The organism is Mesorhizobium sp. M0292 (assembly GCF_040321695.1).
In the GTDB taxonomy this organism is placed as follows: domain Bacteria; phylum Pseudomonadota; class Alphaproteobacteria; order Rhizobiales; family Rhizobiaceae; genus Mesorhizobium.
Map to the genome: position 1 here is coordinate 56532 of NZ_JAMYSB010000021.1, position 45594 is coordinate 102125.

The 45594-nt window shown below is 63.5% G+C and carries 50 protein-coding genes (1 of these 50 cut by a window edge); 16 read left to right on the forward strand and 34 right to left on the reverse strand.

All coding sequences use genetic code 11. The annotated features are described in order from the left end of the window. From sdhA to NKI96_RS25435, 4 genes are all read right to left on the reverse strand, one after another. Nucleotides 1-453, reverse strand: the 5' end (the start) of a protein-coding gene (gene sdhA, locus NKI96_RS25420; RefSeq protein WP_352520158.1) for a succinate dehydrogenase flavoprotein subunit. Its footprint begins 1377 nt before the window's first position; only the first 453 of its 1830 coding nucleotides appear in the window; its start codon is at nucleotides 451-453; its stop codon lies beyond the left edge, outside the window. Between the two features lies 1 nt (nucleotide 454). Continuing rightward, nucleotides 455-853 carry a succinate dehydrogenase, hydrophobic membrane anchor protein gene (gene sdhD, locus NKI96_RS25425; RefSeq protein ID WP_023683885.1) on the reverse strand — a complete coding sequence of 133 codons (399 nt, stop codon included), beginning with the start codon at nucleotides 851-853 and terminating at the stop codon, nucleotides 455-457. Further along, nucleotides 853-1272, reverse strand: coding sequence for a succinate dehydrogenase, cytochrome b556 subunit (sdhC, locus tag NKI96_RS25430; RefSeq protein WP_023683884.1), 420 nt, complete (start codon nucleotides 1270-1272; stop codon nucleotides 853-855). The genes sdhD and sdhC overlap by 1 nt, the downstream gene beginning before the upstream one ends. A 240-nt stretch (nucleotides 1273-1512) precedes the next feature. Next, nucleotides 1513-1983 (reverse strand): hypothetical protein, encoded by a 471-nt coding sequence (locus tag NKI96_RS25435; RefSeq protein WP_023736777.1) that lies wholly within the window; start codon nucleotides 1981-1983, stop codon nucleotides 1513-1515. Between the two features lie 253 nt (nucleotides 1984-2236). Here NKI96_RS25435 and NKI96_RS25440 point away from each other — a divergent pair, with 253 nt between their 5' ends. Then, on the forward strand, nucleotides 2237-2608 hold the full coding sequence (locus tag NKI96_RS25440) for a hypothetical protein (protein ID WP_023687709.1): 372 nt from the start codon (nucleotides 2237-2239) through the stop codon (nucleotides 2606-2608). A 37-nt stretch (nucleotides 2609-2645) separates the two neighbouring features. Here NKI96_RS25440 and NKI96_RS25445 read toward each other — a convergent pair whose 3' ends face one another. Further along, nucleotides 2646-3842 carry a GGDEF domain-containing protein gene (locus tag NKI96_RS25445; protein WP_352806810.1) on the reverse strand — a complete coding sequence of 399 codons (1197 nt, stop codon included), beginning with the start codon at nucleotides 3840-3842 and terminating at the stop codon, nucleotides 2646-2648. 162 nt (nucleotides 3843-4004) lie between these two features. Between NKI96_RS25445 and NKI96_RS25450 the strand changes: the two genes are divergently transcribed. After that, a complete protein-coding gene (locus NKI96_RS25450; protein ID WP_023670517.1) occupies nucleotides 4005-4316 on the forward strand; it encodes a hypothetical protein in 312 nt (103 codons plus the stop codon). Between the two features lie 108 nt (nucleotides 4317-4424). Here NKI96_RS25450 and leuC read toward each other — a convergent pair whose 3' ends face one another. The 8 genes from leuC to rplS all read right to left on the reverse strand — a co-directional run bounded on the left by leuC (nucleotide 4425) and on the right by rplS (nucleotide 10532). Then, nucleotides 4425-5834: a 3-isopropylmalate dehydratase large subunit gene (gene leuC, locus NKI96_RS25455; RefSeq protein ID WP_023694499.1), complete on the reverse strand. Its 1410-nt coding sequence runs from the start codon at nucleotides 5832-5834 to the stop codon at nucleotides 4425-4427. Nucleotides 5835-5907: 73 nt separating this feature from the next. Continuing rightward, complete coding sequence (locus NKI96_RS25460; RefSeq protein WP_196813720.1) at nucleotides 5908-6117, reverse strand: hypothetical protein; 210 nt, start codon at nucleotides 6115-6117, stop codon at nucleotides 5908-5910. Further along, complete coding sequence (locus tag NKI96_RS25465; protein ID WP_023807688.1) at nucleotides 6114-6749, reverse strand: class I SAM-dependent DNA methyltransferase; 636 nt, start codon at nucleotides 6747-6749, stop codon at nucleotides 6114-6116. Before NKI96_RS25465 ends, NKI96_RS25460 begins: the two co-directional genes overlap by 4 nt. Nucleotides 6750-6807: 58 nt before the next feature. Beyond that, the gene (locus tag NKI96_RS25470; protein WP_023694501.1) at nucleotides 6808-7614 is read right to left on the reverse strand and encodes an amino acid ABC transporter permease; all 807 of its coding nucleotides are present in this window, start codon (nucleotides 7612-7614) and stop codon (nucleotides 6808-6810) included. A 242-nt stretch (nucleotides 7615-7856) separates the two neighbouring features. Continuing rightward, nucleotides 7857-8657, reverse strand: coding sequence for a transporter substrate-binding domain-containing protein (locus NKI96_RS25475; protein WP_023694502.1), 801 nt, complete (start codon nucleotides 8655-8657; stop codon nucleotides 7857-7859). A gap of 237 nt (nucleotides 8658-8894) precedes the next feature. Next, complete coding sequence (locus tag NKI96_RS25480) at nucleotides 8895-9392, reverse strand: MarR family winged helix-turn-helix transcriptional regulator (RefSeq protein ID WP_023683877.1); 498 nt, start codon at nucleotides 9390-9392, stop codon at nucleotides 8895-8897. Continuing rightward, a complete protein-coding gene (locus NKI96_RS25485; RefSeq protein ID WP_023694503.1) occupies nucleotides 9389-9817 on the reverse strand; it encodes an organic hydroperoxide resistance protein in 429 nt (142 codons plus the stop codon). The genes NKI96_RS25480 and NKI96_RS25485 overlap by 4 nt, the downstream gene beginning before the upstream one ends. A gap of 154 nt (nucleotides 9818-9971) precedes the next feature. Then, nucleotides 9972-10532 carry a 50S ribosomal protein L19 gene (gene rplS, locus NKI96_RS25490; protein WP_023670525.1) on the reverse strand — a complete coding sequence of 187 codons (561 nt, stop codon included), beginning with the start codon at nucleotides 10530-10532 and terminating at the stop codon, nucleotides 9972-9974. A 326-nt stretch (nucleotides 10533-10858) separates the two neighbouring features. Between rplS and NKI96_RS25495 the strand changes: the two genes are divergently transcribed. Beyond that, a complete protein-coding gene (locus NKI96_RS25495) occupies nucleotides 10859-11611 on the forward strand; it encodes a sulfite exporter TauE/SafE family protein (RefSeq protein WP_023683874.1) in 753 nt (250 codons plus the stop codon). On the opposite strand, the gene trmD is transcribed toward NKI96_RS25495, so the two are convergent. Further along, the gene (gene trmD / locus NKI96_RS25500) at nucleotides 11593-12291 is read right to left on the reverse strand and encodes a tRNA (guanosine(37)-N1)-methyltransferase TrmD (protein WP_023670527.1); all 699 of its coding nucleotides are present in this window, start codon (nucleotides 12289-12291) and stop codon (nucleotides 11593-11595) included. The genes NKI96_RS25495 and trmD overlap by 19 nt on opposite strands. Next, nucleotides 12288-12887, reverse strand: a complete 600-nt coding sequence (gene rimM / locus NKI96_RS25505; protein ID WP_023814767.1) for a ribosome maturation factor RimM — start codon at nucleotides 12885-12887, stop codon at nucleotides 12288-12290. Before rimM ends, trmD begins: the two co-directional genes overlap by 4 nt. Nucleotides 12888-13005: 118 nt before the next feature. Between rimM and NKI96_RS25510 the strand changes: the two genes are divergently transcribed. Then, nucleotides 13006-13944 carry a tyrosine recombinase XerC gene (locus NKI96_RS25510; protein WP_023670529.1) on the forward strand — a complete coding sequence of 313 codons (939 nt, stop codon included), beginning with the start codon at nucleotides 13006-13008 and terminating at the stop codon, nucleotides 13942-13944. A 73-nt stretch (nucleotides 13945-14017) separates the two neighbouring features. Then, entirely contained in the window at nucleotides 14018-15079 is a 1062-nt protein-coding gene (locus tag NKI96_RS25515; RefSeq protein WP_023752708.1) for a TraB/GumN family protein, read from the forward strand. A gap of 843 nt (nucleotides 15080-15922) precedes the next feature. Here the strand turns inward: NKI96_RS25515 and lpdA are convergent. The 11 genes from lpdA to mdh form a co-directional block, all read right to left on the reverse strand. Continuing rightward, nucleotides 15923-17329: a dihydrolipoyl dehydrogenase gene (lpdA, locus tag NKI96_RS25520; RefSeq protein WP_023683872.1), complete on the reverse strand. Its 1407-nt coding sequence runs from the start codon at nucleotides 17327-17329 to the stop codon at nucleotides 15923-15925. Nucleotides 17330-17352: 23 nt separating this feature from the next. Continuing rightward, complete coding sequence (locus NKI96_RS25525) at nucleotides 17353-18108, reverse strand: SDR family oxidoreductase (protein ID WP_023683871.1); 756 nt, start codon at nucleotides 18106-18108, stop codon at nucleotides 17353-17355. Beyond that, a complete protein-coding gene (locus tag NKI96_RS25530) occupies nucleotides 18105-18611 on the reverse strand; it encodes a hypothetical protein (RefSeq protein WP_023736766.1) in 507 nt (168 codons plus the stop codon). The genes NKI96_RS25525 and NKI96_RS25530 overlap by 4 nt, the downstream gene beginning before the upstream one ends. Beyond that, nucleotides 18608-19345: a DUF4241 domain-containing protein gene (locus NKI96_RS25535; RefSeq protein WP_050485860.1), complete on the reverse strand. Its 738-nt coding sequence runs from the start codon at nucleotides 19343-19345 to the stop codon at nucleotides 18608-18610. Before NKI96_RS25535 ends, NKI96_RS25530 begins: the two co-directional genes overlap by 4 nt. 16 nt (nucleotides 19346-19361) lie before the next feature. Beyond that, nucleotides 19362-20654: a 2-oxoglutarate dehydrogenase complex dihydrolipoyllysine-residue succinyltransferase gene (gene odhB, locus NKI96_RS25540; RefSeq protein WP_023670535.1), complete on the reverse strand. Its 1293-nt coding sequence runs from the start codon at nucleotides 20652-20654 to the stop codon at nucleotides 19362-19364. A 48-nt stretch (nucleotides 20655-20702) separates the two neighbouring features. Next, nucleotides 20703-23690, reverse strand: a complete 2988-nt coding sequence (locus NKI96_RS25545; RefSeq protein ID WP_352806814.1) for a 2-oxoglutarate dehydrogenase E1 component — start codon at nucleotides 23688-23690, stop codon at nucleotides 20703-20705. A 128-nt stretch (nucleotides 23691-23818) separates the two neighbouring features. After that, a complete protein-coding gene (sucD, locus tag NKI96_RS25550; protein WP_023687695.1) occupies nucleotides 23819-24724 on the reverse strand; it encodes a succinate--CoA ligase subunit alpha in 906 nt (301 codons plus the stop codon). Between the two features lie 12 nt (nucleotides 24725-24736). Continuing rightward, on the reverse strand, nucleotides 24737-25234 hold the full coding sequence (locus NKI96_RS25555) for a DUF1579 family protein (RefSeq protein ID WP_023752711.1): 498 nt from the start codon (nucleotides 25232-25234) through the stop codon (nucleotides 24737-24739). A 2-nt stretch (nucleotides 25235-25236) separates the two neighbouring features. Continuing rightward, complete coding sequence (locus NKI96_RS25560; RefSeq protein WP_023670539.1) at nucleotides 25237-25608, reverse strand: cupin domain-containing protein; 372 nt, start codon at nucleotides 25606-25608, stop codon at nucleotides 25237-25239. A 6-nt stretch (nucleotides 25609-25614) separates the two neighbouring features. Then, entirely contained in the window at nucleotides 25615-26808 is a 1194-nt protein-coding gene (gene sucC / locus NKI96_RS25565; RefSeq protein ID WP_023687692.1) for an ADP-forming succinate--CoA ligase subunit beta, read from the reverse strand. A gap of 19 nt (nucleotides 26809-26827) precedes the next feature. Further along, nucleotides 26828-27796, reverse strand: coding sequence for a malate dehydrogenase (mdh, locus tag NKI96_RS25570; RefSeq protein ID WP_023694518.1), 969 nt, complete (start codon nucleotides 27794-27796; stop codon nucleotides 26828-26830). A gap of 233 nt (nucleotides 27797-28029) precedes the next feature. On the opposite strand from mdh, the gene NKI96_RS25575 reads away from it, so the two are divergent. Continuing rightward, nucleotides 28030-28458, forward strand: coding sequence for a GNAT family N-acetyltransferase (locus tag NKI96_RS25575; RefSeq protein WP_352806818.1), 429 nt, complete (start codon nucleotides 28030-28032; stop codon nucleotides 28456-28458). Nucleotides 28459-28666: 208 nt separating this feature from the next. Here NKI96_RS25575 and zapE read toward each other — a convergent pair whose 3' ends face one another. Both zapE and NKI96_RS25585 read right to left on the reverse strand, forming a co-directional pair. Continuing rightward, nucleotides 28667-29851 (reverse strand): cell division protein ZapE, encoded by a 1185-nt coding sequence (gene zapE, locus NKI96_RS25580; protein ID WP_352806821.1) that lies wholly within the window; start codon nucleotides 29849-29851, stop codon nucleotides 28667-28669. Between the two features lie 30 nt (nucleotides 29852-29881). Further along, a complete protein-coding gene (locus NKI96_RS25585; protein WP_023687689.1) occupies nucleotides 29882-30421 on the reverse strand; it encodes a protease inhibitor Inh/omp19 family protein in 540 nt (179 codons plus the stop codon). Nucleotides 30422-30854: 433 nt separating this feature from the next. Between NKI96_RS25585 and NKI96_RS25590 the strand changes: the two genes are divergently transcribed. The 8 genes from NKI96_RS25590 to NKI96_RS25625 all read left to right on the forward strand — a co-directional run bounded on the left by NKI96_RS25590 (nucleotide 30855) and on the right by NKI96_RS25625 (nucleotide 37984). Beyond that, on the forward strand, nucleotides 30855-31421 hold the full coding sequence (locus NKI96_RS25590; RefSeq protein WP_023726038.1) for a hypothetical protein: 567 nt from the start codon (nucleotides 30855-30857) through the stop codon (nucleotides 31419-31421). A gap of 98 nt (nucleotides 31422-31519) precedes the next feature. After that, nucleotides 31520-31681: a DUF1328 family protein gene (locus NKI96_RS25595; RefSeq protein ID WP_023671746.1), complete on the forward strand. Its 162-nt coding sequence runs from the start codon at nucleotides 31520-31522 to the stop codon at nucleotides 31679-31681. Between the two features lie 73 nt (nucleotides 31682-31754). Next, nucleotides 31755-32639, forward strand: a complete 885-nt coding sequence (gene dapF / locus NKI96_RS25600) for a diaminopimelate epimerase (protein ID WP_352806825.1) — start codon at nucleotides 31755-31757, stop codon at nucleotides 32637-32639. Further along, a complete protein-coding gene (gene mtaB / locus NKI96_RS25605) occupies nucleotides 32639-33958 on the forward strand; it encodes a tRNA (N(6)-L-threonylcarbamoyladenosine(37)-C(2))-methylthiotransferase MtaB (RefSeq protein ID WP_352806828.1) in 1320 nt (439 codons plus the stop codon). Before dapF ends, mtaB begins: the two co-directional genes overlap by 1 nt. A gap of 12 nt (nucleotides 33959-33970) precedes the next feature. Next, nucleotides 33971-35962, forward strand: a complete 1992-nt coding sequence (gene ftsY, locus NKI96_RS25610; protein WP_352806830.1) for a signal recognition particle-docking protein FtsY — start codon at nucleotides 33971-33973, stop codon at nucleotides 35960-35962. Nucleotides 35963-36023: 61 nt separating this feature from the next. Further along, a complete protein-coding gene (locus tag NKI96_RS25615) occupies nucleotides 36024-36695 on the forward strand; it encodes a septation protein A (RefSeq protein WP_023745428.1) in 672 nt (223 codons plus the stop codon). A 60-nt stretch (nucleotides 36696-36755) separates the two neighbouring features. Beyond that, nucleotides 36756-37376 carry a pyridoxamine 5'-phosphate oxidase family protein gene (locus tag NKI96_RS25620; protein ID WP_023683854.1) on the forward strand — a complete coding sequence of 207 codons (621 nt, stop codon included), beginning with the start codon at nucleotides 36756-36758 and terminating at the stop codon, nucleotides 37374-37376. A 59-nt stretch (nucleotides 37377-37435) separates the two neighbouring features. Further along, complete coding sequence (locus NKI96_RS25625) at nucleotides 37436-37984, forward strand: NADPH-dependent FMN reductase (protein WP_023683853.1); 549 nt, start codon at nucleotides 37436-37438, stop codon at nucleotides 37982-37984. A gap of 83 nt (nucleotides 37985-38067) precedes the next feature. Here the strand turns inward: NKI96_RS25625 and NKI96_RS25630 are convergent, their stop codons facing one another. After that, nucleotides 38068-38274 (reverse strand): tautomerase family protein, encoded by a 207-nt coding sequence (locus tag NKI96_RS25630; RefSeq protein ID WP_023683852.1) that lies wholly within the window; start codon nucleotides 38272-38274, stop codon nucleotides 38068-38070. 164 nt (nucleotides 38275-38438) lie between these two features. Further along, complete coding sequence (locus NKI96_RS25635) at nucleotides 38439-39359, reverse strand: SMP-30/gluconolactonase/LRE family protein (protein WP_352806833.1); 921 nt, start codon at nucleotides 39357-39359, stop codon at nucleotides 38439-38441. 286 nt (nucleotides 39360-39645) lie between these two features. On the opposite strand from NKI96_RS25635, the gene NKI96_RS25640 reads away from it, so the two are divergent. Next, complete coding sequence (locus tag NKI96_RS25640; protein ID WP_023671737.1) at nucleotides 39646-39813, forward strand: hypothetical protein; 168 nt, start codon at nucleotides 39646-39648, stop codon at nucleotides 39811-39813. A 185-nt stretch (nucleotides 39814-39998) separates the two neighbouring features. Here the strand turns inward: NKI96_RS25640 and NKI96_RS25645 are convergent, their stop codons facing one another. The 4 genes from NKI96_RS25645 to ccmA form a co-directional block, all read right to left on the reverse strand. Then, nucleotides 39999-40580, reverse strand: a complete 582-nt coding sequence (locus NKI96_RS25645; protein WP_352806835.1) for a DsbE family thiol:disulfide interchange protein — start codon at nucleotides 40578-40580, stop codon at nucleotides 39999-40001. Beyond that, the gene (gene ccmD, locus NKI96_RS25650) at nucleotides 40577-40768 is read right to left on the reverse strand and encodes a heme exporter protein CcmD (protein WP_023694527.1); all 192 of its coding nucleotides are present in this window, start codon (nucleotides 40766-40768) and stop codon (nucleotides 40577-40579) included. The genes NKI96_RS25645 and ccmD overlap by 4 nt, the downstream gene beginning before the upstream one ends. A 122-nt stretch (nucleotides 40769-40890) precedes the next feature. Beyond that, complete coding sequence (gene ccmB, locus NKI96_RS25655; RefSeq protein ID WP_352741052.1) at nucleotides 40891-41556, reverse strand: heme exporter protein CcmB; 666 nt, start codon at nucleotides 41554-41556, stop codon at nucleotides 40891-40893. 229 nt (nucleotides 41557-41785) lie between these two features. Then, the gene (ccmA, locus tag NKI96_RS25660; RefSeq protein WP_023726028.1) at nucleotides 41786-42394 is read right to left on the reverse strand and encodes a heme ABC exporter ATP-binding protein CcmA; all 609 of its coding nucleotides are present in this window, start codon (nucleotides 42392-42394) and stop codon (nucleotides 41786-41788) included. Between the two features lie 285 nt (nucleotides 42395-42679). Between ccmA and acnA the strand changes: the two genes are divergently transcribed. Further along, nucleotides 42680-45370 (forward strand): aconitate hydratase AcnA, encoded by a 2691-nt coding sequence (gene acnA, locus NKI96_RS25665; RefSeq protein ID WP_023821952.1) that lies wholly within the window; start codon nucleotides 42680-42682, stop codon nucleotides 45368-45370. Nucleotides 45371-45594 lie beyond the last annotated feature (224 nt).

The window sequence follows — 45594 nt, forward strand, 5'->3', positions numbered from 1 at the left end:
GCGGTCGGCGGCAGCACAGGTGCGCTGCACCGGCGGGCCGTCGCCATAATTCATCATGTGCCCGCCGAACGGCCGCTGGTAGATCTTGCCCTCTTCGGTGCGCGAGAACGGCACGCCGTAATGCTCGAGCTCGTAGACCGCCGCCGGTGCCTCGCGCACCAGATATTCCATGGCGTCGACGTCGCCCAGCCAGTCCGAACCCTTGACGGTGTCGTACATGTGCCACTGCCAGGAGTCCGGACCCATGTTGGACAGCGACGCGGCAATGCCGCCTTGTGCCGCCACCGTGTGCGAGCGGGTCGGGAACACTTTGGTGATGCAGGCCGTGCGCAGGCCCTGCTCGGCCATGCCGAGCGTGGCGCGCAGGCCGGCGCCGCCGGCGCCGACGACCACCACGTCGAACTTGTGGTCGACAAAGGTATAGCCGGTGGCCGATTTCGCGTCCTTGGCCAAATCAGCCTCCGAATGCCAGTTTGAGCAGGGCGAAGATCGAGGCGACGCCGACCGCTATGGTGAAAAACGTGCTGAGTGCGATCAGCGCCAGCTTCATGCCTTCGGCATGCACGTAATCCTCGATAATGACCTGCATGCCGACACGCATATGGGTGAGACCGGAAACGAGCACCAGCGCCAACACCAGCGCCACGAACGGACTGGCGAGCGCCGCCCGCACCTCGGCGAAGCCGGCGCCATTGAGCGCGATCAGGAACCCGACGAAGAACAGTATCAGCGGGATGTTGGCAATGGCCGTCAGCCGCTGTCGCCAGAAATGCCCGGTGCCTTCGCGGGCCGAGCCCAGACCGCGGACCTTGGCCAGCGGCGTGCGCATATCGTTGTTGTTCGTGCCGCTCATCACAAGGTTCCCCGCGCCATGTAGCCGGCGACCCAGATCAGCAGCGTGAGCAGGATGGAACCGGCGAGCGTCGCCCAGGCGATCTTCGATGCCGTGTGTTTCTCCAGCCCGGCGCCGGTGTCCCAGACGAGATGGCGCACGCCGCCCAGCATGTGGTGCATCAGCGCCCAGGTGTAGCCGAACAGGATGAGCCGGCCGAGCCAGGTGCCGAAGGCCCAGTTGATCCAATCGAAAGCGCCTTGCGAACTCGCCGCCGCCATCAGCCACGCGGCGACCAGCAGCGTGCCGAAATACAGCGCCCCGCCAGTGATGCGATGAATGATTGACATCGTCATGGTGATCGGTGGGCGGTAAATCGTCAGGTGCGGCGAGAGCGGCCGTTCACGTCTGGCGGTTCGGGTGGCTGGTGATTTGCTCATGGCTGCCCCAGTTCGATGTCCGGAGCCGCGGTGGAAAGCGGCACTTACCGCCTCGATATATGACTTCAGACAGCCGGTTTCTAATGCTCTTTTTGCACCGCGTCAAAGCCGGAAAATCGTTTTGAAAACGTCATTTAGTCTGACAAAAGGCTGCTGTTTCGCTTCAATCGATTTGGCCACCGTCGAAAGCCGGCGCACCGTTCGCTGCAGTGCGGCATTTCCTTTGCAATCGACGCCAGGCTATCGTTTGCAGGTCTGTGGTGTCGAGCCCCTCTTCATCACCAGCGCCTCGCGCGCGTCGATCACGATTGCGTCATGCGACGCCGCTTCCTGGTAGCGGCTGGACTGGTTGGCGGGTGATGCGGCAAACTCCTCGGTCGTGCCGTCTGGCCTGACAACGCGCAGCGCCGTGCCGAGGTTCTGGATGGTGATCACACCGCCATTGCCGCATCTGTAAGTCGCCGTGCCGACAGCAGACCGCGGGGCCGTAAGGTCGGTGACAATCTTGGCTGGCGGTGCGGCAGGTGCTGCAGGAGCCGTTGCGGAAGCCGGGGGCGCCACAGGTGGGGCGGACTGCTGAGCCGGCGCGGGCGCGACAGTGGGTGGTACGGTATTCACCGCCGTCGGCGCGCCGTTCTGCGGCACGCAGGCTGCGGCAGTCAGCAAGGGGATCGACAACAGCGTCACCCGAAACGTCCGGCGTAACGCCATATGCTGTCCTCCTGCGCGGCTAACTAGCCGCGATGTTCCACCAAGATCAAGCTCACCCGACGTCAGCGTAGTTGTGTGCGTCGCGGCCGATGGTGCGGGCAAGCATGGCCGAATGATGACGCCCGGGTTTTCCATCCCGTCGGATATTAACCATGTTTGGCGAGAGATCGCCGCCGGATGCGCCTGCCCTCTTAACAAAGGTTAAGAAAACGTTAATTTCAGATTCGATCGGGTCCACAGCAGAGAGGACACCATGCTTTCGAATTCAGGAAGAGCGCGCCTTGCGGCGCTTGTGCTGGCGACAGCCAGTCTCGGCTTCGCCGCCCCGGCAATGGCCTGGTCGCGCCATCATGACCGCGTCTATGCCGATTCCCTGGGCAATCTCGTCATCGACAGCGCCGCCGGCTACAAGCGCATCATTGTCGGCCAAGGCAGGCTGGCCAAGAAATTGTCCGACTACACCAGCGCCGGGCAGCCGGAAGCGGAACCGGAAGTCCTTTATGAAGACGAGGCGGATCACATCTCCAGGCGTGGCTGCTACCAGCCGCCAGTGTTCGTGAAGGGCCGCTCCTATATGTACGGCCTCTCCGATGGCGAAATGCCCAACCTCAGCCCTTGCCGCTGATGATCCGGCACGGCCGAGAGGCCGTTTAAGCGAGACGCTAACCGACGCTGCCTGTATCCGGGATGAACACCGTTTCCGCCCGCTCATAGGACAATCGCACACTGTCGCGGCCGTTCTTCTTGGCCTTGTAGAGCGCTTCGTCGGCGCGCCGCATCAGCGGCTCCAGCCCTTCGTCGCCGGTGCGCGCCGCGACGCCGAAGCTCGCGGTCACCCTGGTGCCCGGCGGCAACCCGTCGATACTGCCGGCCGAATAGTGCGTGCGCACGGCTTCGGCAAACAGCCGCGCCGTGGCAAGATCGCTCAGCGACAGAAGCACGGCGAACTCCTCGCCGCCGATGCGGCCGGCAACCGCACGCGTGCCGGCGGCCGCGCGAAGCTTGGCGGCGAAGTCGGCGATCACCTGGTCGCCCGCGGCATGTCCGTATTTGTCGTTGAGCGCCTTGAAGTGATCGAGATCGGCCAGCACCAGCGCGACCGGCACCTTGGTAACAGCGCAATGCTGCAGCACCAGCAAGGCGCGCTCCTCGAAACCCCTGCGGTTGAGCAGGCCAGACAGCGGATCGGTGTGCGTCTCGATCTTCAGCGCCTTCATCACGTCGAGCGCAGCTGCCGAGAACAGGCAGAGCGCGATCAGCAACGACAGCAGCGCGTGCGTCAAAAGCGCCGTCGTCCAGTAGGACGAGCCATAAAACCCGTCATAGCTGGTGAACGGCCCGTGCGAGATGACGACGAGCAGCGTGCGGCCGATGAAGTTCAGCCCGGACAGCAGCGACAGTACGAACAGGATTTTTTCCGTCGGGCCGTTCTTGCGCACGGCGCGCAGCTCGGCGGCGACCAGCAGGCTGAGGCCGCCAAAGCCGAAATTGATCGACAGGATGCGCCAAGTTAAGTCCGGCTGGACGAACAGGAACCAGCAGAATGCGACCATCCCGCCAGCCGCCAGAATGCCGATCGCGATATAGGGCACGCGCCTGCCGTAGCGCGAGATGATCGCACCGACGAGGCAGCAGGCGGCGAGCGTGAAGCAGAGGTTGGAGACCAGCTTGGTCAGCACCATGCCGCCGGGCAGCGTGAAATACTGCAGCAGGAAGCCGGGCGCGGACACGCAATAGCTCGTGCCGAGCACAGCCAGATAGGGCCGGTGGCGCTGATAGAACCATAGCACGAGGAACGCCGCGCCGAGCGCCAGCGCGATCGTCGGATTGAGCAGCGCTATGAACAGGCCGGTGTCCAAAGGACGGTGACTTCCCGCTTGACGTCCGGGAAGACCTTAGAGCGCAAGCCCCAACAAGCGGTTAAGCCGGGACGAATATGCAAGTCGCCACTCATGAAGCTGGTGCACGGAACCGGGACCTGAGGCCGGCGTTTCCTGACAGCAATCAAGGAGAAGTTGTTCATGGCCGACACGATCACGCTGACCGATCACGAAGCAATTCGCTCATGGGCCGCAGGGCGCGCCGGATTTCCGGCGATCGTCGATGTATCGCCCGAAACCGGAACGCAGCCGTTGCTGAGGCTCGTCTTCGGCCAGCACGCCTATCAGGACCAGGATCAGCCTGAACGCCCGGTCAACGCAGGCGGCTACGAGCTGGTCGAATGGGACGAGTGGTTCAAGATCTTCGACGAGCGCGAACTGGCGCTGGTGGTCGCGGCCGACGAACCCGGCAGCCGGGAGGAATTTCATGAAATCATCCGGCGTGCCGGCTAGGGCATAATACCCCAAGGGTCTTAGAGCGGCGCGCTTTAAACAAAACCCCGAACGGTTTTGCCGTTCGGGGTTTTGCATACGCTCAGATCAGGCTTGAACCAGTCTGCGCTATTTCCAGTCGCGGATGTCGACGAAATGGCCGGCGATCGCCGCCGCCGCCGCCATGGCCGGCGATACCAGATGGGTGCGGCCCTTGAAGCCCTGCCGGCCTTCGAAATTGCGGTTCGAGGTCGAGGCGCAGCGCTCATGCGGCTTCAGCCGGTCGTCGTTCATGGCCAGGCACATCGAGCAGCCCGGCTCGCGCCAGTCGAAACCGGCGGCAATGAAGATCTTGTCGAGACCCTCGGCCTCCGCCTGTTCCTTGACCAGACCGGAGCCCGGCACGATCATCGCATCGACATGCGCACTCACCGTCTTGCCTTCGACCACCTTGGCCACCGCACGCAGATCCTCGATGCGGCCATTGGTGCAGGAGCCGATGAAGACGCGGTCGAGCGTGATGTCGGTGATCTTCGTGCCCGGCGTCAGCCCCATATAGTCGAGCGCGCGGATCTTTGACGTCCGCTTGTTCTCGTCCGTGATCTCTTCCGGATTGGGAACGACGCCCTGCACCGAAACGACGTCCTCGGGCGAGGAACCCCAGGAGACGATCGGCGGCAGCTTGGCCGCGTCGAGCACGATCACCTTGTCGAAATGCGCGCCCTCGTCGGACTGCAGCGTCTTCCAGTATTCGAGCGCGGCGTCCCACGACGCGCCCTTCGGCGCGCGCGGCTTGCCCTTGACATAGGCGAAGGTGATTTCGTCGGCCGCGATCAGGCCGGCGCGCGCGCCGCCCTCGATCGACATGTTGCAGATCGTCATGCGGCCTTCCATCGACAGCGCGCGGATCGCCTCACCGGCATATTCGATGACATAGCCGGTGCCGCCGGCGGTGCCGATCTCGCCGATGATGGCGAGGATAATGTCCTTGGCGGTGACGCCTTCCGGCAACTGGCCATCGACACGCACCAGCATGTTCTTGGCCTTCCGCTGGATCAGCGTCTGCGTCGCCAGCACATGCTCGACCTCGGAGGTGCCGATGCCATGCGCCAGTGCGCCGAAGGCGCCATGCGTCGAGGTGTGGCTGTCGCCGCAGACGATCGTCATGCCAGGCAGCGTGAAGCCCTGCTCCGGCCCGATGATGTGGACGATGCCTTGGCGGATATCGTTCTCGGAGTAATATTCGACACCGAAATCCCTAGCGTTCTTGGCCAAGGCCTCGACCTGGATGCGGCTTTCCTCGTTCTTGATGCCGAATTTGCGCTCCGGCGAGGTCGAGACATTATGATCGACCACGGCCAGCGTCTTTTCCGGATGCCGGACTTTTCTGCCGGTCATGCGCAGACCTTCGAAGGCCTGCGGGCTGGTCACTTCATGGACGAGATGGCGGTCGATGTAGAGCAGACAGGTGCCATCATCCTGGCGGTCGACGACGTGGTCGTCGAATATCTTGTCGTAGAGGGTGCGCGGTGCGCTCATGTGCGTAAATCCGTCGATTTGCAAAAAAGGGGAGGGGCAGACGCGCCTAAGCCTTCGGCCCGGCGAAAGCGGCTTAGCTAAGTCGGCTGGTGAGCGCGCCGGAAATGCGCGAAGAGAAACGCGACGGCAGGCGTTTTCTGTCCTGCAGCACGAAACCCTTATAGGCCGGATCGCCAAAAAGCTCTTCCATGGCGTGGCTCATACCAATGTTTTGGCTTTTCGGCAATTGCGGCGTGTTTTCGCTTCTCCCCTTGTGAGAGAAGGCGAAGAGGGCGGCGCTCAAAGCACCTCGAACACAAAAGTCTTCACCAGCGCGTCCGGCTCGGCGATCGCATAGCAGCGGAACCATGGGCTTTGCTCGGCCGGCCGCCATTTCCCGGCCCGCTCCAGCCCGTCGAACACGGCCTGGAAGCCGCCGCTGTCAAACACCTGGTCGCGCACGGTGAAGATGGCGTGGCCGCCTTTTCTGGTGATGCGGACAAGCTCGTGCAGGCCGGACGCCGGCGCATGGCTGATGGTGAACACGCCAGTCGAGAAGAAGGCGCGGAAATGCCCGTCTGGCCAGGGCAGCGGCCCGCCGAGCATTGCCTGCTTCAGATCGCCATAGGCATTGCGGCTGCCGGCGATCTTCAGCATGTCGTCGGAGAGGTCGAGCCCGGCAATGTCGTGATAACCCAGCGCCTTCAATGACGGGCCCGACAGGCCGGTGCCGCAGCCGGCGTCGAGCAGCGGTCCTTCGCCCACCTGCACATGGCGCGCCACCCAGGCGGTGATCAGGAACGGCAGCAGATAGCCTAGCGAAGCGGTTTCGCTGTCATAGGTCGCGGCCCAGTCCGCATAGGCCTTGGCCAGCCCTTCCGGCCTGTCGGCCGAATAGACGGTGCCCAGCGCCGCATTGGCCTTGTCGATCGTCATCGCCTGCATCCTCCGGAATCCTGTCCTCCGCGATCGTAGCCGTGCCCGCGTCGGACTTCTATTCCTGCTGCGCCCGCCGCAGTCGTTGCTCCAGCCCCCGCAGCGCCAGCGACAGGCTGACGGTGAGGATGAGATAGATATAGGCGACGATCGAATAGGTCTCGAAGAAGCGGAACGAGCCGGCGGCGTAGATCTTGCCCATCTGCGTGATGTCGGCGACGCCGAGCACCGAGACCAGCGAGGAATCCTTGACCATGGCGACGAAGTCATTGCCGAGCGGCGGCAGGATGGTGCGGATCGCCTGTGGGAAGACGATCAGCCGGAAGCGCTGCGTGCGCGTCAGCCCGAGCGCCTTGGCAGCCTCGATCTGGCCTTTCTCGACCGACTGGATGCCCGCGCGAAAAACCTCGGAGATGAAGGCGGAATAACCGATGGTCAGCGCCATGATTGCACGCCACAACAGCGACACGTCGCGCACCAAAAGCTCGCCGAGATAGCCGGCGTTTTGCAGCGGCGCGGTCAGCGCATTCCACGCAGCCACGAAGGCCGGCGCGCCGGCGAAGGCGATCCAGAACAACAGCACCAGGATCGGCACGCCGCGGATGATCTCGACATAGAAACGAGCGATCTGCTTGAGCCAACGCGACCCCGACAACCCCATCAGCGCAATGCCGAGCCCGACGGCGGAAGCCAGCGCGAAGGCGACCACGGTGACAAGAATGGTGATGCCGATGCCTTTGGCGACGGTGGCAAAAACCTGGGCGTAGAGATCGCTGGCGGCAATGGAGAGCGCAGCGACGACGGCGAGCGCGATCGCGGCGGCAAGCCACCAGGGGAAATCGGATTTTGGGGTTGAGGCGAGCATCAATGCCCAACGCTGGTGAACAGCTGCGCTCGCAAGATCTGCCGATCTCCCCCCTTGCGGGGGAGATGTCCGGCAGGACAGAGGGGGGTGCTGTCCCTCCAACCTGTCAAACGGTTACAGTCACAACCTTTGGCCTCTTTGGAAAAGCTCAAAACAAAAGGGAGGCGATCCTTCACACCCCCCTCTGCCCTGCCGGGCATCTCCCCCGCAAGGGGGGTCAGCGGCCGTCGCGCCAAGACGGCCTACTGCCCCATCTTGTAGTCGAGAAACCACTTCTTGTTCAGCGCCTCGATCGTGCCGTCGGCCTTCAGCGCCGCGATCGCCGCGTTGACCGGCTTCACCAGGTCCGAGCCCTTCGGGAAGATGAAGCCAAACTCCTCGGTGCCGAGCGGGCCGCCGATCAGCTTGAGCTTGCCGCCGGAGGCATCGACATAGCCTTTGCCGGCGGTGCCGTCGGTCAGGACGACATCGACGTCGCCGGATTTCAGTGCCTGCACCGAAGCGCCGAAGGTCTCGAACTGCTTGATGCGCGGGTTCTGCTCATTGCCGTCGAGCACGCTGTAGACGGCGGTGTAGAACGGCGTCGTTCCGGCCTGCGCGCCGATCAACCCGTCCTTGAAGGCGGCGAAGGTCTTGGCGTCGGTGAAGCGGCTTTCATCGGCGCGCACCAGCATGAACTGCTCCGAACGCATATAGGGGTCGGAGAAATCGACCTTCTCCTTTCGGTCGTCCTTGATGGTGATGCCGGTCATGCCAATGTTGTACTGGTTGTCGGAAACCGCCTGGATCATCGCGTCCCAGGAGGTGTTCTGGTACTCCACCTTGAAGTTCAGCCGCTTGGCGATTTCGTCCATCGCGTCATACTCCCAGCCGATCTGCTTGCCGGTCTTGGCGTCGATGAACTGCAGCGGCGGATAGGCGTTTTCCGTCACCACCACGACCTTCTTGCCGCCGAGATCGGGCAGCGCATCGGCCGCCCATGCAGCGACGGGCGCGAGGAAACAGGCCGCGAGGGCGGCCAGCAGCAGCTTCGATTTGGTCATGACACGCTCCAGGATGAGAAGCCCGCTTGCAGCCGGGCTCGCATGAAAATCCAGGCGCGACTTTAGCCGTCCGCAGACGGCTTGCAAGCCGGTCCGGTGCTCAGCGTCCGGTGAAAGCGGATTCCAATGCCTTCAACCAACGCGGTTTTAGAACGCCCCGTGGTCGGAATTTATTCCGTGATTGCGCCGCCGGCAAACCAGGCCCCTCCTGGACACGGGAACCCGTCAGATGACGGATCAGGATGGTGACGTAGCCTCACGCAGCTTGGCGACAAATCCGGTCAAGGTCCGGTGCAGCGACTTCAGCTCCTCGACTTCCAGCGGCATGGCGCAGGCAAGGCCTGCGGATACGTCCTTGATGCGGGCGCGCAGCGCCTGGCCCTTGGCAGTCGGTTCGACCAGCACGCGGCGCTCGTCGGCCGGATCGCGACGGCGGGTGACGAGACCAGCCGCTTCCATCCGCTTGAGCAGAGGCGTCAATGTCGCCGAATCCAGCCCCAGCGCCTCGCCGAGTTCGCCGACCGTGCTCGGCGCATGCTGCCACAGCGCCAGCATCGCCAAATATTGCGGATAGGTCAGGCCGAGCGGGTCAAGCAGCGGCCGATAGAGCTTGGTCATCAGCCCGCTCGCCGAATAGAGCGCGAAGCAGAGCTGCTGGTCGAGGCGCGGAACGGCGATCCTTCCGGCGGTGTCCGCCGGGACTTCGCTGGCCCTGGTTTCGGTCTTCGTCGTCATGCTGCCTTTGCCGGAAGCGCCACGGTCGAAAGCGCCACCTCGATATTGCCTTTGATCGCATTGGAATAGGGGCAAATCTGATGCGCTGCCGATACAAGCGCTTCCGCCGCCGCCTGATCAAGGCCTTTGGTCTCCGCGGCCAGTGCGACACCAAGTTTGAAGCCTTCACCATTGGGAAGCAGGCTGACGGTGGCGCTTACCGCCGCATCGTCCAGCGGCAGCTTCTGCTTGCGCGCGACGAAGCGGATGGCGCTTTCGAAGCAGGCGGCATAGCCGACCGCGAACAGCTGCTCGGGATTGGTGGCGCCACCCTGTCCGCCGAGCTCCTTCGGCAAAGCGAGGTCGACCTTCAGCAGGCCGTCGCTGGTCTCGCCGTGGCCGGCGCGGCCGCCGGTGACGCGAGCCTGTGTGGTGTAGAGTGCCATGTCAGTTCTCCATTTGCTTTGTATACGATCATTTAGTGTACAAGATAATTCGAGTCAACAGCCGTGGCGCAACTCTCGGCCGGCAATCGTTCACAGTCTGGTGAAACGAAAAAAGGCGGCCGAAGCCGCCTTTTCAAAATCCTTGGTCGAGATCTTATTCGGCCGGGGTCGCTTCCGCGGCCTTTGCAGCCTCGTCGGCGGCCTTGGCGGCTTCGTCGGCGGCCTTCTTCTCGGCGGCTTCCTGCGCGGCCTTCTCGGCTGCCAGCGCCTGCACGGCGGCGATCTTCTCGGCCTCGATGCGGGCCTTCTCAGCGTTCAGCGCGTCGCGCTCCTCATCGTTCAGCTTGCGGGCGCGCACGCCGGTGTTTTCCGAAATACGGGCCGACTTGCCGCGACGGTCGCGCAAATAATAGAGCTTGGCGCGGCGCACCTTGCCGCGGCGCACGATCTCGACGCCTTCGACCATCGGCGAGTAGACCGGGAAAACGCGCTCGACGCCTTCGCCGTAGGAGATCTTGCGGACGGTGAAATTTTCCTGGAAGCCGGCGCCGGCGCGGGCGATGACGACGCCCTCATAGGCCTGGACGCGGGTGCGGGTGCCTTCGGTCACGCGGACCTGGACGCGCACGGTGTCGCCGGGCTGAAACTCGGGAAGCTTGCGCTTGGCTTCGATCTTGGCGGCCTGTTCGGCCTCGAGCTGACGGATGATATCCATCTCAATAGTCCACTTCTTGTTCTTCCGACAGTCAGAGCGTCCGACACTCGCCTTGCAGTTCCATTGACCGCTCGGCTATGCCCTTTGTCCCCGAGACATCTTGTCTTCGAAACATTGGGCAGGGGCGACTACACCGTCATTGTTGACGGGTCCGGGAGATTTTTCTCGCCAGTACGGGCGGGCACATACAGCTATTTCACTGACTTGTCACGCCTTGGCCCTGTCTTTTTTGGTCGCATGCCACCACGCAATCGTCCAGTGCAGGGTTGCGCCGGCCCTTCAAGCTTCCTAATCCGGGAGCAGCACACTTGTCCGGCGGCCTCACAATGTCTGTTTTCGACGCAGTCCTGCTCTTCCTCGCGGGTTTTCTGTCAGGCGCCGTCAACGCGGTTGCCGGCGGCGGCACCTTCATAACCTTCGGCGCCATGACGCTGGCCGGCCTGCCGCCGATCGTCGCCAACGCCACGTCCTCGGTGACGCAGTTTCCCGGTTACATCACCTCGACGCTGGCTTACTGGACCGACATCAAGCATTTCTGGCGCGGCGCGCTGCTGCTTTGCCTGATCTCGGCTTTGGGCGCGCTGGCTGGTGCGCTCATCCTGCTGGCGCTCTCAAATCCGTCGTTCCGCGCCCTCGTGCCGTGGCTGCTGCTGGCCGCAACCGCCTTGTTCGCCGCCGGGCCGTGGCTGAAACCAACGCCGAAGCCTGGGCATGAAGCCACGGTCGGCTCTCTGGCCGGTTCTCTGGCGCAGTTCGCTACCGCCATCTATGGCGGCTTCTTCGGCGCCGGCATGGGCGTCATGATGCTGGCGACGCTCGGCCTGACGCAATCCGGCGACTATCACCGGCTGAACGCGCTGAAGAACATGCTGGCCGTGGTCATCGCCGCCGTTGCCATACTGGTCTTCGTTTCCGGCGGCGTTGTTGCCTGGCCTCAGGCAATCGTCATGATCCCCGGCGGCGCGCTCGGCGGCTATGCCGGCGTCTGGATCGCAAAGCGCGTGCCGCAAAACGCAGTACGCGGCTTCGTCATCGCCGTCGGCCTGTTTCTCGCCGTCTACTATTTTGCCAAGGGCTGAGCGGCGAGCAAATCCGGCCGCCGCTCCTTCGTCAGCCTCTCGGACTCTGCGCGGCGCCAGGCGGCGATCTTCTTGTGATTGCCGGAAACCAGCACGTCGGGGATTGGCCTGCCTTCGAACTCCTGCGGTCGCGTGTAATGCGGATGTTCGAGCAGACCGTTCTCAAAACTTTCTTCCTCGCCTGATACCGCATTGCCCATCACACCGGGCAACAGCCGGACCACGGCATCGAGCAGCACCAGGGCTGCCGGCTCGCCACCGGAGAGGATGAAATCGCCGATCGAGACTTCCTCCAGCCCACGCGCCTCGATCAATCGCTGGTCTACACCCTCGAAGCGGCCGCAGACGATGACGGCGCCCGGCCCGGCGGCCAGCTCGCGCACCCGCGCCTGCGTCAACGGCTTGCCGCGCGGGCTCATCAGCAATTTTGGCCGCGGATCGCCGGACGGCGAGGTGTGGTCGATCGCCTTGGCCAGCACATCGGCGCGCATCACCATGCCGGCGCCACCGCCGGCCGGCGTGTCGTCGACGGTGTGATGGCGATCGCTGGCGAAGTCGCGGATCTGGATAGCTTCCAGCGACCATGTCCCGACTTCGAGCGCCCGTCCGGCCAGCGACAGGCCTAGCCCGCCCGGAAACATCTCGGGATAGAGCGTCAGCACCGAAGCCTTGAACGTCACCGGTTGCCCCCGGCGTCGCGTGGCCCGCGCGGCCGGCCCTTCGCGTCGAAGTCTTCTTCGCGCGGCGCCTCGCCATCCTCGTCCTCGACCAGCCCGGCCGCCGCCGGATCGACACGGACAAAACCTTCGGCAACCACCACCTGCGGCACGGCGGCCTGCGTGAACGGGATCAGCACGCCTTTGCGCCCGCCAAGCGTGACATCGAGAATGTCGCCGCCGCCGAAATTGTGTACCGCGACCACCTTGCCGACAACCGCATCCGTGTCGTCGCGGACTTCCAGCCCGACGAGATCGGCGTGGTAGAACTCGTCCTCTTCGCCATCGTCCGGCAGCATCGAGCGGTCGACGAACAGCTCCGTGCCGGCCAGCGCCTCGGCGGCGTTGCGGTCGGCAATGCCCTTGAAACGCACCACGACGACAGTGTTTGCCGGCCTTATGTCGATGATCTGGAAGGCGCGGCCGTCCTTGGCATAGAGCGGGCCATAATCCGCCAGCGCCAGCGGCTCGCCGGTGAAGGTTTTCACCCGCAATTCGCCCTTGATGCCGTGGGCGGCGCCGATCACGGCCATTTGCACGGGGTTCTGGGGCTTCGACATGGCTGATATCCTTTGCCCTGCTCTAACGCCCTACCGGCGTCATTTCAATGATCGCCCGTGGCCATTTCAATGACAGGTTCTTCACCGCTTCCTAACCCGGCTGCCTGACAATGGCGGCATGCAGGAATTTCTCATCCCGGCAAAACCCGACCTCCAGGCAGCGCGCGAAAGCTGGCTGAAGATGCTGGCGCGCGAGCGTCGGCTGTCACCGGCGACTGTCGAGGCCTACGAGCGCGACACGCGCCAGTTCCTGCATTTCCTGACCGGACATTGCGGCGGCTCGCCCGGCATTTCCGACATCGCAACCTTACGCCCGGCCGATCTGCGCGGCTTTCTTGCCGCGCGGCGCAACGCCGGCGCCGGCGCCCGCACGCTCGGACGCGGCCTCGCCGGCATCCGCTCGCTGCTGCGCTTCCTCGAACGGCGCGGCCTCGCCAACGCCGCGGGTGCAGCAGCTTTGCGCGCGCCGCGCCAGCCGAAATCGCTGCCCAAGCCGCTGACCGCCAGCGATGCCAAACATGTCGTGTCGGTGGAAGGCCAGCTGGCTGAAGAGCCCTGGATCGCCGCCCGCAACGCCGCCGTGCTGACGCTGCTTTATGGATCGGGCCTGCGCATTTCCGAAGCGCTGGGCCTCAGCGCCGCCGACCTGGCATCGGAAGCCGACACCGTGCTGCGCGTCACCGGCAAGGGTGGCAAGACACGGCTGGTGCCGGTGCTGCCGGTGGCGCTCAGGGCAATCGCCGAATACCGAAAACTGTGTCCCTACCATCTCGATCCCAAGGGCCTGCTATTTCGCGGCGCCCGCGGCGGGCCGCTCAACCCGGCCATCGTCCAGCGCGACATGGCCAGGCTGCGCTCGGCGCTGAACCTGCCCGACACCGCGACGCCGCACGCGTTGCGCCATTCCTTCGCCACCCATCTGCTCGGGCGCGGCGGCGACCTGCGCACCATCCAGGAACTGCTCGGCCACGCCAGCCTGTCGACGACGCAGGTCTATACCGGCGTCGACACGGCAAGGCTGCTCGAGATCTACGAATCTGCCCATCCCCGCGCGTGACACTGTATAAGTCCAGGACAATTTCCCCACGCCGGTTAACCGTTTCGCCGCTTTTCAGTCCTAGAACCGCACCATGAAACGCGCCCTTGCCATCGCCGACCGCGCCGCCCTTGTGTCGCTGAAGCTGCTCGTCGCGCTCAACGCCCTGTTTTTCCTGTCTTTCCTCATCGTGCTGCTGCTTGCCATGGGCAGGGCGCATGCCGAAGCCCCGGCCTGCGCCGGCGCCGATCTGCTGTCGGCCCTGCAGAAGGAAGACCCCGCCACCTATTCCAGGATCGAGACGGAAGCAGCAGCGACGCTGAACGGCAAGGGCCTGTTGTGGAAGCTGGAGAAATCAGGCGAAAAGCCATCCTTCCTGTTCGGCACCATGCACATGACCGACCCGCGCGTGACCACTCTGCCGCCGGCAGCCAGGAAAGCCTATGGCGCTGCCGGCACCATCATCATCGAGACCACCGACGTGCTCGACAAGCAGAAGATGATGGAGGCCATGCTCAAGGAACCCGAGCTGATGATGTTCACCGACAACACGACGTTGTCGTCGCTGTTGTCGCCGGAGGATGCGGCGGTGGTGAACAAAGGGCTCGATGCGCGCGGCATTCCGCCGGCGAGCGTCTCCAAGATGAAGCCGTGGCTGCTGTCGGCCATGGTCGCGCTGCCGGTCTGTGAGGTCGCCCGTCAGGCAGGCGGCGCACCGGTTCTCGACGTCAAGCTGGCGCAGGACGCCAAGGCTAATGGCAAGCCGGTGGAAGGGTTGGAGACCGCAGCCAGCCAGCTGCGCGCCATGGCCTCGCTGCCGCTTGCGTTCCACATCAAGGGGCTGGTCGAGACCCTGAAGCTCGGCGACAAGATAAACGACATCAACGAAACCATGATCGTGCTTTACCAGCGCGGCGACACCGGCACCTTCTGGCCGCTGTTGCGTTCGATCTCGCCCGACGAAGACGACGCAGGTTACGCCGAATTCGACCGGACGATGATCACCGGCCGCAACAAGGTCATGGCCGACCATGCCGCACCGATCCTGGCCAAGGGCAATGCCTTCATGGCCGTCGGCGCCATGCATCTTCCCGGCCCCGAAGGCCTGGTCGAGGATTTTCGCAAGGCCGGCTATACCGTCACCGCCGTCGACTGAGCAGCGCCCGTCTTGAATGCCGAATCACGTAAGCCCGGCTCTGTGCGGTGCGCAACTGATTCGCAAAGCGGAGGCGGTTGGCCCTATTTTTGGCGGAAAAGGCCAGCTAAGCTCGTTCTACCTCGTTCGTGATTGATTTTGCGGGGGAAATACAGGCCAACAAGCGGTTGCGAATCAGAATTTTCCTGCGTTCGTCAATTTGAAGGCCTAGTATGAACCCGTTCAACGGTTGCGCGTTGAGGGGTGTTGATTGATGCTTTTCATCCACGGAGGACACTTTTATGGCGAACCCTAACGATCCAGCGCCCAGGTCGGGTGGTGGCAGCGGCTGGCTGATTGCGCTGGTCGTCGTCATCCTTGCGATTGTCGCGTACTATGTTTTCGGCAGAAGCGGCGAACATCCTGCACCCGCAGAGCCGCCGGCAGCCAGCACACCGGCGCCCGCACCTGCACCGGCTGAGCCGATGAAGCCCGCCGAACCGGCACCAGCCCCTGCTCCCGCACCGGCTCCTGCGCCAGCCCCGGCACCCGCGCCCGCTCCGGCGCCGAGCCCGTAATCTGGCCAACTGATCTGGCATCTTGATTCCAGCCAAGAACGGCCCGCTGAAAAGTGGGCCGTTTTGTTTGGGGCACCTATCGGCGAGCGTCGCGATTCTTCACCGCCCCCTCTGTCCTGCCGGACATCTCCCCCTCGAGAGGGGAGATCGGCAGTTCACGAACAGCGCCAGGTTAGAAACGTGAGAAACTTGAAAGCTCGCGACGCGGCGGTGAAGTCCAATCTCCCCCGTTGAGGGGGAGATGGCCGGCAGGCCAGAGGGGGGGTGCTGTCCCTCCAGCGTTTCCTTAAATATGGATCGGCTTGAAGAACGTCGCCAGCGCCGCTTCCTTGACCGCTTCCGACATCGTCGGATGCGCGTGGCAGGTGCGGGCGAGGTCTTCCGAGGAGCCGCCGAACTCCATCAGCACCGCCGCCTCATGGATCATCTCGCCGGCGCCGAAGCCGACAATGTGGACGCCGAGCACGCGGTCGCTGGCTTTGTCGGCGAGGATTTTCACGAAGCCGTCCGTGTGCAGCATGGCGCGCGCGCGGCCGTTGGCGGTGAACGGGAATTTGCCGGTTTTGTAGTCGATGCCGGCCTTCCTCAGCTCTTCCTCTGTCTTGCCGACCGAAGCGATTTCCGGGCTGGTGTAGACGACGCTCGGAATGACGTCGTAATTCACATGGCCGGCCTGGCCGGCAATGGTCTCGGCCACCGCCACGCCTTCATCCTCGGCCTTGTGCGCCAGCATCGGCCCGGCGATGACGTCGCCAATGGCGTAGATGCCGGCCACGTTGGTCCTGAGATGCCCGTCGGTCTTGACCCGGCCGCGCTCGTCGACCTCGACGCCGGCTTCTTTCAACCCGAGGCTGTCGGAATAGGCCCGGCGTCCGGTCGAGATCAGCACCGCGTCGGCCTCGATGGTCTCGGCCGCACCACCCTTGACCGGTTCGAACGCAACGGCGGCGCCCTTTTTGGCCTTGGTCACCCCTGTCACCTTGGCGCCGAGCTTGAACTCGAAACCCTGCTTGGAAAGCAGGCGCTGGAACTGCTTGGAGACCTCGCCGTCCATGCCGCCCAGGATGGTGTCGAGGAATTCGACCACGGTGACCTTGGCGCCGAGCCGTGCCCAGACCGAGCCGAGCTCCAGACCGATGACCCCACCGCCGACCACCACCAGATGTCCCGGCACTTTCTCCAGCGACAGCGCGCCGGTCGACGATACGATCACCTTCTCGTCGATGTCGACCTTGACGCCGGGAATGCCGGCGACATCGGAGCCCGTGGCAATAACGATGTTTTTCGTCTCGATCTCCTCGACCTTGCCGTCCTCAGCCGTCACCAACACCTTGCCGGCCGCAACCACCTTCCCGGTGCCACGGAAACTATCGATCTTGTTTTTCTTGAACAGGAAGGCGACGCCATTGACGTTGGCCGAAACGGTCGCGTCCTTGTGCGCCATCATCTTCTTCAGATTGAGTTTCGGCGCCGGTATCTCGACGCCCAGCGCATCGAAGGAATGGCCGGCCTCGGCGAACATCTCCGAGGCATAAAGCAGCGCCTTGGATGGGATGCAGCCGATGTTCAGGCAGGTGCCGCCGAAAGTGGCGTTCTTCTCGACCACCGCGACCTTGAGCCCGAGCTGTGCCGCCTTGATGGCACAGACATAGCCGCCCGGTCCCGACCCTATGATAACGACATCATAAGCCATGTTCGTTTCCCTTAGCTTGGGGCTCAGCGGCCGCCGCTTACATTCAGGATTGCGCCCGTCGTGTAGGACGCTTCATCCGACAAAAGATAGAGAACGGCATGCGCGACTTCATCCGCCGTGCCGGCTCGTTTCATCGGCAGCATGTCGCGGAACCGCTCGACCCGGTCCGGCTGGCCGCCCGAAGCGTGGATCTCGGTGTCGATGATGCCCGGCCGTATCGCGTTGACGCGCACGCCTTCGGTCGCGACTTCGCGCGCCAGGCCGAGCGTAAAAGTGTCGATCGCCGCCTTGGACGCTGCATAGTCGACATATTCGCCGGGCGAGCTGTGTAGCGACGCCGCGGACGAGATGTTGACGATGGCGCCGCCCTGGCCGCCATGCTTGCTCGACATGCGTTTGACCGCTTCGCGCGCGCACAGGAACGAGCCGATGACGTTGATGCGCATCATGCGCTCCAGCCGCGCCAGGCTCATCTCATCGACGCGCGCCTTGACGTCGACGACGCCGGCATTGTTGACCAGCGCGTCGAGCCGGCCATAGGCGCGATCGACGGCTTCGAACATGGCGACGATGTCGGCTTCGACGCCGACGTCGCCCTTGACGGCAAATGCCTCGCCACCCGCCGCCTCGATTTCGTCGACCAGCGCCTTGGCGGCAGCCTCGTTCGAGGCATAGTTGACCGCGACCCGGTAGCGCGCCTTTGCCGCAAGCCGGCAGGTGGCCGCGCCAATGCCACGACTGCCGCCGGTGACCAGAAGCACCTTCTTGGACGCGCTCATTCCTGGCAACCTTTCAGCAGAAACACGTCCCATGGCAGTTTTGAGAAACCGTTCGGGCCGAAGGCCGTCGACATCTGCAGCGACGGCCCGAGATCGGGGAAGATCAGGCTCTGCGGCGCGTCCGTGCCTTCCGCCGCCAGGAGCGCGATGTTGCCCTTGTCGTCGGCGCTGTAGATGACGCCATGCCAGACCGTGCAGGCGGCAAGCTCGTCACCGGTGACGTCGCCGGTCGGGCATTTGTACATCAGCGACCCTTGCGGTCGCGAAACACCGGATGTCCACATGACAATGCCGTCGAGAACGATGCCCTTGTCGAGCACCATCTTGAACGAGTTGGTGACGGTGACCGCATCCGTCGTCGGCCGGAAATCAATGCCGGCCTCGCTTTCGGCATCGCCATAGACAGCAAGCGCCAGCGGGCAGGCGGCATGCGCCTCGTAACCCGCTGCGAGAACAGCCAGCCCGGCCATAAATCCGATCATTGGCGAAGCGATGTTTGTCATGAATTGCTCGGGCTGCTCTCGCGGCCGTCGGCGTTTTCGAGCACCTCGAAATCGGTCATCAAGACCAGCGGCTCGCCGGCCGCATCCAGTCCCCAGAAGGAATAATAGTTCCCATCACCGAAGCCAGTGTCGAACATGGCTATATTAAGCGGATTTCCATCAACCGGATTATCCATGCGGAACTTGTCGAACGAGCATGCAACGTCAGCAAGATAGCTGTCGAGTTCCTCCTGCTCGGACATCAGCGTCAGAACCGACTTGTCCATGAACGAAGCAACATTATCATCGACAATAAATCCAGACTTCCAGGACGATGTGCCGACGTCGCGGACGAAGGCAGCCAACTCCCACCGCACCGGCAAGCCAGTGCCAAACCGCAATACCGCTGCAGCAACACGGCCTTGCGCCTCAAGCAACGTGACTGGATAGCATCCCGGCCTGACCTTACGGCTAAACACAGGCCGTTCCAGCCCGGTAATCAGTGGATCGCAAGCGATGATTTCGCCGGTCGGTAGCTCAAGCTCACCGATCGCGGTGACGATGATCTTCCGCTCCGCCATTTCGGCTTCGCTGAGAGCGAAGACACCGAGATTGCTGCTCGCCGGCGCCGAATCCCATTCAGTCGAGGTCGCCGGCGGAGAGATGGCGGCGGAAGCCGCCGGCCGGGAACGCCTCAATACGCTACCCGCTACTCGACCCAGCTTGAACCCAAACCGCGCCAGCCAGCCGCTCATGACGGATCAGCTCCGATCACAAATCAAGCACCAGCCGTTCGGGATCCTCCAGGCTATCCTTGACGCGGACCAGGAAGGTCACGGCTTCCTTGCCGTCGACGATACGGTGATCGTAGCTCAGCGCCAAGTACATCATCGGCCGGATCACGATCTGGCCGCCGACCACGACCGGCCGGTCCTGGATCTTGTGCATGCCCAAAATGCCGGACTGCGGCGCATTGAGGATCGGCGTCGACATCAGTGAGCCGTAAACGCCGCCATTGGAGATGGTGAACGTACCACCCTGCATGTCGGCGACCGACAGCTTGCCGTCCCGCGCGGCAATGCCCAGCCGGCCGATATCCTTTTCGATCTCGGCAATCGACATTTGGTCGGCATTGCGCACCACCGGCACGACGAGACCCTTTTCGGTGCCGACGGCAACGCCGATATGGGCATAGTTCTTGAAGATGATGTCGGTGCCGTCGATCTCGGCATTGACCGAGGGGATTTCCTTCAATGCGTGCGTAACCGCTTTGGTGAAGAAGCCCATGAAGCCGAGCTTCACGCCGTGCTTCTTCTCGAAGATGTCCTTGTACTTGGTCCTGAGCGCCATCACCGCCGACATGTCGACCTCGTTGAAGGTGGTCAGCATGGCGGCGGTCGACTGCGCTTCCTTGAGCCGGCGCGCAATGGTCTGGCGCAGCTTGGTCATGCGCACGCGCTCCTCGCGCGACGCATCGTCGCCCGAGGACGGCGCACGCACGGCGACCGGAGCCGGTGCGGCCTTCGGAATTTCGGCCGGCTGCGACGGCGCGCCCTTGGAAATCGCGTCGAGCACGTCGCCCTTCAGCACCTGGCCGCGCTTGCCCGAGCCAGAAACCTGGTCGACCGACAGATTGTTCTCGGCGATCAGCTTTGCGGCAGCTGGCGCCGGCGGCATTGTGCGCGGCTCGACCGGCCCGGCATCGCCGGCTATCTTGGCGGTCTCGGCCGCGGCCTGCCTGGTCGTATGTGCCGCGTCGGGGCTCGACGCCTGCGACACAGCTTGCGGCTTGGTCTCCTGCTTGGACGCCGGGGCGGCCGTGGCGACGCCTGCCGAGATCGAACCCAGCAACGCGCCGACGCCGACGGTCTCGCCTTCCTTGGCGGTGATCTCGCCCAGCGTGCCGGCGGCGGCGGCAGGCACCTCCACCGTCACCTTGTCGGTTTCGAGCTCGACCAGCGGCTCGTCGACGGCAATGGCATCGCCGACCTTCTTGAACCACTTGCCTATGGTCGCCTCGGTGACGGATTCGCCGAGAGTGGGAACGCGGATTTCGGTAGCCATTGTGCCTGTTCCGTTTCTTCTCTGTCTGTTCTATTCGCCGGGTTTGTTCTATTCGCCGAGCGCGTCTTCGAGCAGGGCGGCGAGCTGCGCCAGATGCTTCGACATCAAGCCGGTCGCCGGCGATGCCGCCGCAGGACGTCCGGTATAGCGCACCCGCTGGTGCTTGGCGTCGATATGCGCCAGCACCCATTCCAGATAAGGGTCGATGAACGACCATGCGCCCATGTTCTTGGGTTCTTCCTGGCACCACACCATCTCCGCATTGCGGAAACGCGACAGTTCGGTGATCAGCGCCTTGGCCGGGAAGGGATAGAGCTGTTCGACGCGCAGCAGGTAGATGTCGTTGATGCCGCGCTTCTCGCGCTCCTCGTAGAGGTCATAATAGACCTTGCCCGAGCACAGCACGACGCGGCGGATCTTGGAATCCTTGGTGAGCTTGATCGCCTGGTTCTGCAGCAGCTGGGCATCGTCCCACAAAAGCCGGTGGAACGAGCTTTCGCCCGAAATCTCCGGCAGCGTCGATACCGCCCGCTTGTGGCGCAGCAGCGACTTCGGCGTCATCAGGATCAGCGGCTTGCGGAAGTCGCGCTTCAGCTGCCGGCGCAATATGTGGAAGTAGTTCGCCGGCGTGGTGCAGTTGGCGACTTGCATATTGTCTTCGGCGCAAAGCTGCAGAAAGCGCTCGAGCCGGGCCGAAGAATGCTCCGGCCCCTGGCCTTCATAGCCATGCGGCAGCAGGCAGACCAGGCCTGACATTCTGAGCCACTTGCGCTCGCCCGACGAGATGAACTGGTCGAACACCACCTGGGCGCCGTTGGCGAAATCGCCGAACTGCGCTTCCCAGAGCGTCAGCGCCTTCGGCTCGGCCAGGCTGTAGCCATATTCGAAGCCAAGCACCGCCTCTTCCGACAGCATCGAGTTGATGACTTCGTAGCCGGCCTGCGCCGCCGACAGATTGTTGAGCGGGATGTAGCGGGTCTCGTCGCGCTGGTCGTAGAGCACGGAATGGCGCTGCGAGAAGGTGCCGCGTTCTGAATCCTGGCCGGAGAGCCGGATCGGATTGCCGTCGAGCAGGATGGCGCCGAAGGCCAGCGCCTCGGCCGTCGACCAGTCGATGCCTTCGCCGGAGTCGATCGCCTGGCGGCGGTTTTCGAGGAAGCGGATGATGGTCTTGTGCGCCTCGAAACCTTTCGGCACCTCGGTCAGTTTCTTGCCGATGTCCTTCAGCACCTTGACCGGCACCGCGGTCTTGCCGCGGCGTTGTTCGTCCTGGTTGTCGGCGGTGCGCAAACCAGACCAGGCGCCGTCCAGCCAGTCGGCCTTGTTGGGCTTGTAGTGCTGGCCGACTTCCCATTCGGACTCCAGATGGGCGCGCCAGTCGGCCTTCATCTTGTCGAGTTCGGCCTGGCTGATATGGCCCTCGGCGATCAGCCGGTCGCCATAGATCTGCACCGTCGTCTTGTGGTTGCGGATGTTGGCGTACATGATCGGCTGCGTGAAGGCCGGTTCGTCGCCCTCATTGTGGCCGAAGCGGCGATAGCAGAACATGTCCACCACCACCGGCTTGTGGAACTTCATGCGAAATTCGATCGCCACCTTGGTGGCATGCACCACCGCTTCCGGGTCGTCGCCATTGACGTGGAAGATCGGCGCCTCGATCATCTTGGCGACGTCGGACGGATAAGGCGACGAGCGCGAGAAGCGCGGATTGGTGGTGAAGCCGATCTGGTTGTTGATGATGAAATGCAGCGTGCCGGCGACGCGGTGGCCGCGCAGGCCCGACAGGCCGAGGATTTCGGCGATTACGCCCTGGCCAGCAAAGGCGGCGTCGCCATGCAGAAGCAGCGGCAGCACCTTGGCGCGCTCTTCCAGCGGCACGATCTCCTCGCGGCTGCGGCCGAACAGATAGTCCTGCTTGGCGCGCGCCTTGCCCATCACAACCGGATCGACGATTTCCAGATGCGAAGGATTGGCGGTCAGCGACAGATGCACCTTGTTGCCGTCGAATTCGCGGTCCGACGAGGCGCCGAGATGGTACTTGACGTCGCCCGAGCCCTCGACCTCGTCAGGAGCGGCCGAGCCGCCCTTGAATTCGTGGAAGATGGCGCGATGCGGTTTGGCCATCACCTGGGACAGCACGTTCAGCCGGCCGCGATGCGCCATGCCGAGCACGATCTCCTTCATGCCGAGCTGGCCGCCGCGCTTGATGATCTGCTCCAGCGCCGGGATCAGGCCTTCGCTGCCATCGAGGCCGAAGCGCTTGGTACCCTTGTACTTGACATCGATGAACTGCTCGAAGCCTTCGGCCTCGACCAGCTTCTGCAGGATCGCTTTTTTTCCCGTAGCGGTGAAGGAAATCTCCTTGTCGGCACCCTCGATGCGCGCCTGGATCCAGGCCTTCTCCTCGGGATCGGAAATGTGCATGAACTCGACACCGAGCGTCGAGCAATAGGTGCGGGTCAGGATCTCCAGCATCTGCCGGATGGTGCCGAATTCGAGGCCGAGCACATTGTCGAGGAAGATCGGCCGGTCGTAGTCGGCTGCGGTAAAACCGTAATTTTCCGGCGACAGCTCGTTATAGTCCTCAAGCGGCTTGGCGATGCCGAGCGGGTCGAGATTGGCGTGCAGATGGCCGCGCATGCGGAAGGCGCGGATCATCATGATGGCGCGCACCGAATCGCGCGTCGCCTGATGCACGTCGGCATCCGACAGCACGACGCCATTGGTGACCGCCTTGTCCTTGACCTTCTTTTCCAGATGCTTCTCGACGATGCCCCAATTGCCGTCCAGCGCCGACACCAGTTCGCCATTGGCCTGCAGCGGCCAGGACGGCTTTGCCCAGGAAGCGCCCTTGGCGTTCTTGCGCACATCGCCGGCGTCGTCCTTCAGCCCGGCGAAGAAGTCCTGCCATTCGGGGTTTACCGACTCTGGATCATCCTCATAGGAGGCGTACAGCGCGTCGATATAGGCGGCATTGCCGCCATACAGGAAAGAGGTGAGCGAAAATTGGTCGTTGGCCTGATCTTGTCTTGCCATTTTTGTCCGCGGAGCCTGGCTCCGTCTCCTTTTCAAAAGCGAATAGTGAGTAGCGAATAGCGAGTAGGGATTTTTCCCGGGTCGCCCCGTTACTCTCTTTTCCCTATTCGCTATTCACTACTCGCTACTCACTTGGCCTTGATCGCCTCGACCAGCGTCGTGCCCAGACGCGCCGGCGATGGCGATACTTTAATGCCGGCCGATTCCATCGCCGCGATCTTGTCTTCCGCGCCGCCCTTGCCGCCGGATATGACCGCGCCCGCATGGCCCATGGTGCGACCGGCCGGCGCGGTGCGCCCGGCGATGAAGCCGGCCATCGGTTTCCTGCGGCCGCGCTTGGCCTCGTCCTTGAGGAACTGCGCGGCGTCTTCCTCGGCCGAACCGCCGATCTCGCCGATCATGATGATCGACTTGGTCTCGTCGTCGGCGAGGAACATTTCGAGCATGTCGATGAACTCGGTGCCTTTGACGGGGTCGCCGCCGATACCGACGGCGGTGGTCTGGCCGAGGCCGACATTGGTGGTCTGGAACACTGCCTCATAGGTAAGCGTTCCCGAGCGCGAAACAACGCCGACCGAGCCCTTGCGGAAGATGTTGCCGGGCATGATACCGATCTTGCATTCGTCGGGGGTGAGCACGCCGGGGCAGTTCGGGCCGATCAGCCGCGAGGTCGAGCGGTCGAGCCGCGCCTTGACCCTAACCATGTCCATCACCGGAATGCCTTCGGTGATGCAGACGATCAGCGGGATCTCGGCTTCGATGGCTTCGAGGATGGCTTCGGCGGCGCCCGCCGGCGGCACATAGACCACCGAGGCATTGGCGCCGGTCTTTTCCTTGCCCTCGGCAACGGAACCGAAGATCGGCAGGTTTTCGCCCTTGGCGCCGGTCCAGGTCTCGCCACCCTTCTTGGGATGGATGCCGCCGACCATCCTGGTGCCGTGATAGGCCAAGGCCTGCTCGGTGTGGAACGTGCCGGTCTTGCCGGTCAGGCCCTGAACCAGCACCTTGGTGTTCTTGTCGATGAGAATGGACATCGGAGCCCTTTTCTAAAAACCGTTGATCGAGGAAGGCGAAACGCGCCGGTAGACGCCGCTCACCATGTCTTGCCAGCTGTCGCTGCCGGCAGGTTTGAAATGCAGTCGCATCCGGTAGGCATCGGGAGTGTCGAAAATATACGTCACGCGCGCTGAGCCGCGCGGCGATGACCGCTCCAGAATCAGTTCTGCGCCGTTCCATGCACCTGTGGCCGGCGAGGCCGGCATAAAACCCATGGAATCGAACTGATGCATGGTGACGAGGCTGTTTGGCTGGTCGAAGCCGAACACTGAGTGCGACCCGAACGAGACCGTGCCGTCGCGGCGCTGGCGATAGCGCTGCACCACGAACAGGCCGCCGAACTGCGCCTCCGCCAGCACCTCCGACGTCGCCGTGCCGCCATCGGCCCATTGCGTTTCCGCCACCTCTTCCTCGCCGCGCCACGCGCCGACCAGCGCCTGCAGGCGCTGGTGATCGGCCGAGAGCGAGGAAAAGGAAGCCGCGTTCATGGTCAGAGCCGCTTCAGGTCGGTGACGGTGAGGTCGCTCTTGGCATTGCCGGTGTTGAGTGTCGTTGCCGGCTCGAACATCAGCACCACGGGCTCGGCGGTCAGCGACCGCGGCCGGTGCTCGACACCCCTTGGCACGACGATGAAGTCGCCCTCGCCGAGCTCGACCGGACCGTCGCGAAAATCGATGGCGATGCGTCCGCGCAGCACGAGAAAGGCCTCGTCCTCATGCTCATGTGCATGCCAGTCGAAGGTCTCGCCGAACTTGGCGACCTTCGCCTGGCTGTCATTGACGTCGCCGGCGATATGCGGATCGAAGACCTTGGTGATCGTTCGATCCGCCGCCTCGACCAGGTTTATCTTGCGCGGAGGCATTCGCCTTCAGCCCTTCACCGCCGCCACGATCTTCTTGGCTGCGTCGTCGAGATCGTCGGCCGACACGACGTTGAGGCCGCTGTCGTTGATGATCTTCTTGCCGAGTTCGGCGTTTGTGCCTTCGAGGCGCACCACCAACGGCACTTCCAGGCCGACTTCCTTGACCGCGGCAATCACGCCCTCGGCGATGATGTCGCACTTCATGATGCCGCCGAAGATGTTGATCAAAATGCCTTTGACCGCCGGATCCCGGGTGATGATCTTGAACGCCGCCGTCACCTTCTCCTTCGACGCGCCACCGCCGACATCGAGGAAGTTGGCGGGTTCGGCGCCGTAGAGCTTGATGATGTCCATCGTCGCCATGGCAAGGCCGGCGCCGTTGACCATGCAGCCGATATTGCCGTCGAGCGCGACATAGGCGAGGTCGTATTTCGACGCCTCGATCTCCTTCTCGTCCTCTTCGGTGGTGTCGCGCAATTCCATCAGTTCGGGGTGGCGAAACAGCGCGTTGTTGTCGAACGACACCTTGGCGTCCAGCACGCGCAGGCGGCCGTTTTTCATCACGATCAGCGGGTTGACCTCGAGCAGGCTCATGTCCTTCTCGACAAAGGCCTTGTAGAGGATCGGGAACAGCGTGCCGGCATCCTTGGCGGCATCGCCGGTGAGGCCCAGCGCTTCCACCAATATGTCGACGTCGATGGTCGTCACGCCGGCCAGCGGATCGATGGCGCGGGTGATGATCTTTTCCGGTGTGTCGTGGGCGACGCCTTCAATGTCCATGCCGCCCTCGGTCGAGACGACGAAAGCGATGCGGCCGACCGAGCGGTCGACCAGGATCGACAGATAAAGCTCGCGATCGATGTCGGCGCCGTCCTCGATATAGAGGCGGTTGACCTGCTTGCCGGCGGGGCCGGTCTGCTTGGTCACCAGCGTGTGGCCGAGCATCTCATTGGCGTTGGCAACGACTTCGGCAACCGACTTAGCCAGCCGCACGCCGCCCTTTGCGTCGGGCGACAGTTCCTTGAACTTCCCCTTGCCGCGGCCGCCGGCATGGATCTGGCTCTTCACCACATAGAGCGGACCGGGCAGCGCTTGTGCCGCGGCTTCCGCCTCGCTTGCCTTGAACACCGGCACGCCTTCGGCCACCGGCGCGCCAAAGCTCTTCAGCAGCGCCTTGCCTTGATATTCATGGATGTTCATCTGGATGGTCTCCGGAGGATTATTTCGAGGCGAGATGCGGGGCGATCTTGACGCAGGCCTCGGTCAGGCCCTGCACCGTCGCCACCGAAGCGTCGAACATCTTCTGCTCGGCCTTGTTGAGGTCGATCTCGATGATGCGCTCGACGCCGCCGGCGCCGATGACCACGGGAACGCCGACATAGGTGCCCTTGACGCCATACTGACCCGAGAGATGCGCCGCACAAGGCAGCACACGCTTCTTGTCCTTGAGATAGGATTCGGCCATCGCGATGGCGGAGGCGGCCGGCGCATAGTAAGCCGAGCCGGTCTTCAAGAGGCCGACGATCTCGGCGCCGCCATCGCGGGTACGCTGCACGATCTGGTCGAGCTTTTCCTTCGAGGTCCAACCCATCTTGATCAGGTCGGGCAGCGGAATGCCCGACACCGTGGAATAGCGGATCATCGGCACCATGGAATCGCCGTGGCCGCCAAGCACGAAGGCGGTAACGTCCTCGACCGAGACCTTGAATTCCTCGGCTAGGAAATAGCGGAAGCGCGCGCTGTCGAGCACGCCGGCCATGCCGACGACATGGGTCTTGGGCAGGCCCGAAAACTTCTGCAGCGCCCAGACCATGGCGTCGAGCGGGTTGGTGATGCAGATGACGAAGGCCTTGGGCGCGTATTTCTTCAGCCCGGCGCCGACCTGTTCCATGACCTTGAGGTTGATGCCGAGCAGATCGTCGCGGCTCATACCCGGCTTGCGCGGCACGCCGGCAGTGACGATGCAGACATCGGCGCCCTCGATCCCGGCATAATCATTGACGCCGGTCAGCCGGGAGTCAAAACCATCGACCGGCGAAGACTGCGCGATATCGAGCCCCTTGCCTTGCGGGATGCCCTCGGCAATATCGAACAGCACCACGTCGCCGAGGTCCTTGAGGCCGATCATGTGAGCGAGCGTGCCGCCGATCATGCCGGAGCCGATGAGCGCTATCTTGTTGCGTGCCATGTGAGGAAATTTTCCCTTTGTCTGTGACGACGCCCAAAATCCCTGGCGATCTGTTGACGGCGTCGAGGAAGAGGCCGGAATGCTATGGTCTCAGCTAGATTTCGCCGCATCCAGTAGCCCCGGTGGAATATATATTCAATCGATTATTTTCGAGTGAATGATTTCAATCGGTTAGAAACATTGGGACTTACGTAAACGTCAAAGTTTGTATGCCAGCTTGGGAGGTTTACACAATGAACGTGGAAATCAGAAGACTCTATCCAGGCGATGACGCCCTTGTGAAGCGCATCGCCCAAGACGTGTTCGACGAGCCGGTGCGGGCCGACAGGCTTGCCGCTTACCTCGCCTCGCCGGGTCATTTAATGATTGTCGCGCTGGCAGACGGCGTCGTCGTCGGCCAATGCGCTGCCATCATCCACCGCCATCCCGACAAGGTGACCGAACTCTACATCGACGAAGTCGGCGTCTCGCCGGCCTTCCAGCGCCATGGCATCGCGCGAAAGATGCTCGACGCCATGTTCGCGCTCGGCCGCGAGCAGGGATGCGGCGAAGTCTGGGTCGGCACCGAGCCGGACAATGTTCCAGCGCGGGCGCTTTATGAAACGCGCGGGGAGGTGCATGGGCCGGCGGAGTCGTTTGTGATGTATGTGTATGAGCTTTAGGCGTCGGCGGGACAGCGCCCCCCTCTGCCTTGCCAGGCATCTCCCCCACGAGGGGGGAGATCGGACGTCACGCGACCTTTCGCCAATCTCCAATGGCCGCAGGAATGAGCGGAGCGCCGAAACCGCCAATCTCCCCCCGTGTGGGGGAGATGTCCGGCAGGACAGAGGGGGGCGCGAAGGATCACTACATAATGACCTCTTCGAACCCTCAGACCTGCACTTCCGCCTTCGCCTTTTGCCGCTCCGCCCAGTCCTCCAGCCAGTCGCGGCTTTGCATCTCGATCAGCCGCGAGGCCGTGCGCTCGAATTCGAACACCTCGTTGCCGCGCCTGGCCGTATAGAGCTCAGGCGGCGAGGCGTCGGCGCTTACCACCAGCCGCGTGTGATGATCGTAGAGCGTGTCTATCAGGAGGATGAAGCGCTTGGCCTCGTTGCGCTTGCCTTCGCCCAGCACCGGCACGTGATCGATGAAGACGGTCGAGAAGCGGCCGGCAATGGCCAGAAAATCGCGCGCGCCGAGCGGCTTTTCGCAGAGGTCGGCGAAGGAAAACCGCGCCGCATTGCCGGCAGCAGCCGGTATTCTCACCTGCCGCCCCTTGAGCGTCAGCGAGGTCTCGGCCGTCGGCGCTCCACGCGTCATCGCCTGCCAGGCCTCGTCGAGCACACGGTCGGCTTCGGCATCCGCCGGGGTGACATAAACCGGCGTGCGGGCGAGCTTTTCCAGCCGGTAGTCCTTGTCGGCATCGAGCGTCAGCACATGGGCGTGGCGCTCGAGAATGCTGATGAAGGGCAGGAAGAGCTGGCGGTTCAGCCCGTCGCGATAAAGATCCTGCGGCGCGACATTCGAGGTGGCGACCAGAACCACGCCATTGGCGAACAGCGCCGAAAACAGCCGCGACAGGACCATCGCATCGGCAATGTCGGTGACTGAAAACTCATCGAAGCACAGCACCCAGGCCTGTTCGGCAAGCTGAAGCGCGACCGGCGGGATCGGGTCGTCCTCCTTGACGTCGCCGTTCTTGCGCGCCTGCCGGTGCTTCTGGATGCGGTCCTGCACATCGGCCATGAAGTCGTTGAAATGAACGCGGCGCTTGCGCCTGACCGGCAACAGCTCGAAGAACATATCCATCAGCATGGTCTTGCCGCGACCGACGCCGCCATGAATGTAGAGGCCCTTGACGACCTCGCGCGTCTCGCGCTTGCGGGCAAACAGCCAGCCGAGCGCGCTCGACTTGTGCGCCAGCCGCTTGACCGAGATCTCGTCGGTCAGCCGGTCGAGCGCGGCGGCAATGCGCTCCTGCGCCGCATCGCGCTCGATGGCGCCGGTTGCGACCAGATGGTCGTAGCGCTGCCTGACGGTCGCATGGGTCTGGAGGCCGTCACGCAGATGCATCGGTCACGTCGCTGTCTAGGGATAGGCAGCCTATCTTGTAAGCGATATCGGCAAGCCGTTGGTAGTCTGGCCGTCGAATTTCGAACCGCCCGAGGAATAGAGCCGCGCCAGCGTGCCGCCATTCTCGTCATAGAGCGTCAGCTGCTTGCCGGCGACGTTCCACGATTTGATGCCGTCGATGGGCGGCGGGCAATGCAGCGGCCCGGCGCGGAAGCCGGCGCCGAATTTGGTCTGCGGCGTCGCCACCTTGCAGCTCTGTCCGGACACGCTGGCGTTCCAAACGCCGGCAACGCTCGCAGCGGTAAGGTCGGAGGCTCCGGCCGGCGCCGATCCGTCCGGCGGCAGCGAGGCGACCTGCGCGCCTGCCGGCGCGGTCGGGAATTGCGATGGGTCGGTGGTGCCCGGCGCTGCCGGGGGCGGCAGTTGGCTTCCGCTCACCGTGCCGGCGGGCGCGGGCTGCAGCGGGGCGGGCTGCTGGTCATCCATCGATGAAAAACGCGAGGTCGAACAGCCGCTCGCAACGAGCGCTGCCAGCGATACGGCCATCAGCCCGCTTCTCGAAAAAATCATTCCAACCTCCGTCGGATCCGGCTGGGGGGAAGCCGTCCGCACAATCTCACCCCTCACCAAGATGGAGAAGGTGGCGAAATTTCAACCCGATATGGTTAAAATAGGGTTTGCACCACGAATTGTTGTAAATTTGTCGCAAAATGGCTGGCGGACAAAAGGCATGTCTTCGCTCTAGCGCGGTTCCAACCGGTACATTGGTTGCGAAAGCGGCACCGGAGCCCGCAGCAGGTCGGCGCATCGGCGGTCGAGCGCAACTGCCGGCGCAAAACTGACTGAAGCGCTTGAGGCGCAAGGCCTGGCGCGTGAGCGGTTTCGCGCCTTCCGTCCGGGCGAGCTTTGGGACGTTCCCGAGATCGAGCGCGGCTGAAGTCTGCATTTGGCCGTTTACGGCACTGCCGTTTTAGCCGATGGTCTATCGCAACAGGGGGAACAGATGAAATCAATCTTGGCAGTTTTGATCGCGCTGGTAATTTCGACGCCGGCCGCTTTCGCGGGCGAAATCTCCGATCGCGCCGCTGAAGCCGAAAAGGCACTGCAGGCGGGTGATGGCGCCGGCGCGCTGGACAAATTCCGCAGCGCCGAGGACGCTCTGTGGCAAGCGATGCCGCTTGGCGTGCAAAATGTGAAGCATATCCTGTCGGCCAGCGGGTTCGGCGCCTACGCCGAGCGCCCGAACCATGTCTACAAGCCGGGCGAAGAGATTGTGCTTTATATGGAGCCGGTCGGTTACGGCTACGGCTCGGATGGGCTCGGCAACAACCAGATCGCGCTTTACGTTGACCTTACCGTGCTTTCCCAGTCGGGCGAGAAGCTGGGCAGCGTCGAAAAGCTTGGCCGGGTCCAGCTCGCCTCGCGCTCGCATAACCGAGAGATGTTCTTCAAATTAAACGTCTCCCTGGATGGCGTTCCCCCCGGCAAATACCGCGCGGATTTCCTCATGCACGACGAGAACTCGCCAAAGACGGCGCCTTTCACGACCGACTTCGAGATTGCCGAATAGCGCGCCCAGCCGGAAAGAGCCTCGCGGCAACGGAACCAGAGCGCCGCAGATGCGTTCTTAAGCCGGCTGCAGGCCAGTCAATTTGCGAGGCATTGTCCATGATCAAATGGATCATCATTCTTCTGATCGTTGCTGCCGCCGCCAGCCTGCTCGGCATGCCGGCGCTGGCCGGTGCCGCCGCCACCGGCGCGCGCCTGCTGATCGGCATCGTTCTCGTCATCTTCCTGCTGATCGTACTCGGCGTTTTCGCGGTAACCTAGACGCAGCCCACACTGGTAATTCCCGCCCGTTTCCGCCATATAGCGGCGAAACGTACAGGAATTACCTCAGATCATGGCAGGCACTGCCTCCTTCGCCAAGATGAACGGCATCGGCAACGAAATCATCGTCGCCGACATGCGTGGCCGTGCCGATAGGGTCACGGCGGCGTCGGCTGTCGCGCTGAACGCCGATGCGGCGACCAGGTTCGACCAGATCATGGCGATCCACGATTCGCGCACGCCGGGCACCGCCTTTTACATCGACATCTTGAATTCCGACGGCTCGGGCGCGCAGGCCTGCGGCAACGGCATGCGCTGTGTCGTCCAGGCGCTGGCCGCCGAAACCGGCCAGAAGACTTTCACCTTCGAGACCCGCGCCGGCATCCTCAACGCCGTCGAACATGCCGACGGCACCATCTCGGTCGACATGGGCACGCCGCGCTTCGGCTGGCAGGATATCCCGCTGGCTGAGGAATTCCGCGACACCCGCATGATCGAGTTGCAGATCGGCCCCATCGACGCGCCGGTGCTCCATTCGCCTTCGGCTCTCTCGATGGGCAACCCGCACGCCATCTTCTGGGTCGAAAACGATGTCTGGTCCTACGAACTCGAGCGTTTCGGCCCGCTGCTCGAAAACCATCCGATCTTCCCCGAGCGCGCCAACATCACTATCGCCCAGGTAACGTCGCCGGAGACGATGATCATCCGCACCTGGGAGCGCGGCGCCGGCCTGACCAAGGCCTGCGGCTCGGCCGCTTGCGCTTCCGTCGTCGCCGCTGCCCGCACCCGGCGCACCGGCCGCAGCGTTACGCTGATGACGCCCGGCGGCGGCTCGCTGCATGTGGAATGGCGCGACGACGACCACGTCATCCTGACCGGCGCTGCCGAATGGGAGTTTTCCGGCAATTTCGATCCGTCGACCGGCACCTGGGCCCGCGACACCGAAAGCGCGGCCTGATGTTTGCACTTGCCGATACCAAGGGCCCCAACTCCCAAGGCATAGACGTCGTCACCTTTGGCTGCCGTCTCAACACCTATGAATCCGAAGTGATGCGCCGCGAGGCCGAAAGCGCAGGTCTCGGCGCGCTCAAAGGCGGCGCCATCATCTTCAACACCTGCGCCGTCACCGCCGAAGCGGTGCGCCAGGCCAGGCAGTCGATCAGAAAGGCCCGCCGCGAAAATCCGGCGGCGCGCATCATCATCACCGGCTGCGCCGCGCAAACCGAACCGCAGAATTTTGCCGCCATGGGCGAGGTCGACCTCGTGCTTGGCAACGAAGAGAAGCTGAAGGCCAACTCCTACCGCGCGCTGCCGGATTTCGGCGTCAACGACAGCGAGAAGGCGCGCGTCAACGACATTTTCTCGGTGCGCGAGACCGCCGGCCACATGGTCGACGCCATTGAGGGCCGGGCACGTGCTTTCGTCCAGGTGCAGAACGGCTGCGACCATCGCTGCACCTTCTGCATCATCCCCTATGGCCGCGGCAACTCACGCTCGGTGCCGATGGGCGCGGTTGTCGAGCAGGTCAAGCGTCTCGTCGGCAACGGCTACGCCGAGATCGTGCTGACCGGCGTCGACATGACCTCTTTCGGCGCCGACCTGCCGGGCGCGCCGAAGCTGGGAAAGCTGGTGAAGACCATCCTGAAGCAGGTGCCTGATGTGAGGCGGCTGCGGCTGTCCTCCATCGATTCGATCGAGGCCGACGACGATCTGCTGGACGCCATCGCCACCGAGCCCAGGCTGATGCCGCATCTGCATCTGTCGCTGCAATCAGGTGACGACATGATCCTGAAGCGCATGAAGCGCAGGCATTTGCGCGACCAGTCGATCCGCTTCTGCGAGGATGTGCGCAAATTGCGCCCGGCAATCGTCTTCGGCGCCGACATCATCGCCGGCTTCCCGACCGAGACCGAGGAAATGTTTCAGAATTCGATAAAGATCGTCGAGGAATGTGGGCTGACGCACCTGCATGTCTTCCCGTTTTCGCCGCGCGAAGGCACGCCCGCCGCGCGCATGCCGCAGGTCCGCCGCGAATTGGTCAAGCAGCGCGCGGCCCAGCTGCGCGCCGCTGGTGAGGCTGCGTATCGCCGCCATCTGTCGTCGCTTCCCGGAACGCGCCAAACGATCCTTATCGAGCGCGACGGCGTCGGCCGCACCGAAGGGTTCACGCTTGCCGGGCTCGGCACAGGCGCGCCGGGCGAGATCGTCGAGGCAGACATCACCGGCCATGACGGCGTGCGCCTGATAGCGGCCCCGCTCACTGCCCGCGCCGCCTGAGACGATTGAAGCATGGCCGGTTTTTTCAAGAACATATTTTCGTTCGGCAAGAAGGAAGTCGTCGAGGAGCGCATCGACGAAACCGCTCCCCTGCCGCCGATCAAATGGGATGCGCTTGAGGCGCTGAAGCCGGCGGCCGAGCAGGTCGTTCCGGAGTTCTTGAAGCGCGAGGAGCCCGAGCCGCCGACGCCCCACCCTCCCCTCGATGGGGAGGGTCGCCACGAAGTGGCGGGGAGGGGTGAGAGCGCCGACGCCGACGCCACTCACCCCCACCCCCAAGCTTCGCTTGGGGCCTCCCCCATCGAGGGGGAGGTAAAGCCTGCGCCGCAGTCGGCGCCAGAAGAACCGAAGCCCGAACCCACGCCGACCATCCCGCCCGCGCCGGAACCGGTCGTCCCATCCGAGCCGGAACCGTTGCCGGAGCCCGCGCCGGTAGAAGAACCGCAGCCTGAGCCGGAGATACCCGAGCCGCCTGCACCGGAAGAAGTTCCTGCGCCGCCAGCCGTTCCGGAGCCGGCTCCCGAGCCGCAGCCCCAAGAAGTGCCGCCGGCGCCGGCCGAGCCGGAGATCGAACCATCGCGTCCGGAACCGCAGCTGGAGCCCGCTCCCGTCGAAGTGCCGACGCCTGCCGAGACTCCCGCAGAACCGGCCGCCCCGATCGAAGTGCCGCAACCGTCCGCGCCTCCCGCACAGCCTACCTCAGAGGTCAGCGCCGCCCCTCATCCGCCTGCCGGCACCTTCTCCCCGTATAGCCACGGGGAGAAGGACGAGGCGACCCACCCTCCCCTCGATGGGGAGGGTCGACGCGAAGCGGCGGGGTGGGGTGATGGCGCTGACGCCAGCGCAAATCACCCCCACCCCCAAGCTTCGCTTGGGACCTCCCCCATCGAGGGGGAGGTAAAGCGCACTCCGGTCGAAGCCACACCCGCGCCGGTCGAAGTCCGGGCTGCCACGGCGGGGATTGCGCCCATGCCTGAACCGGGTTTTCCGCCGACACCACAGCCGACACCGTCAGTCGGCAAAGTCACCGTCACCAAAAAGGTCGAGCAGAAAGCCGAGCCGCAAAAGGCGCCCGAACCGGCGCCGCGACGCTCCTGGTTCCAGCGCATGCGCGACGGGCTTGCCCGCTCCTCGAAAGAACTCACCGGCAACATTGCCGGCGTCTTCACCAAGCGAAAGCTCGACGAAGAGACGCTACAGGACCTCGAAGACGTGCTGATCCGCGCCGATCTCGGCATGGAAACAGCCTTGCGCGTCACCGATGCGCTCGCCGCCAGCCGCTATGGCAAGGATGTCTCCGACGCGGATGTCCGCACCATCATGGCGGCCGAGGTGGAGAAGGTGCTGGCCCATGTCGCGATGCCGCTGGAGCTCGACCTCTCGCACAAGCCCCATGTCATTCTGGTGGTCGGCGTCAACGGCACCGGCAAGACCACGACCATCGGCAAGCTCGCCGCCAAACTGACCGATGGTGGCCTGTCGGTGATGCTGGCCGCCGGCGATACCTTTCGCGCTGCAGCCATCGAGCAGCTGAAGATCTGGGGCGAGAGGACGAAGTCTCCGGTCATCGCCTCGAAGATCGGCGCGGATGCTGCCGGCCTCGCCTACGACGCTTTCGAACGCGCCAAGGAGGCCGGCTCCGACGTACTGATCATCGACACCGCCGGCCGGCTGCAAAACAAGACCGAACTGATGGCGGAGCTGGAAAAGATCGTGCGCGTGCTGGGCAAGCTCGATCCGGAAGCGCCGCATACCGTGCTGCAGACGGTCGACGCCACCACCGGCCAGAATGCGCTCAATCAGGTCGAGATCTTCCGCAATGTCGCCGGCGTCAACGGCCTGGTGATGACCAAGCTGGACGGCACGGCGCGCGGCGGTATTCTGGTCGCGATCGCGGCAAAGCACAAACTGCCGGTCTACTTCATCGGCGTCGGCGAACAGGTCGACGACCTCGAACCATTCTCGGCCGGCGAATTCGCCAGGGCGATCGCCGGCGTAGCGTAACAGGCAATGATCCCGAAGAGCTGACGGCTTTTTGGACAAGATCATGCGTCAGAAGGAAGTCATGAACTCACCAATCCTCGAACGCGACCCGTCCGATCCGCGAAAGAAGAAAGAAAGCGTCAATCCGCTGCTCAAGCTGGTGCTGGAACTCGGGCCGCTGATGGTGTTCTTCTTCGCCAATGCACGCGGCGCCTGGCTGGTGCAGAAATTTCCTGTCCTGGCCGAATTCGGCGGGCCGATCTTCGTCGCCACCGGCCTGTTCATGGCGGCGACGGCGATCGCGCTGATCGCCTCCTGGCTGCTGCTGCGCACCTTGCCGATCATGCCGATGGTCTCGGGCGTCGTCGTCTTCATCTTCGGCGCGCTGACGCTCTATCTGCAGGACGACGTGTTCATCAAGATGAAGCCGACCATCGTCAACACCCTGTTCGGCGGCGTGCTGCTCGGCGGTCTGTATTTCGGCCGATCGCTGCTCGGCTATGTCTTCGATTCGGCCTTTCGCCTCGATGCCGAAGGCTGGCGCAAGCTGACTTTCCGCTGGGGCCTGTTCTTCCTGTTCCTGGCTCTTGCCAATGAAGTGGTGTGGCGGAATTTTTCCACCGACTTCTGGGTTACCTTCAAGGTCTGGGGCATCATGCCGATCACCCTGTTGTTCACCTTCAGCCAGATGCCGCTGATCCTGCACCATTCGATCGAGGATAAGGCCGAGAAGGTGGAAGAAGCCGGCAAGTAGAGCAATTCCAGGAAAAGTGTGAAGCCGTCCGGAATTGCGTCAGAATAAACGGAGACGGCCATGGAATTCGTCACCACGCGCGATGAACTGAGGACGATCTACAAGACCCCGCGGCCGACCGACACCTCGATGCGCAAGGAACTCAGGGCGCTCGACGGCCACTGCCGCTCTTTCATCGGCAAGAGCCCTTTCGTGCTGATCGGTTCTTCCGACGGCGCCGGCAATGCCGACGTGACGCCGAAAGGCGACAGACCGGGCTTTGCCCTTGTCCTCGACGACAGGACCATCGCCATTCCCGACCGGCCCGGCAACAACCGGCTGGACACGCTGGAAAACATCCTGCTCAACCCTTCGGTCGGGCTGCTTTTTCTCATCCCCGGCATGAACGAGACGCTGCGCATCAATGGCGACGCCCGCATAACCGTCGATGCCGGTTTGCGCGAGCGCCTCACCGTCGACGGCAAGCAACCGCAAAGCGTCGTCGTGGTGAGCGTCAAGGCCGCTTACATGCACTGCGCCAAGGCCTTCATGCGCTCCGAATTGTGGAAGCCGGACAGCTGGCACGACCGCGCGACGTTGCCGACGCTCGGTCAGATCCTGTCCGATCAGATGGCGCATGCCGAAACTGCCGACGATTTCGACCGCTCGCTGGACGAAGCCTACAGCAAGACCCTGTGGTAGATTTCGGGTACGATTCGCCATTGCGGTCCTTTGCCGGTTTTCCCTAGCCCTGTTTCCCCGTGATCGAACTCCTCGCCATCTCCGGCAGCCTGCGCGCCGCCTCGACCAATTCGGCGCTGCTGGCGGCGCTGTCCGCGAACGCGCCTTCGGATTGCCGCGTAACTGTCTATGACGGGCTCGGCCTGCTGCCGATCTTCAACCCGGATGACGAAGGCGAGCGCACACCGGCCGAGGCCATGCGGCTGATCGAGGCCGTCACCAGCGCCGACGGCATCATCGTCTCCTGCCCCGAATATGCCCATGGCGTGCCCGGCGGCATGAAAAACGCTCTCGACTGGCTGGTCTCGCGCGACGCCGCAGTCGGCAAGCCCGCCATGCTGGCCCACGCCTCCGCGCGCTCGCTCTATGCCCGCGCCGCGCTGGCCGAGATCATGCGCACCATGTCGTTCGCGCTTTGTGAGAATGCGGTTCTGGAGATTGCCTTGCTCGGCAAGAAACCGCCGGAGATAGAAGCGATCCTGGGAGAGGACGAGAACCTGCGGGCCATGCGCGAAGCGGTGCAGGTTTTCGCGAGTTTTATACGCGCAAACGTTGCCTCGTCATCCTAGGGCGGAGCAAGGAGCGAAGCGACGCGGCGCAGACCCTAGGATGACGAACGAAAGGGTGCGGCGCACCCCAACGTGCCGCTGTGCTACCCCTTCCGCAACGTCTCGACATCGGTCACACCGACATACCAGTCGCGCGCGTTGACCTCTTCGAACACCACCCAGACGTCGTCATTGCTAAGCCCGGTGGCGTCCATGATCGCCGCCGTGACCTTTTTGGCAATGTCGGCCTTCTTGCCAGCGGGATCAGCGGCGATCACTTCCTTGACGATGCGGATGTTGACGAATGGCATGACGTCCTCCCCTTGAATTGTGTCTGATACCGCCGCCGCTGGGCGGCTTCGAAATCCGCTCCGGCGAACCGCTTGGCGGTGGTTCCGCGGCCGCAGCGCTACAGGCGCCGCCGGCAGGCGCAGAAACGCCATCAAGGGCCGCCAGAGAAGCGTTTCCAGCAGCCTCAATACGTCTTCGCCCCGTTCACCATCAGCCGCACCATGTAGAGCGACGTGGTGCCGGCGATGTAGAGGCAGTTCAGCTTGTTGCCGCCGAACACGCAATTGGCGGTCACTTCCGGCACCTTGACCTTGCCGATCAGCGTGCCGTCGGGATCGTAGCAATGGATGCCGTCGGCGGCACTGGTCCAGATGCGGCCGGCCTCGTCGAGCCGGAAGCCGTCGAATAGACCGGCCGTGCAGTCAGCGAACACCTTCCCGCCCGAGACCTTCTTGCCGTGCTTGCCGACGTTGAAGACCCGCATATGCGCGGGGTTCTGCGCGCCATGGGTGCGGCCGGTGTCGACGACATAGAGATGGCTTTCATCCAGTGAAAAGGCAAGCCCGTTCGGCCGGACCATGTCGGTGATGACGGCCTCGACCTCGCCCGTATCCGGATCGACCCGGTAGACATTGCAAGCGCCGATTTCGCTTTCGGCCTTGTCGCCCTCATAGTCGGTGTCGATGCCGTAGCTCGGATCGGTGAACCAGATCGAGCCGTCGGATTTCACGACCGCGTCATTGGGCGAATTCAGCCGCTTGCCTTTCCATTCGGCCGCGATGGTGGTGACGGAACCGTCATGCTCGGTGCGGCTGACGCGGCGGCCGGAATGCTCGCACGTCACCAGTCGGCCCTGGCGGTCGACGGTGTTGCCGTTGGAATTGCCGGAGGGCTGACGGAAGACGCTGACATTGCCGTCGGTCTCGTCATAGCGCAGCATGCGGTTGTTGGGGATGTCGGACCAGACGACATAGCGGCCGGCGGCGAACCAGGCCGGCCCTTCCGCCCACTGACATCCGGTAAACAGCTTTTCCACCTGGGCGTTGCCGTTGAACAGCCGCGCGAAACGCGGATCCAGAATTTCGTAATAGTCTGCGGTCGCCATGCATTTCCTCCGGGCATCACGTGACGCGCGGATCAAGCCAGCCTGCGGGCGCGATGGCAAGGTGGCGCAGGCGCAATTTGTAAGACAAAAGGTGCCCGGCCGGCATGGCCCGCCAGCCTGTCCGGCCGTTTATGGTGCTGGAGCGCTGTATTAACCCGCTATGCGCCCTGTGCAATGGTGCATTGCAACATCTTCTTTTTGCATCGCACCATTCCTATGTCATGGTGCGAACGACCAAGGGAGGAACAAATTCACCGCTGATATGCGGCACGAAAGGACCCTTGCTATGGCTTTTGACAACCTCTTCTCCCGCGCGCGCACCTCGATGGCCAAGCGCCGCCACTATAACCGCCTCGTCGCGGAAATCGAAAACCTGACGAGCCGCGATCTGGCCGACCTGCGCGCCGACCGCTCGGAAATGCTCTACCAGGTCCACAGGCAGATCTACGGCTGAGCATTTCAGACCTCAGCGGGGCACCGCCCCCTCACCCGGATTGCCAAACCGAATTGCATGAGCAATTCGGGCAATCCGACCTCTCCCCCCGGGGAGAGGAGCTAGCCTGTGCCGATGCTTCCCTCTTCTCCCCCACGGGGAGGAGGGGGCGCGTAGCGGCCCGATGAGGGGGCATGGCGCCAACGTCAGCTCGGTGCCGCGAGCGCCTTTTCAATCTGCGGCAACAGAACATCCCTCGCCGACTCCCCTGTCAGCGGCCCGACATGCTTGTAGGCAATCTTGCCGTCCTTGCCGATGACGAAGGTTTCCGGCACGCCGTAGACGCCCCAGTCGATGGCCGTGCGGCCGGCCTCGTCGACACCTATCGCCTGGAACGGATTGCCGAGATCACCAAGGAACCGGCGCGCGTTTTGCGCTTGGTCCTTGTAGTTTAGCGCGGCCATGACGAAGCGCTTGTCCTGCGACAGCTGCAAGAGCACCGGATGCTCTTCCCGGCACGGCGCGCACCACGATGCAAAGACGTTGACCAGCGTTACCTTGCCGGCGAAAGCTTTCGAATCCAGCCCGGGCAGGTTTGACCCTTCCAGCGCCGGCAGGTTGGTCTGCGGCGCCGGCAGGCCGATCAGCGCCGACGGCACTGCCGCCTCATCGCGTCCCGACAAAAGCTGCGACAGGAACAATCCGGCGAGGCCGAGAAAAACCAGCAGCGGCAACAGCACGATCAGGCGGCGGCGCGGCGACGCCGGCGTTTCGCTTTCCGTGCTCATGGCTTGCCGGCCCCAGTGCTGGCCCCAGTACCGGCTTTGTCCGAGCGACGCCGCACGCCGGCCGCTTCGAGGTCTGCCAGTTCGCGCTTGCGGGTCCGCTGGTCGAGCAGGATCCAGCCGATCAGCCCGGCCAGCACGATCACCGTGATGCCATAGGCGGCCGCGACATAGAGTGCGTGTGCACTCATGCGCTTCGCTCCCCTTCCACCGTCACTTCGTCGTGCTCGATCATGGCCTTCCCATAGCTTTGCGGCTTTCTTAGCTTTGCGGCTGGGGCTTCGCAATTGATCGTCGCGCCGCAGCGGTCATATCAATCCGTTCCATGCCGCAGCGCCAGTGCTGCCGCCACCGGACCCAGCACGGCAAGAAACAGCGTCAGCGCGGCAAGAATGAGGAAGGGCTGCAGGAACGGATCAGGGTCGGCCACCGCGCCGTAGCTCGCCGACACCCCGAAGATCAGCACCGGGATGGTCAGCGGCAGCACCAGCACCGAGATCAGCAGACCGCCACGCGGCAGCGCCACCGCCACCGCCGCCCCGACCGCGCCGATGAAAGTGATCGCCGGCGTGCCGACCAGCAGCGTGAGCGCGGTGGCGCCGATGCTGAGCGGCTCCATGTTCATGAACAGGCTCAGCAGAGGTGCCGCAACCACCAGCGGCAGAACGCTGCCCGCCCAATGCGCCAGGCACTTCACCAGCACCGTCAACGCCAGCATGTGGCGGTCATTGCCCAGCACCAGAAGATCGAGCGACCCGTCTTCGCGATCGGCCTGAAACAGCCGGTCGAGGCCGAGCAGGCAGGCGAGCAGAGCGCCGATCCAAAGGATCGCCGGACCGATGCGGGCGAGCAGCTTCAGGTCCGGTCCGACACCGAAGGGGATGGTGGCGATGACGGCGAGGAAGAAGATGACGCCGGTGAGCGCTCCGCCGCCGGCCCGGATGGAGAGGCGGATGTCGCGCAGGAAGAGGGCTAGCATTGCCAAGCCGCGCCTGCGGTTTGATCGCCATCTTGCCGAAGGTGGCGTTCCTTCACACCCCCCTCTGTCCTCCCGGACATCTCCCCCGCAAGGGGGGAGATTGGCAGTTCCGTTGCTGACGCCTCTTTTTCAATGCCGGTGATTGGCGAAAGCCGGCATGACATCTGATCTCCCCCCCTGCGGGGGAGATGCCCGGCAGGGCAGAGGGGGGTGGGCGGGAATGCCGACATCACCCTATTGCTCCCATCCTCAATTCCTTCGCCCCATCCAATCCCAGTGGCAAATGCGTCGCCGCGACAATAATCCCGCCCTCCGCGCAATGCCTCGTCATCAGCCCCGCAAACCGCGCCTCCGAGGCCTTGTCCAGCCCAGCCGTCGGCTCATCCAGCAGCCACAGCGGCTTATGACTGACCAGCAATTTCGCAATCGCCGCGCGCCGCCTTTGCCCGGTCGACAAATATCCGAAAGGCAGATGGCCGATGCCGCCGAGACCAACCGTCTCCAGCGCCTCCCCCACACCCGACTGCCCGTCGCCGTTGAAATCGTGCCAGAAGCGCAGATTCTCCGCCACGCTGAGCGCCGTCTTCATTGCATTGAGGTGGCCGAGATAGTGGACCGCCGAAGCGGTCGTCGGAAACGTCTCGCCGCCGCCCTCGATGCGCACATCGCCTTGCGCCTTCGGCAGCAGCCCGGCGATGACCCTGAGCAGCGTCGATTTGCCCGAGCCGTTCGGCCCGGTGACGACCAGCACCTGGCCCTTGTCGAGCGCAAAACCGATGCCGGAAAAGACCGTCTCGCCGCCGCGTTCGCCGCCCAGATTTTCGGCAATCAGCCGCATGCCTGCTCGTCCCGAAAACTTTACCGCGCGATAGCTGCCGCATCGCACAAATTTGCTCCGCAACTGTCTAGAACTATTCCAGAAAATTCTCTATATGCGGGACATCCGTGCCAGCGGTCGGCACGGGAACAGAATTTGCGCCGAACCAGCGCACGCGCCGCCTTGAACGGCTCGGGTTGGCTGGGAACGGACAGCGGAAATGGCCGTACCCGCACCTTTGCGCGTGATTGCATGCCCATCGGCGTCCGTTCCCTTTCAGGCTGAACAGACAAGGACGGACCGCACGTGTCAAAATCCCTCGACAGTTTCAATTGCCGCCGCACCCTCACCGTGGGTGGCGCGGACTATGTCTATTACAATCTGGTCGAGGCCGAGAGGAACGGCCTCACCGGCATTGCCCAGCTGCCTTATTCGATGAAGGTGCTGCTGGAAAACCTTTTGCGCAATGAAGACGGCCGCTCCGTCACCAAGGACTCTATCCAGGCTGTGGCCGGCTGGCTGACCGACAAGGGCACCGCCGGCGTCGAGATCGCCTATCGCCCCGCGCGTGTCCTGATGCAGGATTTCACCGGCGTTCCGGCGGTGGTCGACCTGGCCGCCATGCGCGACGGCCTCAAGGCGCTCGGCGGCGATCCGCAGAAGATCAACCCGCTGGTGCCGGTCGACCTCGTCATCGACCACTCCGTCATCGTCGACGAATTCGGCACGCCACTGGCCTTTGCCAGGAATGTCGAGCTCGAATATGAGCGCAACGAAGAGCGCTATAAATTCCTGAAATGGGGCCAGCAGGCGTTCCGCAATTTTCGCGTCGTGCCGCCCGGCACCGGCATCTGCCATCAGGTCAACCTCGAATATCTCGGTCAGGTCGTCTGGACCAACACGGAAGACGGCGAAACGACCGCCTATCCCGACACCTGCGTCGGCACCGATTCGCACACCACTATGATCAACGGCCTTGGCGTGCTCGGCTGGGGCGTCGGTGGTATCGAGGCCGAGGCGGCGATGCTCGGCCAGCCGGTTTCCATGCTGTTGCCCGAAGTCATCGGCTTCCGCCTTACCGGCAAGCTCAGGGAGGGCATCACCGCCACCGACCTCGTACTGACCGTCACCCAGATGCTGCGCAAGAAGGGCGTCGTCGGCAAGTTCGTCGAGTTCTTCGGCCCGGGCCTGTCCAACATGACGCTGGCCGACCGCGCCACCATCGGCAACATGGCGCCCGAATATGGCGCCACCTGCGGCTTCTTCCCGGTCGATGGCGAGACCATCCGCTACCTCACAATGTCGGGCCGCGAGGAAAGCCGCATCGCCCTGGTCGAAGCCTATTCCAAGGCGCAAGGCATGTGGCGTGACGCCGGCTCGGCCGACCCTGTCTTCACCGACCTGCTCGAACTCGAGCTCGACAGCGTCGTGCCGTCGATGGCAGGTCCCAAGCGTCCCGAAGGCCGCGTTCCGCTCGAAGGCATTCCGGCCGGCTTCGCCAAGGCGATGGAGACCGAGTACAAGAAGGCTGCCGAAATCCACAAGCGCTATGCCGTCGAAGGCACCGACCATGATCTCGGCCATGGCGATGTCGTCATTGCCGCCATCACGTCCTGCACCAACACCTCGAATCCGAGTGTGCTGATCGGCGCCGGCCTCTTGGCGCGCAACGCCAACCGGCTCGGCCTCAACCAGAAGCCGTGGGTGAAGACCTCGCTGGCGCCGGGCAGCCAGGTGGTCGCCGAATATCTGGAAAAGTCCGGCCTGCAGAAGGAGCTCGACCAGATCGGCTTCAACCTGGTTGGTTTCGGCTGCACCACCTGCATCGGCAATTCGGGCCCGTTGCCAGCGCCGATCTCCAAGACCATCAACGATAAGGGCCTGATCGCCGCCGCGGTGCTCTCCGGCAACCGCAATTTCGAAGGCCGCGTTTCGCCTGACGTGCAGGCGAACTATCTGGCGTCGCCGCCGCTGGTGGTAGCCCATGCTTTGGCCGGCACCGTCACCAAGGACCTGACCACCGAGCCACTCGGCGAAGGCCGCGACGGCAAGCCGGTCTATCTCAGGGATATCTGGCCGAGTTCGGCCGAGATCCAGGAGTTCATCGAGAAGAACGTCACACGTGAGCTGTTCGCCCGCAAATATGCCGACGTCTTCAAGGGCGACGAATACTGGCAGAACGTCAAGGCGCCGGAAGGCCAGACCTATGCCTGGGACGACAACTCGACCTATGTGCAGAACCCGCCCTATTTCGCCGGCATGACCTCCGGTTTCGGCAAGATCGGCGACATCAAGGGCGCGCGCGTGCTCGGCCTGTTCGGCGACAAGATCACCACCGATCACATCTCACCGGCGGGTTCGATCAAGGCCGCTTCCCCGGCCGGCAAATATCTCACCGACCATGGCGTCGGCGTTGCCGACTTCAACCAGTACGGCACAAGGCGCGGCAACCATGAGGTGATGATGCGCGGCACCTTCGCCAACATCCGCATCCGCAACCATATGCTGGGCGAGAACGGCCGCGAGGGCGGCTACACCATCCACTACCCGTCGAAGGAAGAGGAATCGATCTACGACGCGGCGATGAGGTACAAAAAGGAAGGCGTGCCGCTGGTCATCTTCGCCGGCGTCGAATACGGCAACGGCTCCTCGCGCGACTGGGCAGCTAAAGGAACGAATCTCCTCGGTGTCCGTGCCGTCATCGCCCAGTCCTTCGAGCGCATCCATCGCTCCAACCTGGTCGGCATGGGCGTCATCCCCTTCGTTTTCGAGGAAGGCACCTCATGGGCCTCGCTCAACCTCAAGGGTGACGAACTGGTCGAGATCGACGGCATAAGCACCATCAAGCCACGCCAGACGATGATCGCCAAGGTGACCTATGGCGACGGCACCGTGAAGAACGTGCCGATCATCTGCCGCATCGATACGCTGGACGAACTCGACTACTTCAAGAATGGCGGCATTTTGCAATACGTGCTGCGCGATCTGGCCGCGTAGCGGCCAGGGCTTAGGCAGTAGGGATTGGGCGGTAGCGGGGAACGACATCCCCTACTCCCTACTCCCTACTCCCTACTCCCTACTCCCTACTCCCTATTTTTCCAAAGCATTGCCCGACCCGATCGAAGCCCCGCCCTGTCCGACAGGAGTAAAAACCGGCTGTGCGGATCAATATCTGCCCCACGCTCCTGATGCCATGCTCCCGATCGAACCGGGCGGTGAAG

Bases quoted from the DNA above. Each gene is read 5' to 3' on its own strand.
- sdhD (WP_023683885.1), bottom strand. From the start codon at position 853: ATGAGCGGCACGAACAACAACGATATGCGCACGCCGCTGGCCAAGGTC.
- sdhC (WP_023683884.1), bottom strand. From the start codon at position 1,272: ATGAGCAAATCACCAGCCACCCGAACCGCCAGACGTGAACGGCCGCTC.
- NKI96_RS25435 (WP_023736777.1), bottom strand. From the start codon at position 1,983: ATGGCGTTACGCCGGACGTTTCGGGTGACGCTGTTGTCGATCCCCTTG.
- NKI96_RS25440 (WP_023687709.1), top strand. From the start codon at position 2,237: ATGCTTTCGAATTCAGGAAGAGCGCGCCTTGCGGCGCTTGTGCTGGCG.
- NKI96_RS25450 (WP_023670517.1), top strand. From the start codon at position 4,005: ATGGCCGACACGATCACGCTGACCGATCACGAAGCAATTCGCTCATGG.
- leuC (WP_023694499.1), bottom strand. From the start codon at position 5,834: ATGAGCGCACCGCGCACCCTCTACGACAAGATATTCGACGACCACGTC.
- NKI96_RS25465 (WP_023807688.1), bottom strand. From the start codon at position 6,749: ATGACGATCGACAAGGCCAATGCGGCGCTGGGCACCGTCTATTCGGCC.
- NKI96_RS25470 (WP_023694501.1), bottom strand. From the start codon at position 7,614: ATGCTCGCCTCAACCCCAAAATCCGATTTCCCCTGGTGGCTTGCCGCC.
- NKI96_RS25475 (WP_023694502.1), bottom strand. From the start codon at position 8,657: ATGACCAAATCGAAGCTGCTGCTGGCCGCCCTCGCGGCCTGTTTCCTC.
- NKI96_RS25480 (WP_023683877.1), bottom strand. From the start codon at position 9,392: ATGACGACGAAGACCGAAACCAGGGCCAGCGAAGTCCCGGCGGACACC.
- NKI96_RS25485 (WP_023694503.1), bottom strand. From the start codon at position 9,817: ATGGCACTCTACACCACACAGGCTCGCGTCACCGGCGGCCGCGCCGGC.
- rplS (WP_023670525.1), bottom strand. From the start codon at position 10,532: ATGGATATCATCCGTCAGCTCGAGGCCGAACAGGCCGCCAAGATCGAA.
- NKI96_RS25495 (WP_023683874.1), top strand. From the start codon at position 10,859: ATGTCTGTTTTCGACGCAGTCCTGCTCTTCCTCGCGGGTTTTCTGTCA.
- rimM (WP_023814767.1), bottom strand. From the start codon at position 12,887: ATGTCGAAGCCCCAGAACCCCGTGCAAATGGCCGTGATCGGCGCCGCC.
- NKI96_RS25510 (WP_023670529.1), top strand. From the start codon at position 13,006: ATGCAGGAATTTCTCATCCCGGCAAAACCCGACCTCCAGGCAGCGCGC.
- NKI96_RS25515 (WP_023752708.1), top strand. From the start codon at position 14,018: ATGAAACGCGCCCTTGCCATCGCCGACCGCGCCGCCCTTGTGTCGCTG.
- lpdA (WP_023683872.1), bottom strand. From the start codon at position 17,329: ATGGCTTATGATGTCGTTATCATAGGGTCGGGACCGGGCGGCTATGTC.
- NKI96_RS25525 (WP_023683871.1), bottom strand. From the start codon at position 18,108: ATGAGCGCGTCCAAGAAGGTGCTTCTGGTCACCGGCGGCAGTCGTGGC.
- NKI96_RS25530 (WP_023736766.1), bottom strand. From the start codon at position 18,611: ATGACAAACATCGCTTCGCCAATGATCGGATTTATGGCCGGGCTGGCT.
- NKI96_RS25535 (WP_050485860.1), bottom strand. From the start codon at position 19,345: ATGAGCGGCTGGCTGGCGCGGTTTGGGTTCAAGCTGGGTCGAGTAGCG.
- odhB (WP_023670535.1), bottom strand. From the start codon at position 20,654: ATGGCTACCGAAATCCGCGTTCCCACTCTCGGCGAATCCGTCACCGAG.
- NKI96_RS25545 (WP_352806814.1), bottom strand. From the start codon at position 23,690: ATGGCAAGACAAGATCAGGCCAACGACCAATTTTCGCTCACCTCTTTC.
- sucD (WP_023687695.1), bottom strand. From the start codon at position 24,724: ATGTCCATTCTCATCGACAAGAACACCAAGGTGCTGGTTCAGGGCCTG.
- NKI96_RS25555 (WP_023752711.1), bottom strand. From the start codon at position 25,234: ATGAACGCGGCTTCCTTTTCCTCGCTCTCGGCCGATCACCAGCGCCTG.
- NKI96_RS25560 (WP_023670539.1), bottom strand. From the start codon at position 25,608: ATGCCTCCGCGCAAGATAAACCTGGTCGAGGCGGCGGATCGAACGATC.
- sucC (WP_023687692.1), bottom strand. From the start codon at position 26,808: ATGAACATCCATGAATATCAAGGCAAGGCGCTGCTGAAGAGCTTTGGC.
- mdh (WP_023694518.1), bottom strand. From the start codon at position 27,796: ATGGCACGCAACAAGATAGCGCTCATCGGCTCCGGCATGATCGGCGGC.
- NKI96_RS25575 (WP_352806818.1), top strand. From the start codon at position 28,030: ATGAACGTGGAAATCAGAAGACTCTATCCAGGCGATGACGCCCTTGTG.
- zapE (WP_352806821.1), bottom strand. From the start codon at position 29,851: ATGCATCTGCGTGACGGCCTCCAGACCCATGCGACCGTCAGGCAGCGC.
- NKI96_RS25585 (WP_023687689.1), bottom strand. From the start codon at position 30,421: ATGATTTTTTCGAGAAGCGGGCTGATGGCCGTATCGCTGGCAGCGCTC.
- NKI96_RS25590 (WP_023726038.1), top strand. From the start codon at position 30,855: ATGAAATCAATCTTGGCAGTTTTGATCGCGCTGGTAATTTCGACGCCG.
- NKI96_RS25595 (WP_023671746.1), top strand. From the start codon at position 31,520: ATGATCAAATGGATCATCATTCTTCTGATCGTTGCTGCCGCCGCCAGC.
- dapF (WP_352806825.1), top strand. From the start codon at position 31,755: ATGGCAGGCACTGCCTCCTTCGCCAAGATGAACGGCATCGGCAACGAA.
- mtaB (WP_352806828.1), top strand. From the start codon at position 32,639: ATGTTTGCACTTGCCGATACCAAGGGCCCCAACTCCCAAGGCATAGAC.
- ftsY (WP_352806830.1), top strand. From the start codon at position 33,971: ATGGCCGGTTTTTTCAAGAACATATTTTCGTTCGGCAAGAAGGAAGTC.
- NKI96_RS25615 (WP_023745428.1), top strand. From the start codon at position 36,024: ATGAACTCACCAATCCTCGAACGCGACCCGTCCGATCCGCGAAAGAAG.
- NKI96_RS25620 (WP_023683854.1), top strand. From the start codon at position 36,756: ATGGAATTCGTCACCACGCGCGATGAACTGAGGACGATCTACAAGACC.
- NKI96_RS25630 (WP_023683852.1), bottom strand. From the start codon at position 38,274: ATGCCATTCGTCAACATCCGCATCGTCAAGGAAGTGATCGCCGCTGAT.
- NKI96_RS25635 (WP_352806833.1), bottom strand. From the start codon at position 39,359: ATGGCGACCGCAGACTATTACGAAATTCTGGATCCGCGTTTCGCGCGG.
- NKI96_RS25640 (WP_023671737.1), top strand. From the start codon at position 39,646: ATGGCTTTTGACAACCTCTTCTCCCGCGCGCGCACCTCGATGGCCAAG.
- NKI96_RS25645 (WP_352806835.1), bottom strand. From the start codon at position 40,580: ATGAGCACGGAAAGCGAAACGCCGGCGTCGCCGCGCCGCCGCCTGATC.
- ccmD (WP_023694527.1), bottom strand. From the start codon at position 40,768: ATGAGTGCACACGCACTCTATGTCGCGGCCGCCTATGGCATCACGGTG.
- ccmB (WP_352741052.1), bottom strand. From the start codon at position 41,556: ATGCTAGCCCTCTTCCTGCGCGACATCCGCCTCTCCATCCGGGCCGGC.
- ccmA (WP_023726028.1), bottom strand. From the start codon at position 42,394: ATGCGGCTGATTGCCGAAAATCTGGGCGGCGAACGCGGCGGCGAGACG.